This window comes from Mucilaginibacter aureus (assembly GCF_053514885.1).
Map to the genome: position 1 here is coordinate 3,687,380 of NZ_CP170601.1, position 57,671 is coordinate 3,745,050.

The following is a 57,671-nucleotide window of genomic DNA, read 5'->3' on the forward strand; positions in this document are numbered from 1 at the left end:
AGTTACTCATATCTATATCAGCATTGGTTGGATTGTATAACTCGATCCAATCGTACGAATAAGAGTTTCCGTTACCACCGTAAATTTCGCTGATAACTACGTGGTTGGCTGTTTGCGCATGCAAGGCCACCGGTAAAAAAAACAAAAGAGAATAAAATAGGTAGAGTAACGTTTTTTTCATGTTAGAGAGTTATGTGCTTGTCAATAAAAAAATGCTTACGAAAGTATAAGTTTAATGTCTATTGTGTTTAAATTTAATGTTAACAAACTATATTTTTTTTGTTAAAATTTAATACGACAAGCAATTTAATGCTTTTTTTTTATAATTCAACTCAATAATTTTAATTATTTTAGAAATGCAGCTTTTTATTAAACAAAACTGTAGCACGACCACAGTTTTGTTACAGAAGCAAGGATTAACCCAGGGTTAAAATGTAGTTATTTAAGGTGATGGTTTTATCGGCAGACTAAAGTACGATTGCTTCTGATCATAAAAAAATGACGATAATAATTGATGCCAAATGCCGACCTTTGCCGCAATGTCTAACATCATTAAAGAAGATACCATTGTTGCCCTGGCCACACCCAATGGCGTTGGCGCTATTGCTGTCATCCGTCTTTCAGGGCCTGATGCTATTGTTATCGCCAATAGTATTTTTAAAGGGAAGAATTTATCCGAACAAGCATCGCATACCATACATTTTGGAAATATTATTGATGGTGATGTAGTTTTAGATGAGGTATTGGCTTCAGTTTTTGTAGCACCAAAATCGTATACCCGCGAAAATGTAGTTGAACTTTCGTGCCACGCCTCTCCTTATATTATTACATCCATTATTAAATTGCTTATCAAACAAGGCGCACGTGCCGCAAAGCCCGGCGAGTTTACTTTAAGGGCATTTATTAATGGCCAGCTTGATTTGAGTCAGGCTGAGGCTGTTGCAGATCTGATCGCGGCTAACTCGAAAGCATCGCAGCAGGTAGCTATGCAGCAGTTACGCGGCGGATATAGCAGCGAATTAAAGCAATTACGTGAGCAACTGGTTAATTTTGCTTCACTGATAGAGCTTGAACTTGATTTTTCGGAAGAGGATGTTGAATTTGCTAATCGTACCCAATTAAAACAGTTGATCATCGAGATCAGTAAAATGATCGGTAAACTTATCCAATCGTTCGAATTAGGTAATGCAATAAAATTGGGCGTTAATACGGTGATCGCCGGAAGGCCAAATGCCGGGAAGTCGACCTTGCTCAATGCTTTATTAAATGAAGAGCGAGCCATAGTAAGTGATATTGCCGGAACCACCCGCGACACAATTGAAGAGGTACTGAATATTAATGGGATCAACTTTCGTTTAATTGATACCGCTGGGCTGCGTGAAGCTACCGATACTATTGAAGCGATAGGTGTTAAAAAAACATTGGAAAAAATAAGCCAGTCGGCTTTACTACTCTATGTTTTTGATGCCGAACAGCTTAGTGGCACTGATGTACAGCAGGACATTGAAAGCCTGATATTTGACGGCTTGCCTGTTTTGGTTGTTGCCAATAAAATCGATCTTTTGCAGGATGAACAATGGCAGCCTGGTTTTACTTTGCGCGGAAATGCAGAACTGGTTACAGTATCGGCACGCGAAAAACAACATATTGACCATTTAAAACAAAGTATCTATAATAAGACTGTGCGTGGACAACTTACAGGGGACGAGAGCCTGGTAACCAATATTCGCCACCTTGAAGCATTACAAAAAACACAAAGTGCTTTAGAAAGGGTACTTAACGGAATTGACAACCCTGTAACCTCTGATTTTTTAGCTTTAGATATTAAGCAGGCACTACATTATCTTGGCGAAATAACTGGTGTAGTAACTACGGATGATCTTCTTGATAATATCTTTTCGAAGTTTTGTATCGGAAAGTAGGACCGCAAAAATTACAAGGTATATCAATATAGATCACGGTTGATCAGTGATCTTTTGTAAAACATTTCTTAGGGCATGATGGGCGTTGGTGTTGGAAGCCTGTTCTGCTCGCATGTGAATGATACATCATTCTGACTATCCATACAATACTTTGGCTTATTATTGAAGCAGGCTTTGATCCTGGTCGCTAATGGAAACACCTGTCTCGGTTGTTGGACGGACCTTCTTACGTTTGGTGCAGGCTCGCGTAGCGGTTTGCTGATGGTAAATAGCCACTGTTTTTTAAAATATTACCCAACCTGTCATAAAAAGCAGGATCAGTTGGAGTAAAGGTCGCCAGGCCGTCTACATATTTGTTGTACATGCAAAAAAGCGATGCTATCAATACGGTGTCATGAATTTCAAGGTCTGTCGCTCCGCTTTGTCTGGCATTTTTAACTAATTCATTATCAACCATCCGTGCGTCGGCCTGTACCCGCCTCGCAATTTCGAGCAGGTGCTTCATTTTTTCACTTACGGGCGCGTTTTTCGGATCATTTTTCACTTTCTCCGCCGTTTCCTTTTCGCCCAAAAGGGCATCCGCGGCAGCGCTATGTGATGCCATGCAAAAATTGCATTTGTTGCCCTGCGATACTACAGTTGCGATAAGCTCACGCTCCCCTTCGGTCAGTGTCGACTCTCCGCGCAACAAAATTTGTGTGAGCTGCCTGATAGGCAAAGCGGTGTCCTGCCTGTAATTTAATAAGCCTGTAATGCCAGGCAAATTTTCATCTAATGGAATGTGTGACATTGTTGTTTGATCTAATATTTTATTTCCAAATAAACTTTTTTATCTAATTGATGGTAATAGTTCCTGTTTGCCTTATATCACGGGACGATGCGCCAACCATGACCTTATATTCACCCGGCTCAACCACCCATCGCCGTTTTTGTATGTTGTAATATGCCAGGTCTTTAACATTAAAATTCATTTCCACTTTATTTGCGTGCCCGGGTTCAACGTTTACCTTGCAAAATGCCTTGAGCTGTTTTTCGGCCATCATCACTTTCGCGTTTGGTTTATTGATATACAACTGAACGGTTTCTTTACCGGCGAAAGCCCCGGTATTTCTTAATTCAAATGAAACCTTGACCTTATCATTTTGACTGTATGTTTTTTTAGCGATCTTTAAGCTGTTGTAATCGAACCTGGTATAAGATAGCCCGTAACCGAAGCAGTATAATGGTTCTATTTTCTTAGTATCAAACCATCGGTAGCCCACCAATATGCCTTCTTTATAATTAGCTGTCAGATCGTCGCCCGGATAAGTTTTTAACGCAAATGCCGGGGAATCATCAAGTGAAGCTGGAAATGTAAATGGTAATTTGCCCGAGGGGTTAACATTTCCGGTAAGCACATCGGCCAAAGCATTGCCACCTTCAGAGCCATTGAACCACGACCACACGATAGTTTGGTTGTTCTTTTGAATTTTGGCCAGATCATAGGGAGCACCGCCAATTACCACGATGATGGTGTTGGCATTTGCTCTGGTAACGGAATCTACCAACTGCTGTTCGCCAAAAGGCAATTCAAGACTGCTACGGTCATTTCCTTCACTTTCATAGTCACGATTCGAACCGATGAATAGAATTGCTACCTCGGCACTTTTAGCCACTGCCACCGCCTCGCGGATAAGTGCCGTATCGGGCTTATCCGCTTGTGCGTTCTGTATGGATGTATTGGTAACTAAATAATTTGCGCGGTAACCGTGTGCATATTTTATATCAATATTGCTGCTCAATTTATTCCGCAATCCCTCAAGCGCCGTGATCTCATATTTGGCCTTAACACCGGCACCAAAACCTCCCTGTGCAAATTTGTGAGTGGCATTATCACCAATAACAGCTATACTCCTGATCTTACTGGTTTTTAACGGAAGCAAGTTTGCTTCATTTTTTAATAACACGATCGATTCTGCCGAGATGTTATATGCTGCTTTCCCATGCGCTGCGGTCCCTATTTTACCGGCTGGATGATCAGCACTCATAGACGTATGAAAAACTACCCACAATATCCGCTTAACCTTATCGTCGATCAAATGTTCGTCGATCTCTTTATTTTTTACGGCAGCCATTAAAGGCGCCGCAAAATACCATTGATCATAGGGGCCGCTACTTCCCATTTCAATATCCAGGCCGGCCTTTGCAGCATCAACTGTTGAGTGTACGCCACCCCAGTCAGAAATGACGGCGCCTTTAAACCCCCATTTCTTTTTCAAGGTTTGGTTCAACAGGTAGTCGTTCTCAGAACACCATTTACCGTTCACTTTATTATAGGCAGACATTATGGTATACGCGTTTCCCTGCTGAATGGAAGCTTTAAAAGCCGGAAAGTAAATTTCATTTAAGGCGCGTTCGTCAACTACTGCATTAACGTTATTGCGGTTAGCCTCTTGATTATTAACAGCAAAGTGTTTAACGCATGCAGCCACATGCTGACTTTGTATCCCTTTAACTGCCTGTATCGCCAACTGGGCGTTCAAGAAAGGATCTTCAGAATAGTATTCATATGTACGGCCGTTCAGTGGGATGCGGCAGATATTAAAGGCTGGCGCAAGCATAACTATTTTTTTTCGGGCATTTGCTTCTTCGCCTATTACCACTCCATATTGTTTAGCCATCGCGGGGTTCCAGGTTGCTGCGATCGCTGAGCCGTTCGGCATAAATGTTGCCGAATCAGTGGTCCAGTTGGCCGACTTCCAGTCAAACCGCAACACTTCTTCACGTACCCCGAGCGGCCCGTCATCGCAGGTGAGTTCAGGTATATTTAAGCGCTTAACACCTGCGGATGAAAACAACGCGTTGCCATGCAGCATCTCTATTTTTTCAGCCAATGTCATTTGTTTTAAGATCCGGTCGATCTTCTGTTCAATTATAGCTTCGTTTTTATTTTGTGCAAATAAATTTTTTGACGGACATAGTAAGGCGATACAAATAACCATGCAAACAATACGTTTTGTTCTTATCATTTTATAACTCTTTGTGGTAGGGTAGGTTGTTTTTAATTTCCGCTAAATATACCTGCCATTTACATCGGTTACGTGATCCAAATGTTGCTTATTGGGGTTAGCAATGTTGCCGATCTATCAAAAAAACACCTGACTTGATATTTTGATGCAGGGAGAATTATTTATCATCCAAATACTCATATGTTTGTTTAAACAATGATCGATAGTCGGTGGGCAGCTGGTTGAACTCTCGTTTAAATGATTTCGCGAAATATTTAGGGTTATTGAAACCTACCTCATAAGCTACTTCGGCGATATTGAGATGGGTGGTCTCCAAAAGCTGCGCAGCTTTTTTTAGCCTACATAGCTTGATAAATTCAACGGGTGTGCGTTCTGTCATCAACAATGTTTTTCTATAAAGGGTTACCCTGCTCATTGCCATTTCTGAACTTAATTCTTCTACAGAAAAATCAGGGTTATCAATATTTTTATCAATTAGCCTGATCATGTCAACAATGAACTTGTCCTCATGTTTAGTATCTGAACTGCCGACCGTTTCCAGATCGATCTGTTTTTGATAGGTTTTTTTTAAGGTAAGTTGTTGATCAAGCAGGTTTTTTATTTTTGATGATAAGATCTCGAAATTAAATGGCTTGGTCAAATAATCGCTGGCACCTGTTTCCAATCCCCGCAACTGTTCATTTTGCCCGGTTATGGCAGTCAACAAAATAACCGGAATGTGTTTGGTCCTGCTATCATTCTTTATTTTATGGCACAGGTCAATACCGTTCATTTCGGGCATGGTGATATCACTAACTATTAAAGAGGGGTGATCAGCTAATACCTTTTGCCAGCCGTCTACACCATTTACAGCCTCCACAACTCTGTAGTGCTCCTTTAAATTGTCTTTCAAATAAAATCTAAAATCTTCGGTGTCGTCTATCAATAAGATCAAAGGCTTTTTAAGATGATTTTGTTGTTCTTTTCCAGCCACTTTATTTTTTTTGGCAGCTCTGACGACACCTGCATTTGAGCCATTTGCATGGTGACCAATATAAATATTTTTACCAGTGTCCGGTAAAGCAAGATCGGGATCAACTGGTAACAGGACAATGAAAGTACTTCCTTTATCGGCCTCACTTTCAACACTTATAGTTCCATGGTGCAAACTGACAAACTCTTTGGTGATAGCCAGGCCAATACCGCTGCCCTGGTTTACCATAGAGCCAGGCATATCATTTTGGAAAAACCGATCGAAGATCTTATCCAATTTGGCGGCTGGTATACCGATCCCATTATCTGTAACTTCGATCTTGAGTATCTTGTTTATTTCGGAATTATCTTTGAATGATAACTTGACCTCTATTTCGCCACCCTCGTGGGTAAACTTAAAAGCATTTGATAGCAGGTTAAATAATATACGCTCGATCTTGTCCTGATCAAAACTGGTGGTTAACGACTCTATCTGGGTATTAAAGCGTAGGGCTATCTTTTTACTTTCGGCTATGTCAGAAAACGAATAAACGGCTTCTTCTATGGATCTCACAATATCTGCCTTTTTATCGCATAATTTAAGCTCATGAACTTCCATTTTCCTAAAATCAAGCAATTGGTTCACCAGGTTAAGCAAACGTCTTCCGTTCCGGCTGATCATCTGTAGGTGTTTCTTTGTTTCCTCGTTGTTATTTAGTGTTAATAGCTTGTCAACGGGGGCCAATATCAATGATAGGGGTGTGCGGAACTCATGACTGATATTGGTAAAAAATTTGATCTTCATCAGATCCAGCTCGTGCATCTGGTTCACTTCCTGGCGTTCCTGTTGTGCAGCAAAATCGGCCTTTAACTTCTTAATACCACGATGCCTTATCAAAAAGAGAATGCCAAATGCCATTAATACATAAAGCGCGTAAGCCCACGTAGTACGCCATATAGGAGGCAGAACCGTAATTTTAAGAGCGAGCGGTTGTTCTGTCCATCTCCCGTCGTCACCGGCAGCCCGAAGTTTAAATGTATAAGTACCGGGGTCAAGGTTGGTGTAGCTTGCTTTTCTGATCCCATGATCAGCAACGATCCAATTTTTGTCAAACCCATCAAGCAGATATGCATGCTTAATTTTATCGGTATTAAAAAAATTAACTGCCGCAAACTCCACAGAAAATGCGTTCTCATTATAACGGAGGGTTAGTTCATTGGTTTCAGTTATCGAATGATCAAGGATGATGTGCCCATCCACCTGTTGGCCAGCGCGTATACTTTTATTGAACAGCTGAAAATCAGTAAGCACTAATACAGGTTTTTCTGTCGTTGTTTTAATATTATCGGGGTTAAACAAATTAAACCCATTGCTACCACCGAAAATTAATTCGCCACTCCGGGTGGCCAGGGCTGCGTCCTCATTAAATTCTTTTCCTTGAAGTCCATCGGCTTGTTCATAATTTTTAAATGCGAAATTATAACCACCAGTACGGTTGCGGCTAATGATCAAATTTGAAAGTCCGTTGAGTGTACTCATCCATAAATTATGGTTTTTATCTTCAACGATGGTAAGAACTGCGTTATCGGGCAGCCCGTCAGCTTGCTGAAAATTTTTGAATTTGCCAACTTTGGGGTCAAACATGCTTAAGCCTTCATTAGTAGCCGCCCAGATCAGGTTACGACTGTCCATCATCAGGTTTGAAACATTATCATTGCACAGGCTCTCCTTGTCAGCTTCGTCGTGTTTGTAATAAATAAACTTCTCTGAACCGTTGAGCAAAACCGCCAATCCGCCGTAAGTTGCTACCCATAAATTGCCTTTATTATCTTCAGCAAGGCCCGATATGTATGGATTTGGCACCGAATTAGGACGCCCGGCCGGGTAATGGATAAAATTTTGGTGCACCCGGTCAAAGAGGTTCAAACCCCCAGACAGCGTGCCAATCCACAAGCGCTTCTTTGAGTCTTCCAATATTTCCCAAACACTATTGTCAGATAAGCTTTTAGGGTCAGATTGAATATGTCTATAGTGTTTAAATGTCCGGCCGTCAAAACAATCCAACCCACCAAAATAAGTGCCTATCCAGAGGTTTTGTTCATGATCAAGGTAAATACTTGCGATCACGTTATTACATAAGCTATTAGGGTCTGCACTGTTATGTAAATATGTGGTAAATGTTCCTGCCTTTCTATCAAAGTAGATCAACCCGCCGCCGTTGCTCCCGATCCAAATATTGCCCTTTTTATCTTCAACGAACCGGTTGACGTCGTCATAGCTCAAACTGTTTTTTATAAGCGATTCATGCCTGAAAAAAGGAAACTTTATGATGTCGGGGTGATAATAGCTAATCCCTTTCTTAAAAGTACCCAGCCAAATGATGTTAGCATTATCTTTAAATAGTGATACGATGCAATCCTGGCTCAGGCTCCGGTTGTCATCGGGCCTGTTAAAAATGGTTTGTTTTACCTGGAACGTTTTTTTGTCGAGCAGATTGATACCACCATGGTCGGTCGCTATCCATATTAGCCCTTTATGGTCCTGGATGACATTAAAAACAATATCCGAAGTTATTTTTATGCTGCCGGTAGCATTGCCAAGGTGTTTAAAAATTGCTTTATCGGAAACAAAAAACACGCCATTCGCTCGAAACGGCGCATAAGCCCAAACATCACCTTGCTGATCGACCGATAAATGATACTCAATGGTCTCGTTGGGGTAAGCTTTATTTATCGCATATACCCGACTAACTATTTTATGTGTATTACGGTCTATTTTTTCAAGTACACCATCATTATAAACCACCCAGATATTGCCATTTCCATCTCCGGCAAGGTCGGTGCCGATGCCTGCATGAACCGAGGAGGTGTCAACTGATGAATGTTTGAGATGTACTACTTTATTTGTTGAGGGGGGATATGAATATACCCCGTTGTTATTGTGTAAAAACCAGAAATTGCCGTAACTATCTTTTGTTAACGCGATGATAAGAGAATCGGGGATGTTGTAGGGGCGCAGCGCCGCTTTGATCTGATGGTCAAAGGCGTCTGTTAACGGGTCATAAATATTAAAACCCTTTCGCGTTTTTATCCACAACTTATTTTGGGGACCGGTTGTAATGCTAATGATATAATCGTCGTTGATCGACGTTTTATTATTGATATCATGTTTAAAAACTTTGAACTTATAGCCATCATACCGGTTAAGCCCGGATTTGGTACCAAACCACATAAAACCTTTGGTGTCCTTGTAAATGCAGGTAACCCGATTATTTGACAGGCCATTGTCTATATTCAGATGTGAGAACTGGTATTGATCGCTTTGGGCGGATGCAAAATTGCAATGTAGCAGACACAACAAAATAAGTACACCAAAAATATTGTTCATATACTTTTTCATTGTTAAATAACTTTAATTTAAACAGCGGTCAGAACTGTAATAAACTTAAAAAAAAGACAGTAGCGGTGTTAATAGGTAATTAACCTTGCGCTTATGCGATCTATAATGGTAAGTAAATTTACAATTATTAAACTTAAAGACAAGTAAGTAACTGTTATACGGGCAAAGTGATCTATAGGGTGTAAATATCTATAGCTTTAATTTTTTTATAATGTATTCGGATACTTTTTTACCTTGATCTGCGCCCATATTTACGCTGTTAACATAATGGATACCTCCATAAAAGCGACTGATAGAAGCTTCGTTAGCTGCTTGTACGAATGAGGTAAACGGTCGCTGCATTCCTATATAACGCAGGTCGCTGGTATCCCGAAATGAAAAGTTATCGCCAAACAGGTGTGTCAACATTACTGCGGCCGCTCGTGTAATGGTGCTGTGGCCGCTGGGATATTCCGGAAATGGAGGCGTTTGCAGTATGGGCAGCCATGTAGCATCGATGTTCTCGTTAATTACAGTAACCGGACGAATATAGCTTGATGTGTATTTTTCCTGCCAGCAACTGATGAACGCGTCAAACATAGCGACAGACGTGAGGGCATAGGCTTGCGCCGTTTTAACAGCACTGGCATGTGTTTTTTTGCAGGCAATAGCCGTTATCCCGATCCAATGGCCGCCAGGTGTTATTTTTTTATTGGCGAACATCATGTGTCCGGAGTGCTGCATAACAAAGGGGTTATCATCCCAGTACCTGGCAATGGTTCGCTGTTCGTCAGTAAGGTGTTTGCTCTGTTCATATAAACGCAGATTCTGCTGAAAATATTCACTTTTTTTGTCATTGCTGAACGGCGGTGGCGGGGGAGGGGTAAACTGCGCAGACGAATCGAGTACCAGGGTTTTCATTGTTCCCCAGCAGTACTCAACCCCATCTAAATAGTCCGGTGGTGTAGGACGCCACTTACCGGGTTCGTTGCTACCTATAAACTTAGGTTTAGCCCGCGTTTGCGGATAGTTGTCAACTGCTGCCCGTTTTAAAATTACTTTCCCCACGCTTTCGCCAAAGGCAATAGAACGCGCATAAGTAGAATCGTCGAGCTGGGCTTTGAATGTGTTATAAATATTGTCCTCATACGTCTTTAAGGAGTCGACGGAAAAAGTAACTTTCCGGCTCACCGTAAAAAACGCTTTAGTGGCTGCAAGGGTGAAATTATATTTCTTGCCTTTTTGGGGCATAGGGGGCTTATCGAAGCCTTTCAGATCAGTAATTATTGATCCGTATGTTGTATCCTGAAAACGGATCGCTTCGTAAGATGCCAGCGATGCATAAGCATAAATTCTGCTGGCCACCGGTGGGGTAAATACATCATAAATAATTAGCTGGGTAAGTTTATCCTCGTTTTCATTAATGATCTCGCTATCAGCTGGTATAGAAATTTGACGGCTTCCGCAAGACATTAAAAAACATGCGATCAGGAGCCAAAAGGATTTGTTAGAATGAAGCATTTTGATAGGTTTTATTAGGTTTAATAAATTTACGTTGGTCAATTACTTAATGGTCAGTGCATATCGCCCATCCCAGGCATTTTTATAAAATCAAGCCTCGTTAATGTATACGAAGTTAATTTACTGGATCCTTCTTTAATTTTTATGTTTTTATCTTTTGCTATACCCGTAAAGTATTGTCGCTTTCCGGAAACGGGCCAGGTAACTTCAAGGCTGTCTACCTGAACGGCTTTACCTATGCCTATATGTTGCGATAAAGGGTTAGATCCAAAACTGCCACCTGAGTTTACTACCCGGAAAACGCTGCGCCTTATACCGTTTTCGTTAAATGTTAATTTAAGCTTGGCACCGATGGCTTGCTTATTTGATATCGTCCCTTCCAGCAAAATGTTTATCCAATGGTTGTCATTATTTTGGCCTGGGTTCATAAACAAAGCATTTTGATAAGCATCGCCCGGGTAAGCTCCGCCCATGTTTATAAAAATGTCTTCATTTCCGTCATTATTCAGATCAGCGAAAGCTATTCCATGGCCCTTTTGCAGGCTGCCAACGCGGGCCGGTGTGGTAATATCTGAAAACTTTTTCCCTCCATCATTTTTGTAGAGTTTATTAGGGATGAGTGACGAGAACAAGGGGTTGCCGGTACCAAAATAAATATCCAAAAATCCATCGTTATCAATATCGCCAAAATTTGCGCCCATAGCAAAGGTTACCTGGTCGAGCTGTACTTCTTGCGAAACATCTTTAAAAGTGCCGTTGTGCAGGTTGCGGTACAAGATATTTTTGCCGAAATTACCCTGATACCTGTTTAACGCATTGGCTCCGGCAATACGGGCAATTGTAGTATTATTACCGTATCCGCATATCAAAATATCCTGAAAACCGTCATTGTCGTAATCCCAGAACCATGTGGTGAACGTTCCATAGTTTTTCACGTTTAATTTTGCATCTGTGGTCACATCTTTAAACTTAACTGGCCCGTCTTTTTGGGTGATGTTCCTTAGTAATACATTATTCCCATTCATTGTAGAAATGAAAATGTCGGTCCGGCCGTCATTGTCATAATCTCCGGAAGTTACACCTTTTACAAAAAGTTTAATATCGGCCCCGGCAGATATGGCCGATTCTGTAAAGGTCCCGTTTTTGTTATTTATAAATAATTCGCATGCATTAACATCATCGGGTGTGCTTTCATTGCCTATAAACACATCAAGCCAGCCATCGTTATTAAAATCGGCCCAGGCTGCGGTCTGGGTAGGGTGAAAAGATAGCAATCCGCTTTGTTTGGTCACATCTGTAAATGTGCCATCGCCGTTATTTTTCAACAATGAGTTCGGCTCCTTCCCAAATTTGCCTTTCCATGCACCGCGCAACACAAAAATATCTTTGAGCCCATCGTTATTATAGTCGGTTTGCATGATATTTAAACCACCTGTAAATTGGCTCAGTCCGGCGGCCTTGGCTATATCCGTAAATGTTCCGTCCTTGTTGTTTTTGAAATAATGCATGGACTCTTTCAAACTGCTGCTGCTGGTAATAATATCGTCGTATCCGTCATTGTTAAAGTCGTCCACAATACAGCCACCCGCCATTTTCCTAATGGCCAGGCCCAGATCCATCGCCACGTCTGCAAATGGCTTTATATTGCTATTTGATCCGGTATCGGCCATCTTTATCAGGTATTGAGGTGGTACTTGTTGTGGATAGCCGCCAATGGTCATGTAAGCAATGTTAAGCAACCACAGTGCTTCGTGATCATTGGAATTATTTTTTAACAACTGCTGATACAAGGCGATGGCCCTTTTGGATCCATTTTGGTCGACGTGTATACCCGTACCCTGTATGGGTAAAATGCAAGCTTCGGCCGAATGATGGTTAATGCAATTGGTTCGCTCACCCAGGCGCATGCAAGCCAGAGCCAATGCTTTTGTAACCGCTTCCCGCTTTAAATAGTCAGCTACAAAAGTCTTGTTCAGGCTATCCAAAATGTTAACCGCCTTTTGCTCGTTTCCCAATTGTAACAGGGTGTATGCTTTGTCAATGTAAACCTGCAACAGATCTGTGCCCCGCGTGGCATTGTTGATAATTGAATCCTGATGTTTTAATACGGCTGCCGCTGAGTAAATGTTTAAGGCATTAGTTTCAAACAGGTCCTGATCATGCAGCAGTTTTACCATTTCCTGGTTACTGTTTTCCGTGTTTTTACAGGCGGAAAATAACAAGGCGATCGTTAACAGTACAATGTACGCTTTAAAGTTCGTCATAACGAGGCTATTTGGGTTTCACCTCATAATTGGTTCCATCGTTGCGGAGGATGGTGAGGCTCGATACATTTTTACCCACCTCTACAAATCTGGCCGACTGCGACAGGAAAGATGAGCCGTAATAAAATTCCTGTTTAGTTGATGTGCCATTAGCATAATGAACAATTGCGCTTAAATCTAAATAGCCGGGTACAATAAAACGTGATCTGTTTTTTAACTCAAACAATTTTAAAGCATCTTTATTTTGACTGGCTGCCAGCAAATAATTGCCCTCTTTGTTGTGAAGCTTTACCAACGCTTTGCCGTTACCTGGGATATAAATACCGCTTTCGAGTATTGATACAGGTTTAAAATTCCCTTTGCCATCGCCTTTAAGCATCAATCCGTTCAACGCGTCATAGCGGCCTATTGACACATCGGTACCATAGTCGTTTCCGTTGAAGATCACGTCAAGATTACCGTCATGGTCGTAGTCATCCACAGCCATACCATTAAGTGCCGAAACCTGTGCTTCTTTAGGTAAAGGGATCATGGTAAATTTTCCATTTCCTTCGTTGCGTAAGTAACATGATCGCTGTTCATTAACTTTTAATCGTAATGCACTTTTAAATTGAGCGGGTGTTAGCAGATCCTGTAAAGTAGCCTTGGCGTAAGATCTGTAATTTGTAAACTTTTTGCGAAGGCTTATCAGTTGTTTAACAGCGTCGTCTCTCACAAAAGCTGGATATTCCTTTTTTGAACCATCCTGATCAGGCAGGTACAATGAAGGGAAGGCGTCTATTCTGCCCCTATTATCAAAATCGCTGGCTGTTATATAGGCAGGATACTTATTGCTTACCTGATATAGCGTATTTAGCCCCACGTTGCCAACAATATAGTCCATGCGGCCTGTGTGCCTGAAATCGCCTGCTACAATGCTGTTCCACCAGCCACAATTATCAGACAAACCCGTTGACGCCGTTTCGTCAGTATATTTACCTTTATTATTTTTAAGAAATTTTATAGGCATCCATTCGCCTGCAAGTATCAGATCTGGCCAGCCGTCATTGTTATAATCGGTAAACAATGCATCACATACCAACCCTATATTTTTTAGTGCAGGCGCAACTTCATTTGTAACGTCGGTAAATTTTAGATGGCCCTTATAACTATCGTTCCGTAAAATGGTGCTTGATACCGGCTTCGGATATGCCCAGGGCTCAACCCGGCCTGAAATGAACAGATCCAGTTTACCATCTTTATTAAAATCGATAGCTCTTACACACAATTTACTGGTAAAATTTGCAGGTAAAGCGCCAACCGCCAGTTTGAAATTACCTCTACCATCATTCAGGTACAATCTATCTTGATAAGCCGGGCTTCCTGCTTTATTTTCGTATCCTCCACTTGATATGTACAGATCGGGCTTACCGTCTCCATCGGCATCAAACAATAGGATACCTTCGTCTTTTGTGTTTTCGTTTCCCAGTGAAGGGGTGGTTAACAGGTTTCGCTGTGAAAATTTACCATTGGCCTGCTGCAATAATATCTGCGCGGGATATTTTGAACATCCGCCGACAACAATATCGTCTAAGCCATTACCATCCACATCACCAACCGCCATCGCAGGCGAGTATTCGGAAAGCTTATGGGGCAATAATTTTTGAATGTTGAAATCAACAAAATCATCTTCCTGGTGCTTGTAATGAATGTTCGCTGTGTTTGTTATCTCTTTAAAAAGCCCGTTAGTATTTTTAAGAGGTTGGTTCCATGTGTAGGCATCGTGTGCATCCGAAATATTTACCGACAATCGCTGATCGGCCTTTACATCCACCAATATTTGTTTTTTGTTATTGTTCCAGCGGATAACCACAGAATCGATTTTTGTTATTTTTCCAAGGCCAAAATGGGCCATGTTTTGGATAGATGATAAATAGCCCCGATACGGGCTGTTCTCATAAACCTGGTGTTCCCCATTGTCATAATAAATGTCTGCCCAGACTCCTATTCCGTTTTTGTTGTTAGCATCTCCCACAAATTTGATCTGCAGGTAATGTGATGTGTTTTTATCTAAGGTTCGGGCCATGTTTTTGTAGATCAGGGCTTCGTCATTGATGTTGTTGATTATCAGATCTAAAGCACCATCGTTATTTAGGTCTGCATACGCGGCTCCGTTCGAAAAGGTCGGCCGTTCTAATCCCCAGTTTTGGGTATCATCACTGAAAGTAAGATCGCCGTTGTTTTTAAACCCGTAGTTATGAAGCTTTACCGTAGGCAACTGTTCCATTATTTTTTTCTTGGATGCAGTTGAGTAAGGGTTATCACGAAAAGTAATGAAATCATGGTCGGTCACATCTTTCGGATAGCCGTTAGTTACGATCAGATCCCGATAACTGTCATTATCAAGATCAGCTATCATCGGGGTCCAGCTCCAATCGGTTTGTGATACACCGCTTAAAAAGCCGATCTCGCTGAACGCGGGGTGTTTGATTGAATCATTTTGTCCCACACGTGGCCCTTGGTTCAACTGCAACGTATTGCGTACGTACTGGTACTGATACCCATAATGGTCGATCAGTTGAAACGACTGATAGCTGTTTGGCATCGACATCATTTTTTTGCGGTAGTTGTCCTCCGGCGACATGTCAAGTTCAAACACATCGGCAAGCCCATCATTGTTCATATCCTCAATATCCTGCCCCATTGCATTAAAAGAGGTGTGTTTAAAATACTCCTTCGATCTATCAGTAAAGGTACCGTCGTGGTTGTTGATGTATAATATATTGGCAGAAAGGAAATCATTGGTGACATAGATATCTTTCCAGCCGTCGCGGTTAATATCGACAATACTCGCCGCATGGCCATATCCTTCGATCAATATCCCGGCCTGCTTTGATACATCATGAAAAACGGGGTGCTTCAGGCGGGCATCCCAAACATTTTGATACAGATGGCCTGTGCTGGGACTGCTGCCATCTTTAATGATCGGTCTGAAATTATTTGCATAAAAGGCCCGGTCGGGTTCATTGACTGTCAGGTACATATCCAATCGCCCGTCATTGTCATAATCGAAAAAGCTGGCCATGGTAGAATGGGCATGTATATCCAATCCGTACTCGTGGGCCTCCTCTTTAAAATGCGGGATGCCGTCTTTATCGATGCCCGTATTGATATATAAAAGATTACGTCTGCTTAGTGAGTCTTTCAATAATGAGTTGCAAACATATAGGTCTAACAAGCCATCATTGTTGATGTCAATTACCGCAACTCCGCGCCCCCAACGCCCCATGCCATTTACGCCTGCTTTTTCGGTGATGTCTTCAAATTCAAAGTCGCCTCTATTCAAATAGAGTTTGTTCGATGTCATATTACCGGTAAAGTACAGATCTGGGAGACCATCATTGTTAAGATCTCCAACACCCACGCCACCGCCATTGTATATGTAGGCGTTATCCAGCGGATTGATAGAATCGTTTTCAGTAATTAAATTATTAAAATGAATGCCTGAATGAAACGGGGAAACTTGTTCGAACAAAGTATGTTTAGGGTGGCTGCATGAGCCTAAGGCCGATACAATTGCTGCCGATAAAAGAAGGTAAAATTGTTTCATACGGTTGAATAAGTGCATTGATCAAATAAACTGATATTTGCAAAGGGGCAGGTAAAAAATAGCCGAAGCTACTTTTTACCTGCCCGTAAATTATCTTTAAATATAACTTAGAATGTTATGATCCGGCTGTTATAATTTGGGATTATTGTCAATTTCAGATTGTGGTATAGGTAAAAATTCAAGCGCTGGAGTATAATATGAAAGCGGTTCGGTGGCGAAATAGCCTTTGCGCCTCCAGCGCAAAATGTCTATATTACGTACTTCTTCGCCAGCCATTTCGGCTGTTTTTTCATGGATGATCGCCTTAACAACATCTGCTTTGGTAGTTACAGGGAACTGAGTGGTAGGATATGGCGGCATCGCTACGCTTGGCCTTGCCCTTACCTGATTTAGATAACCTACGGCGTTGGCTGTATTGCCCAGTTCATTTTCACATTCGGCCAGCATTAACAGCACTTCCGCGTAACGCAGTATCCGCTGGTTATTGCTTCCCGGATGAAAACTGGCTGTAGGCCTGTCTTCTTTATAGATCAATTGAAATTTACGCCACCCTGTTTTTATTTTAACGCCATGCACGGTAGAAGAGTTACCATTTTGATCTGCATCAACCAAAGTTGTGGTATTATTGTCGAACGAGTCGCCTGTTTGATAAACTGAGAACGAATATCTTGGGTCCGTTTTGACCGCTCCGGTCAAAGTACTTTCATACTCGTTTAATACCCTGTCAGAAGGTATAAGGTTGCGCCAGCCTATCGGATTATACTCCTGGTTCCGTACCGTGGTTTGATCAGCGGCAGCTCCATCACCGGTGCCACTGCCCCAGTTAAAGTTATTGTCACCTTTGTCTGCATAGATCATTTCGAAAATGGATTCATTGTTAAATTCAGTTTCTTCTTCAAAATTGTCAAGATAACGCGAGGTGAGCGCATATCCATCGCTACCGGTAGTGGGTATTTTTAGCAAAGCAGCTTTAGCGCCGGCATAATCACCTGTTTGCATTAATACGCGGGCCAGCATAGCATTTGCCGCAGCGGCGGTTGCACGCCCCAGATCTATACCAGATTTGCCCGGTAATGCTGCAGCGGCCGCGGTAAGATCACTTACGGCCTGTGCAAAAACAGCTGACGCCGGCGATTTGGGATGATAGTCTGTTGGCGATGTAACCTGGGCAGTATAGATAGGCACACTTCCCCATTGGCTTGCCAGTTCGTAATACGCCCAGCCCCTTAAAAAAAGAGCTTCACCAACACACCTTTTCACGAGGGGGTTATTATCGGTAACATTTGCTGCATTATCGGTAACCGTACAAGCCCTGTGAATAACAACATATAATGAGTTCCACACTGAATTCATTACAGGGTTGGCCGGGTCAACTACACCGATGAGTATTTGGTTTCGCGGCGCTTCTAACTGGCTGCCGCCCGTGGCAACGTCATCACTACGCAGATCGTGTACAAAAAACCATTCGCGTCCCACCAGGTTGTAGCCGTGCCATGCAGAATATATGGCGTTGGTTGCCTCTACTAATTGAGACGATGTATTAAAATAACTTGTACTTGCTACAGAGTTAGGATTGGATTTGTCCAGATCACTCTTGTTACAGGATATGGTTATTATAATTGTAAGGAAAAGTGTTAGTAAACTAACATAAATTATCTTCTTTTTCATATTACTATATTTAATATCATATTATTAAAAACCCGCCTGTATACCAAACTGGAATGTTCTAGCAGTTGGATATTGGCCAAAGTCGACGCCGTTTGTTAGCGTACCGTTTTTTGTGCCAATTTCAGGGTCTAAACCTTTGTATCCGCTTATTGTTGCGAGGTTTTGCGCCGATGTATATAACCGTAATCTTTTAACACCAAATTTTTGGATACCGCTTGCCGTTGACGGCAATGTGTAACCAATAACCAGGCTTTTTAGCCTCAAATACGAACCGTTCTCGACCCAGCGTGAAGATAAGCGGCCGTTACGGTTAGGATCTGAATTTATGGCGCGCGGCATATCAGTGTTGGTGTTAGATGGTGTCCACGCGTTTAATACCTGTGTGCTGGCATTAAATAACCTTGGCATACCTTCCAATATGATACGTTCAGCATCCAAAACTTTATTTCCTTGTACTCCCTGAAAGAAGATGGAGGCATCAAACCCTTTATATGATGCGTTAGCGTTTAATGAATAAGTGAAATCGGGGAGGAAGCTGCCCAGATTTGTACGGTCATAGTTATCAATAACGCCATCCGGAACACCTTTAGGGCCGCTGATGTCTTTAAACTTTATGTCGCCAGGAGCAGCACCTGCCTGTTTAGCGCTGCTGGCTACCTGAGCCGCATTTTGAAAGATCCCATCGGTTACCCAACCGTAAAAATACTGTATTGATTGACCTGCAACTGTGTTGGTAAAAGCATCACCTCCGCCAAAGTCGGGATCGTTGCCTGATGGAATTGAAGCACTTTCGGTATTTAAGGACACAACCGTGTTGCGAACAAAACTTATTAAGCCGGTCAGTTCATATTTGAAATTTCCTGTTGATTTATGATAACCTAATTGAAACTCTAAACCGGTATTGCGCATGGCGCCGATATTTACCAATGATCCGGTTCCCAAAAAGCCAAAGCTTGTAGGAGTAGGCACATTCAAAATAAGATTATCGGTTTGTCGTCTATAATACTCGGCAACCAGGGTAAATTTATTATCCAGTACCCCCAGATCCAGCCCTACGTTAAATTGCTTGGTTTTTTCCCAACCTAAATTAGGGTTGGTCAAACCATTTGTAAATGAGCTGTTAGCGTTACCTGAGGCGCTCGCGTTTCCGATAGGATAATAAGCCTGGTTGATCTGCACCTGCGATAAATAAGGATAATTGCCTACTGAACTCGGGTTAATACCTGTGAGGCCATAGCCAGCCCTAAGCTTCAACTCTGATATAGTGTTGTTGTTTTCCAGAAAGGACTCTTTATTAATGTTCCAACCAACAGACACGGCAGGGAAACTGGCATACTTATTACCCGGCGCCCATACAGATAAGCCGTCACGTCGTATAGATGCGTTGAGGAGATATTTTCCTTTATAATCATAAGTAATACGGCCAAGTAACGATTGTAATAAATTATCTTCATTGGTGTTATTGGCGGATATGTTACCGGCGCCATTTAACGTAGTGACCAAATTGGTGTTTTGTGTACCCGACTCTGTTTGGTTAATGTAGTGTAAGGATTGTTGTTCATAAACCGCTAAAGCAGTTAAGTGATGACCGCCAAAGTACTTATCGAAGGTTAATTGTTGAGTTCCGATCCTGTTAAAATAAGTTTGCCGCTGGTAGGCAACAGCCGCGGAAGACGCACTAAGTGTACCACCATCATTATAAATTGGCGTGTAATTACTTGTGTAATTACTTATGTAATTTGCACCGAAGGTAGAGCGGAATCTTAAATAAGAGGTTATAGAGGCTTCCAGGTAGGCATTGCCAAAAATGTTGGTCGAATTTATTTGATTATTGCCTATCAGGGCCGCTTCAACCGGGTTAGTTGGGTCTGAACCATCAAAACTGCTGATCGGACCTTGAAAGCCTCCTGCCTTTGTAGGGTCGGAGATGGGTATATACGGTAACATACGTACCACATTTGTGATCAAAGTACGATTTCCCTGGGTAGCATCATAATGCTGGGTCGACGCCGCTATATAGACATTTTCACCAAACGTTAAAAACTTGCTGATGATATGGTCTGAATTAATACGATAATTTAAACGTTCAAAGCTTTGAGCCTGCGCTATTCCGTTCTGCTTAAAATATCCGATAGATGAATAGAACCTCGAAACATCATTGCCACCGCTAACGGATAAATTATTTGAGGTTATTAAGGCGTTCGTTTTAAAATATTCATGTTGCCAGTCGGTATTTGTTTGCGCATAGGTTAGAGGAGAGCCCGGGTAATTTGGCGCATTAAAATTAGCTGGTAAGAAGCGCGGAGGCAAACTTGGCCCATCAAGGGCTGTGGCATATTGAACATATTGGTTGGTATTAAGCAAGCTATAATAGTTAACGGGATTTTGAACGCCTGCGGATATATCCAAATTGACAGCTATTTTACCGTTTCTTGATCCTTTTTTTGTGGTAATTAAAATTACACCGTTAGTTGCCCTCGACCCGTAAATAGCAGCAGCGCTCGCATCCTTTAATACCTGTATGTTCTCCACATCTTTTGAGTCGAAGGCGTTTAAACCTCCGGCAAGCGGAAAGCCGTCAACAACATATAAGGGATCAGTTCCAAAGCTGATCGAACTAATACCCCTTATTGCTACCACCGGGGTTGTGCCGGGGCCACCATTATTGGTAACAGTTAAACCAGCAACCCTGCCCTGTAAAGCATTGTCAATACTGGATACCGACACTGCATTTAACGTTGTGGAGCTTACAGATGATATTGCACCCGTAACATTAGCGCGCCGTTGCGAACCATAGCCCACAACGATCACTTCGCTTAAAATGGTTTTCGCTTCTTTAAGATGAACAGTTATGTCTGTTCGGCCTTGCAAAGGCACCTCAACAGTTTCATAACCTAAATACCTGAATATCAGAATAGCATTCGGGTCGGCTACGGTTAATTTGAATTTTCCACTCAGATTGGTGGTTTGAGCTATTTTAGTTCCTTTTACTAAAACTGTTACGCCAGGTAATGGCGAACCTGCTTCGTCCGATATAGTACCCGTTACTGTTACGTCCAGATTTTTGATGATCATTGCCAACTTATGGTTCCCAGCCATATTTGTGACAGCCTCGTGATGCAGGCCATGAGCAAATACAGGGCCAAACACGCATAATAGCGGGATCACTGGCAGTCTGTAGATCTTGATTTTTTTAAGTAGATAGTACATCATAAGGATGGTTTTAATTTTAGGTGATTTATTATTGATTTTTAGGTTAGATTTAACTTAGGGAATAAAGGTTTACACCGCCATATTTGCTACGCTATCCATTAGATCATTTGACACACGTCAAAAAAAATCAGGCGCTTTAATTAATGCAACGGATTGCAGAACTATTAGTAAATCTGGTTAAAATTGGTTTATAAAATATGCCTGTTTATTTTTCTCAGGTAATATCTACGACAGCTAAGGTAGCGGGATAACCAACAACTTAAGTATCACCAATGTTACAATTTGGTAGCATAGATGTTGCTGATATGTATCAAATATTACCTATTGCGCTAAAATATAGCTGTAGGTCATATTTGTTTCATAGCTGATTTGATGAATAATTAGTTATTTGCATCGTATAGGTAGCCACAGATCATTATATTGTAAGTTATAAATTAGCTGATAATAAATAAATAACCGATTGCATATTACTAAAGGAAGTTAGCGATCGAAGGCTTTTTATCTCTTGGAGCCACTTTCCGGTTTTTGGTGTAAACATTTATTGAAGCTTTTTAGCAAAATGTAGCATGTTTTGATCAAACATTCACACAATTTAGTGAACTGGGTTTTGGTCATCCCCTGATACTATAGAAAGACCGCCTGTTTTATACCTAAATTATCAAGAAATGAATTTAAAATGTTTAACTATTGTAGTGTCAATTGCTTTGGCCGGTAGTGTATGTCGAGCTCAAATAACTCCGACAACTGTAAACGAGGATTTTCAGCCGTCGAGCCTTAATCAGCCCGGTCAAACCTATCCACAGGTAAATTCACAAGGCTTTGTACGGTTCCGTGTAAAGGCACCTAAAGCCGATAGCGTACGGGTTAGCCTTGGGCTGGGCGGCAGAGGCGGCACCCGATTGACCAAAGGTACCGACGGCTATTTTACGGGCACTACCGAAGGCCCTATGGACGAAGGCTTTCACTACTACCACCTCACTGTTGACGGCGGCGTATTTAATGATCCGGGTGCGTTGAATTACTACGGGTCCACCCGTTGGGAAAGCGGAATTGAAATACCTGCTCATGATCAGGACTTTTATGCACTTAAGGATGTTCCGCATGGTCATGTACAACAGATCCTTTTTCCTTCAAGGAGCACTAATACATCACGAAGAGCTTTTGTTTACACGCCTCCGGGTTACGAAAAAGACCGTTCGAAGAAGTATCCGGTATTGTACCTGCAACATGGCTGGGGTGAAGATGAAACTGCCTGGAGCAACCAGGGACGCGCCAACCTGATCATGGATAACCTGCTGGCAGAAGGCAAAATAAAACCCTTTATTATTGTAATGACCTACGGCATGACCAATGATATCAAAATGGGTCCTGGCGGTCTGAGAAATTTCAAGGTCGACGCGTTTCAAACGGTTTTGACCGCTGAATTGATCCCTTATATTGACGCTAACTTCCGCACGCTTGCCGACAGAGGACACAGGGCAATGGGGGGACTCTCTATGGGCGGTATGGAAACACACGCTATTACATTAGCTAAGACCGACCAATTTGCCTACTATGCCCTGCTGAGCGGTGGTATTTATACGCCTGCAGAACTTGCAGGCAAACCCAAGCCAAAACTCATATTCATAAGCTGTGGAAGCAAAGAGCGGCCAGATGGCGTAATTAATGCTGCGGCCGAACTAAAAAACAACGGATATAATGCTGTTTCGTATGTTTCTCAAAATACAGCGCACGAGTTTTTGACCTGGCGCCGCAGTTTGAATGAACTCGCGCCCTTACTATTTAAAGAATAAAACGTGTATCTTCATTCTCATATGCGGTAAGGCATCAGTGTTTTTTATAACAATTATAATAGCGCGTAATGAGTAAAGTGATATTTAACGCCTTGGTTTGCAGTTTGTGCGTTTTTTTAAGTTTACCAGGTTACGCGCAGCAGGAACTTAATTTCACTTCGCTTACTACCAAGAACGGCCTTTCGTCTAATGGTGTGAATGCTATACTTAAAGATAGCTATGGATGGGTTTGGTTTGCTACCACCGACGGGTTGGATCGTTTTGACGGGACGAATTTTACTGTTTACCGCCATGTTGATGGCGACGAAACCAGTTTGCCCGTAAATGAGATACTCTGTCTATATGAAGATAAGACCGGGAGGCTTTGGATAGGTACCGGTGGCGGTGCACTGGTTTATTACGATCGCACGCACGATACTTTCAGCCAATACCGAACAGGGGCGGTAGAAAAAAAACTACAGACCGAAACCATACTGGCAATTGATGGCGATCACCAGGGCAGGCTTTGGGTATCAGGCTTTAGTGGGGTACGTGTCATCGACCTGAAGACAAATAAAACCACCGATCCCATTACCACTGATTACAGATCACCGCCAGTGGCCCTTGGCTTTTTTGAAGACAGCAAACACCGGATGTGGGCCGGGACCAACCTTGGCTTATTTTGCCTCAATCTCGACAACAGATCATTAAAGAGATATGTCCACAACGAACAGGATAAGAAAAGCATAGGGCCCGGCCTGATAAAAGGCATTGCCGAAGACAATTCGGGCCGGTTATGGTTTGGTACGCATAGCGGCCTTAGTGCGTTGCAGGCCGACGAAAGCGGTTTCTCCAATTTCGCCAACAGCCCTGTACTTGCGATCGCGCCCGACAATGGCTATCTATGGCTCGGTACAGATAGCGGCCTGGTTATCTTTAACCCCCGCAATTTAAAAACTGAACGTTATCTCCCGGATCCGAGGAGTAGATACAGTCTTTCAGCAAAAGCCGTAACCAGTATCTGTATTGATAAAAGCAATATTTACTGGATTGGAACGAATAAAGGCGGGGTGAACAAATTTGACCGTAATCTCGCTTTGTTAAATGTTAAGTTAACTAACCTTTTCGATCAACATGGCCTGGCCGGACCGAACATCAATGCTTTCGCCGAGCAGGCAAAGGGTGGTGGCATTTTTATCGGCAACGATAATGGCCTGCAGTTCTTTGACAGGAAGACGGGCCTTTTCAGAACTATTCGCATTGACGCGCGGGAAAAGATCGCAGAAGACCGTATCTCGGTACTTTGCCTGAAATACGACAAGGAGGGAAGACTTTGGATAGGTACGCTGCAGCATGGGCTTTATATACTTGACCCATCTTCCGGCAAATGCACGAATATCGTGGAGGGAAACGGAGAGCATCACATTTCCCAAAATGATGTCTACTGTGTTGAGGAAGATCAAAAAGGCCGGATGTGGATCGGTACAAATGGCGGAGGAGTAGATATTTACGACCCTAAAACCGGAAAATTTGATAACTACCTCCGGTTTTTCAAAGCTACCATGCAAAATAAAGTGATGAATAACTTTGTCCGCACCCTAACCCCGATCAACAGCGACGAAATGTGGGTTGGTACCTGGGGTGGGGGAATTGCTGCTTTTAATATCAATACGGGTAGCATGGTTGTCTATAATAAGGCGGCTAATGCGCTTCCCAGTAACCTGGTGTTGTCGGTTTTGCAAGATGAGACCGGCAAAATATGGGTGGCAACCTATGGCGGTGGTATAGATGAGTTTGACGCGAGGTCCGCGAGGTTCAAGCCCTATCTGGAAAATGAGGGGCTTATTAACGAGATCGTTTACAAAATATTACAGGATAAAAATAACTTGCTTTGGATGAGTACAAGCCGGGGCATTATCAGCCTTGACCTGCGTACACGGAGGTCAAAAAAATATAGCAAACAAAATGGGGTACAGGATAGCCCCTTTATAAGGGGAGCCGGCTTTGAAACAGCGGACGGCATGTTGTTTTTTGGTGGGCAGGACGGGTTCAATTATTTCGACCCTAAAGACCTTCCTGAAAACAACCAAACTCCTAAAGTGGTGCTAACAAGTTTAAAGATCGATAATAACCCCGTTTCAGCAGGCGACAATTCACCCATTCAGCAACAGATCAGCATCGCAAAAAAAATAGACCTGACCTATCACCAAAACTTTTCCATCAGTTATACTGCTTTAAATTATACCGATGCACATCAGGACCAGTATTCGTACATGCTTAAAGGTTTTGACACGAAGTGGAACTATGTTGGCCATGCATCTACTGCCTATTTTACTAACCTTGACCCGGGTACTTACACTTTTTTGGTCAGGGCAAGCCATAGTAAAGGCTTGTGGAACACCGAGCCAACATCGGTGCTGATCACCGTGTCGCCGCCGTGGTGGCGCACCATTTACGCATACCTGATCTACGTATCGATCGGCGTGGGGCTGCTTTTCTATATTCGCCATAGAGGCATCCGTAATATTAAAACAAAACTTGCGATCGAGGAGGAGAAGCGTGAAACAAAACGGCTGCGTGAACTGGATGTGATGAAAATTAATTTCCTTACCAATCTTAGCCATGAGTTTCGTACGCCCATCTCGTTAATTATGGCGCCCATCGAAAAACTGATGACAAGCCCAACTGAAGAAAACATAGTAAAAGAGGTACCGGTCATCCAACGCAATGCCCGCCGTTTGCTCGATCTCGTTAACCAGTTACTTGATCTAAGGAAGATGGAAGAGCAGGAACTGAGGCTCAACCTTTCCAGTGGAGATATGGTGGCATTTATAAGAGATGCTGCGAATTCCTTTGAAGACATTTCAGAGCAAAAAAAAATAAGTTTTTCATTCCAAACCGAAGTTGAAAGCTTGCATGCGCGTTTTGATCCGGATAAACTTGAACGCATAATTTTTAACTTACTCGCTAATGCATTCAAGTTTACAGGTGCGGGTGGTACGGTGAGTGTTAATTTATCTCTTTACTCAGAAACAAACAGTCTCCAAATTACTATTGCCGATTCCGGTGTAGGTATTCCCCTAAATGACCAGTCAAGAATTTTTAAAAAGTTTTTCCAGCATGATGCTCCGGAAGAGATCTTAAACCAGGGAAGCGGTATCGGGTTGTCGATCGTTAAAGAATTTACCGAACTACATGGCGGCAACGTTACGGTAATAAGTGAACCGGGCAAGGGAAGTTCTTTTATTGTTGTTCTGCCCATCATTGATGCCGTTGAACATAGCATAGCGGCAAACCCGGATGGTCATAAAAACGGCATACCGATAATGAAAGTCTCCGATAGTGAAAAGCGCAGCATCTTATTGGTAGAAGATAATGATGATTTCAGGAATTACTTAAAAGAAAACCTGGAGAAACATTATCGGGTTACAGAAGCGGTAAATGGGAAAGAAGGCTGGCAAAAAGTGTTATCGGGCCACCCCGACCTGGTGATAAGTGATGTGAGTATGCCGGTGATGGATGGCATGGCACTATGCCGGAAAATTAAAACTGATAAACGGACAAGTTTTATCCCAGTGATCTTATTGACGGCACTTGGCAGGGAAGAAGATCATGTAAAGGGTTTACAGACCGAAGCGAATGATTACCTCACCAAGCCCTTCAGTTTTGAAGTATTGAACACCCGTATCAGTAACCTGATCAACCTTAACCAACGGCTAAGAGACACCTTCTCTAAACATATACAATTGATCGCCCCCGAAATGGAGGTCCGATCGGCCGATGAGAAACTGCTCAGTGATCTATCTTCATTGATCGAAGAAAGGCTGAACGATCCGGGATTCACTATCGAAGAACTTAGCAGACACCTGGGCATGAGCCGTAGTTCGCTTTACAATAAACTGTTTGAACTTACCGGCCAGCCGCCAGTTGATTATGTACGGACCATAAAACTGCAAAAGGCGGCATCATTGCTCGAACAAACCCATTATACCATTCGTGAGATCTCTTTCATGACCGGATTTGCTACCCCGGGCTATTTTTCAAAACTATTTAAAGAGAAGTACGATCTGTCTCCCTCGGAGTTTTTACGCCTTAAAAGAAATAAGATGAAAGGCATGCGATCTGCCCACAAACGAACAACGGACTAATTCTGGAGGGCAATACACATTTGTTATAGCTTTTTAACAAAAACTGGTAGAACTTCACTAAGCATTAACAGAACTTAGGCCTGCGGTTGTTATCTCACCTGATCACATTCCGGTAACCAATTGGCTATTCGTTTTACATTGTTAACCAAACTCATACATGGCCCTGCGTCCATTATGAAGTGCCTTGCGGTAGTCATTTTGCTTGATTTTTTGTTTAAATGAGATATTATAAATGAATAAGAAAATAATGAAACACTTTAAAATGCACTTGTTGTTAATGGTGGCGATCTTGCTAACCAGACCTTTGCTGGCGCAAAATCCGCTGATCATCACCCAATTTACCGCCGATCCTTCAGTGCGGGTTTTCGATGGTAAAATATACCTTTATCCTTCGCATGATATCGTAGCCACACCGGGGCATGGTCGGGCCGGCTGGTTTTGCATGCAGGACTATCATGTTTATTCATCATCGAACCTTACCGATTGGACAGACCATGGCGTAATTGTAAGTCAAAATAAGGTGCCGTGGGTCGACTCTACGGCTTATAGTATGTGGGCGCCTGATTGTATAGCGCGCGGTGGAAAATATTACTTCTATTTTCCGGCTACAGTAAAACCCGTAGATGGCCGTGGTTTTGCCGTGGGTGTGGCCATCGCTGATAAGCCATACGGGCCTTTTGTACCGCAGCCGCGACCGATCACCGGCATACACGGCATAGATCCCAACGTGCAGATCGATAAGGACGGACAGGCCTATATTTACTGGGCGCAGGGAGAGCTATATGGTGCTAAGCTGAGTGCTAACATGCTTGAGTTGGCTTCTGAACCTGTAAAACTCGAAGGCTTCCCTGACAAAGGCCTTAAAGAAGGACCTTATTTATTCGAGCGTAAGGGCATTTATTATATGACGTATCCACACGTGGCCAATAAAATTGAGCGACTCGAATATGCAACGTCAAATAATCCCTTAGGGCCATTCAAATATGGAGGTGTGATCATGGATGAATCTGCCTCGGGCTGCTGGACAAACCATCAATCTGTTATTGAGTTCAAAAACCAATGGTATCTATTTTATCATAACGACGACCTATCTCCCAAATTTGATAAGAACCGATCGGTAAGAGCCGACAGTTTGTTTTTTAATGATGATGGCACCATCCGCAAAGTGACCCCTACATTGCGCGGTATTGGGATAACCAACGCTACAAAAAAAATACAGATCGACCGCTATAGCGCGAAGAGCCAGGATGGTACGGAAATAGAATTTCTCGACACACTTAACAAGTTCAAAGGCTGGAAGACCGTCTTCGACAAACCTAACGCGTGGGTACGATACAATACGGTTGATCTTGGAAAGAAAAAGACAAGGAATATACAGATCTATGCACGGTCTGAGACCGGAGGGGTATTGTGGGTAAGAACTACGGATGCCCCCGGTAAGATCATTGCTAAAGTGACCATACCAAAGGGAGGCGATTGGAGCGTTGTTGAACGATCGATCTCAGCGACCCCTGCTGGCATTAAAGATCTTGTAGTTGAATTAAATGGGGACGGCCACGTGGAAGTTGATTGGATAAGTTTCAAATAAACCCATGCCTTGTATTCATTGAAGTTTTATTTAAATAGATCGATATATATGAAAAAAGTATTGTTGACCCTGGCCCTTGCCCTTCCTTTTTCTCTCTTTGCCCAAAACGCGAAGATAAAGATCGATGTTGACCGGGTTATTGGAAAAATTGATCCTATGATCTACGGTGTATTCATGGAACCCATCCAGTTCAGCGGAAAAAGAATGGGACTGCCAGACTCTGTTCGGTTTAATACCCTTTACGGCCCTGTGTACGATCCTTCTTCTCCACTAGCCGACGAGAACGGCTTCAAAAAAGATTATATCGATGCGATGCGCGAACTTAAAATAACCAATATGCGTTGGCCCGGGGGGAACTACCTGATGGGATATAACTGGCAGGATGGCATCGGCCCGAAAAATAAAAGACCCGCTTGTATCAATCTTGCATGGGGCGGAGTTGATAATAACCACGTAGGCACCGATGAATGGTTCGCGTTGAACAAAGCCATCGGCAGTGAAAATATTGTGGGTGTGAACCTCGGCCTTGGAGATATTCAGCAGGCCGCTTACTGGCTCGAGTACTGCAACTATCCTAAAGGTACTTATTTCTCGGACCTGCGGGCGAAAAACGGGCACAAGGATCCATACGGTGTAAAGATATGGGACCTGGGCAACGAACTTGACGGCGCACCCTGGGAGTTGGGCCATAAAACAGCGGAAGAATATGTTAATATCGGCAGAGAAGCAGCCAAAGCAATGGCTTCTGTCGACAGCACGATAAAATTCGTTGCGTCGGGATCATCGTACTACGAACCAACCGGGCAGTGGGTGGAGTGGAACCGTAAGGTACTTTCGGGCCTTGGGGATAAGATCAGTTACCTATCTATCCACCGCTACTGGGAGAGGTCACCCGACTATTATACCTATATGGGGCAAAGCGCGATGGACTTTGAAGAAAAGATCAAAGTATCTGCCGATGAGATCGAGGCGGTGAGAACAATGAAAGGATTTAAAAACCCCATCTACCTTGCGGTCGACGAGTGGGGGATCATGTCAAGAGATGTGATGTCTGTTTTACCGATCGCGCAATGTTTCAATTCTTTTTTACGCCATGCTGATGTAGTAAAGATGACGAACTTTACACTGCTAACGTCGCTTTTGGGCAGCGATAAGGTAAAAGGAACGTTCAAAACACCTTTGTTCTATATTTTCAAAGCCTATTCCAATAATTGCCTTGGTGTTTCTGTCGATACCTACGTTGATTGTGGGACCTTCAACACTCCAAATGCCCGGAACATTCCATACCTCGATGTTACCACCTCTTATTCAAAAGACAAAAATATGATCTTTATCAATGTGGTGAACAGGAGCAAAGACCAGGCGATCACTGCCGACATTTCCAATATTTCGGGAGGCTTTGAAGGCACGGCCGGAGTCAGCCTGATCGCAGGCCAGGAGTTGCAGGAAACGTTCGTTTTTGATAAAAAGGACCAGTACGTACCGGTAAAAAAAGAAATTCAAATAAAAGGTCATCAAATAGCTTACACCTTTCCGCCGCATTCATTCACTCAAATTCAATTAACACCTGGCAAAAGGTGAGAAAATCTTGTTCAGAAAAAAGGCTTACTCTAAATATGATAAAATATCTAACTAAATGAAAATGATGAAGTTAAATAAGTGCCTGCTGCTTTGCATCGGCGTGATATACCAGTTTTCCGCTTCCGCGCAAAAGCTTCCTTACCAAGATCCTCATTTACCATCGGAAGTAAGAGCGAAGGACCTGGTTTCCAGGCTCACCCTTAAAGAGAAAGTAGGTTTGATGAAGGACGTTTCAGATGCGATCCCGCGCCTGGGTATCAAAAAGTTCAACTGGTGGAGCGAAGCGTTACACGGGTACGCTAACCAGGGGCCGGTCACCGTTTTTCCTGAGCCGGTAGGCATGGCGGCCTCATTTGACGATCAATTGGTGTATCATGTTTTCGACGCGGTTTCCGACGAGGCACGCGCCAAAAACAACGATTATAGAAAACATGGCGAAAGCACGCGTTTCCACGATCTTTCTGTCTGGACGCCGAACGTCAATATCTTCCGTGACCCCCGCTGGGGCCGTGGACAGGAAACATATGGTGAAGACCCTTACCTTACTTCACGTATGGGCATCCAGGTAGTGCGTGGCCTGCAGGGGCCTGCTGATGCCAAATACCGTAAGTTGCTGGCTTGCGCCAAACACTTTGCTGTGCATTCCGGGCCAGAGTCAACCCGTCACCAACTGAATATAACAGATGTTGAACCGCGAGATCTTTGGGACACTTACCTGCCGGCATTTAAAGCCCTGGTGACCGAAGCGGATGTTCGTGAAGTGATGTGTGCATATCAACGTTTGGATGATGAGCCTTGCTGTGGAAGTAATCGTTTGTTGGGCCAGATATTACGCGAAGACTGGGGCTTTAAATACCTGGTCGTATCAGATTGCGGTGCGATAACTGATTTTTATCGTAGTCATAAGTCATCTTCAGATGCCACTCACGCCTCTGCTAAGGCCGTTTTGGCAGGTACCGATGTAGAGTGCGTTGGGTACGCATTTGACAAGATACCTGATGCAGTGGCACATGGCCTGATCAAAGAGAAGAGCATCAACACCAGCGTGATCCGCCTGATGACCCAACGTTTTGAATTGGGCGAATTCGATGACGACGCACTCGTTCCCTGGACCAAAATCCCATTATCAGTAGTTAACTCACCTGCGCACCAGCAATTGGCGCTTGAGATGGCCAGGGAATCAATGACGCTGTTGCAAAACAATAACAATGTATTACCACTAAGCAAAAGCATACAAAAGATCGCGGTGGTCGGCCCGAACGCGGCTAACACGCAGATGCTTTGGGGGAATTACAACGGTACACCTTTACATACCATCAATATCCTTGACGGGATAAGGGCAAAAATAGGCGCCGACCGGGTCGTTTATGATAATGCCTGTGATCTGGTTGAAGATAAGGTTACCGAGAATGCTTTTGCCGAATGTTCAATTGATGGAAAAACAGGCATCCGCGCTACTTATTGGAACAATCGTGATCTTGAAGGCCCGGCGGTGATCACTGAACAATTGACCAACCCAATTGCGCTTACTACCTTCGGCGCCCATCAGTTTGCTCCGGGCGTGAACCTGGATGCTTTTTCGGCCAAATATGAAACTACTTTTAAACCTGGGTTCTCCGGCGAGATCGTTTTCAAAATGGAAGCTACCGGCTCTGCAGAGTTGTTCATAGATGGTAAACTGATATCGCGCACCGGTAGCTGGAGGGCGAATCCCAACAAAGTACCTTTTACTGTTGAGGCAGGTAAAGCGTATAAAATAGAAATGCGCTACCGGCAATTGAACAATTGGGCCGCGAGCCTTTTATTTAACTTTGGAAAAGAGGTCCCGGTAACGTACGACGCTTTATTGGCGAAAGTGAAAGACGTTGATATCGTGATATTCGCGGGCGGGATCTCGCCAAGATTGGAAGGAGAAGAAATGCCGGTAGAACTTCCGGGTTTTAAAGGCGGCGACCGTACCGACATTGAACTGCCATCGGTGCAGCGAAATTTTATAGCGGCGCTAAAAAAAGCAGGCAAAAAAGTGGTTTTCGTAAATTGCTCAGGCTCTGCCGTGGCCCTGGTGCCCGAAACCGAAAATTGTGAGGCCATCTTGCAGGCATGGTACAGTGGTGAATCTGGCGGGCAGGCGATCGCGGATGTTTTATTCGGTGATCTCAACCCGGCAGGGCATCTTCCGGTCACCTTTTATAAAAACGTGCAGCAGTTACCTGACTTTAACGATTATAAGATGAATGGACGCACTTATCGTTACATGAACAGTGCCCCGCTCTTTCCTTTCGGATTCGGTCTGAGCTACACCACATTTAATATCAGCGATGCCAAACTGAGTAAAGCCGTTATTACCCGTAATGAAAGTGTGCAGATGACCGTACCTATAGCGAATACCGGAAACCGAGACGGAGTAGAGGTTTTACAGGTATATGTGAGAAAACTGAATGATACCAGCGGACTTAATAAAACGTTACGCGCTTTTAAACGGTTGGCCATAGCTACAGGAAAAACAGAATTAGCCTCGATGGCGATCCCGGTCAAAAGTTTTGAATTTTATGACCCGTCTACCGGTAAGGTTCAGGTTGCGCCAGGTGAGTACGAGCTTTTATACGGTTCGAGTTCAGCTGATAAGGACCTCCGGTCGATAAAGATCACTATCAAATAGTTTCGTGAATTTAAGTTTCGATAACCCATTATATACCATTAACTTATCATAAAAAAAGGATGAAAAAAACACAACAATTAAGACGGCTGCTTTTAGCGCTCAGTGTTCTCTTTCTATTTAGTTTCCCGGTCAATGCCCAGGAGATCGTTAAGCATGCATCAATAGGGTACGACATCTTTCAAGCGAATATCCAACATGGAAAAATAGATACGATCACGTATGATTCAAAAACTGTCGGCACTACCCGCAGGGCATTGATCTATACACCGCCCGGCTATTCAACTCATAAAAAATATCCTGTGCTTTATCTTTTACATGGGATCGGCGGTGATGAAAAAGAATGGTATAACGGTGGCAAGCCGCAGATCATATTGGATAACCTATACGCCCAGGGTAAAGTTGAGCCAATGATCATCGTATTACCCAATGGCAGAGCGATGAAGGACGACCGAGCTACCGGAAACATTATGGCTCCTGATAAAATTCAGGCCTTTGCGGATTTTGAAAAGGACCTGTTGAATGATCTGATCCCATTTATAGAGCGTACCTATCCTGTTCTGAGCGACCGGGAGCATCGCGCTATTGCCGGGCTTTCGATGGGCGGCGGGCAATCCTTAAATTTCGGCTTGGGTAACCTGGATAAGTTTGCCTGGGTGGGAAGCTTTTCGGCTGCGCCTAACACAAAAGCACCACAGGAATTGGTGCCCGACGCCGAACTGGCGTCGAAACGGTTAAAGCTTCTGTGGATATCGTGCGGTGCGAGTGACGGCCTGATCGCTTTCAGTAAGCGCACTCATGAATATCTTGCAGAAAAAAATGTGCCGCATATTTATTATATCGAACCCGGCGTGCATGATTTTAAGGTGTGGAAAAATGGTCTGTATATGTTCTCACAACTGATCTTTAAGCCTGTAGATATTTCTACGTTCCCGAAATATGTTTACAGCGAATAAGTTATGAAAACAAGATCATCTATGATCGTCGCGCTGCTTTTGCTGAGCTTGAACGCCTTTTCGCAAGACAAGAATTTTTACCTGTTCATTTGCTTTGGCCAGTCAAATATGGAAGGGAATGCAAAGATCGAGGCACAGGATACGATCAAAGTAGACAGCAGGTTCCGGATGTTACAAGCTGTTGATTGTTCGGATAGAGGCAGAGTAAAAGATAACTGGTACACTGCTGTTCCACCATTGGCACGGTGTAAAACCGGCCTGACTCCTGCAGATCAATTCGGCCGGACACTGGTGGCTAACCTGCCCAAAAAAATAAAGATCGGGATCATCAATGTTTCGGTTGCCGGTGCCAGGATAGAGGTATTCGAAAAGGACAGCTACCAGTCTTATTTAGCGACCGCACCGTTATGGATGAAAAGCATCGCGGCAGAATATGGTGGCAGTCCGTATGATCGGCTGGTCAAGCTGGCAAAGTTAGCGCAGAGATCCGGTGTAATTAAAGGTATCTTACTGCATCAGGGGGAGTCAAATCCCAATGACACGCTTTGGACAAAAAAAGTAAAAGGCATTTATGATAACCTGATGAAAGATCTCAGCTTAAAACCCAAAAAAGTGCCTTTGCTCGCAGGCGAATTAGTGAATGCCGACCAACAAGGTGCTTGCGCCAATATGAACAAGATAATTGCAACGTTGCCGCAAGTGCTTCCCAACTCTTATGTGATCTCTTCAGCCGGATGTACCTGCGCACGAGATCACCTTCACTTTACAGCTGAGGGGTATCGCGTATTAGGAGAGCGGTACGCCCAGACCATGCTTTCCATATTGGGTTATAAGGTTAGCGACATGCAATAATTTCATAGATCAATAACTAATGATATGAAGACATTTCACCTTGATGAAAAAACAGATCGGGGCATTTTGCTGTCGGCAATTGCACTTGCTATTTTATCTTTTACACACTGCGCATCCAAACATCATCTGACCGCTGGACCGGATACCCTCAACAAAGGGTTGAAAGATCATTATAAAAACTATTTCCCAATAGGTGTAGCTGTAAGTATGGCCGCTTTGCACGGTCCTGATTCTGCATTGATCGTTAAGGAATTTAACAGCATAACGCCCGAAAATGATATGAAGATGGGACCCATACACCCGTCAGAGAAAGTATTTAACTGGAAAAACGCCGACGCCATTGTAGACTTTGCAATAGCGCACCATATGCGTATACGCGGGCATAATCTGTGTTGGCACAACCAGGAAGCGAGTTGGATGTTTACCGGGCCAGACGGAAAGGTAGTTGCCAAAGAACTGCTTTTGCAACGGCTGAGAGACCATATTTTTGCGGTGGTGGGCAGATATAAGGGTAGGGTGTACGCATGGGATGTGGTCAATGAGGCTGTTGACGATACTAATGATAGTACACAGGTATATCGTAAAAGTAACTGGTATACCATATTTAACAGCCCTGAATTTATCGAAGCTGCTTTCAGATATGCCCATGAGGCCGACCCTGCTGCAAAGTTATACTACAACGATTACAATAGCGAGCGACCGGTAAAAAGAGAAAAGATCTATAAATTATTAAAAAAACTGATCGATGATCATGTGCCGATCGATGGGGTGGGAATGCAGGCTCATTGGAAATTGAATGAGCCTTCGCCAGAAGAGCTACGTAAAGCATTGGACGAAGTAACTTCATTAGGTTTAAAGGTACAAATTACCGAAATGGATATCACCATACGGTTACCGCAACCGCGGCCCGCACCGGGTGCTGCACCTGTAACGGTGTCAGGTTCGCCAATGCCAGATCCTGGTTATACGCCCGAGCTGGAAGCCAAACAAGTGGCGCAATATAAAATGGCTTTTGATATTTTCAGGCAATACAAACGGTCGATAACCGGTGTTACTTTCTGGAACGTTTCGGACAGGTACAGCTGGTTGGATGCCAGGGGCGGAGGGTTGAGCGGGGGCGCTGCCGCAGGCATTAATACGCTAAGGGTGATCCGCAAAGCATATCCTTTATTGTTTGATGAGAACCGGCAACGAAAAAAAGCTTATTGGTCGGTGGTTGATTTTTAACTGTTAATATAGTACATCAAATTGCTCCAATATTAATTGTCCGGCTTTAATTAAATTTTTAGGTTTGGTTATAGCCTCAATAACCGGCCCGAACTTTATGAAAATCATCTTTTTATCATTTACACTATGCTTGTGCTCAATTTTATGGTGCCAGGCTCAACATCACCCGCAAACAGACAAGGAAATTGCCGCTAAGATCGATCACCTTATCGGACAAATGACACTGGAAGAAAAAGTGGGGATGATTCATGGCAATTCCTTATTTACCTCCGCAGGGGTCAAACGATTAGGAATTCCAGACCTTGTGATGTCCGATGGCCCGCATGGCGTGCGTTTGGAACATGGTTTCAACAACTATGTAAGGCCGAAAGACCTGCAGGATGCCGGAACTTATTTGCCTACCGGCGTATGCCTGGCGGCTACATGGAACCCGGCTTTGGGTTACCAGTTCGGTGCCGTATTGGGAAGTGAGGCGAGTTACCGCGGTAAGGATGTAATTCTTGGCCCGGGTATCAATATTATTCGTACAGCCTTAAATGGCCGGAATTTCGAATATCAAAGCGAAGATCCATTCCTGATATCTCAAATGGCTGTTGGGTATATTAAAGGCGTACAAGATCAGGGTGTATCCGCCTGTGTTAAACATTTTATAGCAAATAACCAGGAACTACTAAGAACAAGCATCGATGTACAAATGAGCGATCGGGCTTTGAATGAGATCTATCTGCCCGGGTTTAAAGCAGCTGTCACTATCGGCAAAGTAAATACCCTGATGGGATCTTATAATAAGTTCAGGGGACAATGGGCCACGCACAACAATTATTTGATCGGTCAAATACTAAAAAAAGACTGGGGATTTAAAGGAATGGTGATAAGCGATTGGGGCGCTGTGCATAGTACCGATCAGGCATTATGGAATGGAACTGATCTGGAAATGGGAACCGATATCGGCATGCGGCCCAAGGTGGACTATGGTAAATTTTACATGGGCGACACGGTTGTTCATTTGATAAGAACAGGGAAGATCCCGGAATACCTCATTAATGAAAAGGTACGCCGTATCTTATATGTGATGTTTAAAACAAACATGATCGATGGGAAGAGAAAACCAGGTGAATATAATACAAAGGCCCACCAACAAACCGCGTTAAAGATCGCCGAAGAAGGCATCGTATTACTTAAAAATGAACATAAAACGCTTCCCTTGACGCCTGCTACCAGGTCGATCGCCGTTATTGGCTATAACGCCGCAAGGGAGCAGGCTTTGGGCGGCGGCAGTTCGCAAGTCAAAGCGTTTTATGAGGTGACGCCGTTGGAAGGCTTAAAAAATGTTGCGGGTAAAAATGTAAACATAACTTACACGCAGGGTTATAAAATTGAACGTGGCGCGGGTAGTGACGCAACAATGATCGAAGAGGCTGCACAAGCTGCTTCTAAAGCCGACGTGGCAATTGTAGTGGGGGGCTGGACGCATGGATATAACTATGCCGTGTGGAAAGATAACGCCTATGACGCGGAAGATACCGATAAGCCGGACATGCTGATGCCGTTCGGACAAGATGAACTGATCCGGGCCGTATTAAAGGCAAATCCTAAAACTGTGGTGGTTTTAATGGGAGGCGGACCTATCGACATGACCCAATGGATCGATAATACGCCGGCTGTGATCCAGGCCTGGTATCCGGGTATGGAGGGTGGCAATGCGTTAGCAAAAATAATTTTCGGGCAGATAGATCCCTCAGGCAAGCTACCCATGTCATTTCCAAAAAGACTGGAGGACGAACCGGCCCATAAATTAGGGGAATACCCCGGCAATGGTGTAACTGCCAATTACACCGACGATATTTATGTGGGTTACCGTTATTATGATACATTTAACGTGGCCCCTCAGTTTGCTTTCGGGCACGGACTTTCTTACACCACCTTTAAATATAGCGACCTCAGGATATCTACAAACAATGGTAAAACTATCGTTAGCTTTAAAATAAAAAATACCGGGACGATGGCCGGTGCCGAAACGGCTCAACTGTATATCAAACAGGAAAAATTAAATTTACCACGACCTGAGAAAGAATTAAAAGGATTTGAAAAGTTATTTTTAAAGGCCGGCGAAGAAAAAATGGCAACCTTAACCTTAAGCAAAGATGCATTTCAATACTTTAATGACCTGAAAAGCCAATGGGTATCCGACGCAGGTTTCTTTGACGTGATCATCGGAAGTTCTTCAAAAGATATTCGCTTAACCGGACGGATCTATCACCAATAATAAACGATGTGAATTCGCAATAAGGTCATCATCTGTTTGACGATAATGATCTATGTTGGGCAGTCTGCCAAATTAAATATTTTGATCCTGGGATGGGGTTATTACAAAAATGCCGGCCGGAAACGGCCGGCATTTTTACCAATTTATATATCACTAACAATAAACTACTTATCCCAAAAAACATGGGTATCCATGTTATCTGCACCGCCAATATCTGCGACAGCAGCCTGGTAGTTGGCCAGGTTTGCTGAAAGCTCAAGGGTAGGGTACACATATCTTCGAACAAAACCACCGGTTATGTTTTGACCCGCAATAGTATTGGGTGATAAAGCCGGAAAACCACTTCTCCTGAAGTTAGCCCATGCTTCGGCGCCATTTCCCCATGAGGCGATCCAATATTGGGTATTGATGAGCTTCAGGGCGTTCGCCGGGCTGTAAGCATTCACCGGGTTGTTGATAAAAGAGTTTTCCGTAGCTAAAGGGATCGTGGCCGATGCGTTATAGGTGGTCCATTGGTCCATTGCCGCGCGGATACCGTTCGCGTAATAAATATCCGGTGTATTTCCTCCTGTTATCCATCCCTTAAAGGCTGCCTCAGCCAATAGCAATTGTGTTTGTGCGTAGGTGACAAAAAACTGAGGCGCGGTCAGGCTACCCAAATAAGTATAATTTACTTGCGAGTAGTTGTAACCTGAGCCATTTGCGCCCCTGTAACCGGGCGCGGTAGCTAAGGTGGCACTGCTATAGCCAATGGGCAAGCCAAATTGGTTTGCCGACACCGTGTCTGGTACACCGCTTGTTGCCGCAGCGGGGTTGGGGTATTTCGCCGAAATGTACTTCAGTCGCGGGTCGCCCGAACTTTTTAACTGGTTTACAAAAGGCTCTGCCAAATAATAAGTATTGGTGAGTGTAGAAAGATTTTGACTAACAGGATTAACGTAAGTGATATTATATTTCAAATAGCAGTTGTCGGCATTCGAGGTCATCACTCCACCGGCAAATGCGGCTTGCACAATGCTCTGCGCTTTGATGGCATCGTATTTTGAATACCGCATGCCTATACGTAATAACAACGAATACCCTAATTTCTTCCATTGGGCTATATTGCCGCCATAAAATACATCTGCGGTAACAATGTCTTTTGCAGGATCAAGCGCGGCAGTAGCAGTAGTTAATTCATTGACAAGATCTGTGTAAATGGCTATTTGGTTGTCATACTTAGGCGTAAGGATGTTGCCCAGATACGCCTGGCCCGCTTCACTATAAGGAACATCACCGTAAGTATCAACAAGTATCATGAACTGGTACGCTTTTAAGATCCTGGCTTCATTATACAAATTTGTTCTTGCATTGTTCCCCTTCAGTTGGCTCAAAATCTGAACCAATAATTGAACAGGCCCGGCAGAAATAGTGGCGCCTGTGTTGGTACCCGTAAACTCGGCGTTCCACCTTTGCGCTGTGTAGGTTTGGTTGGCCTGGTTGAAATTAAACGCTGAGGTAATACCGGTAAATGGGTTGATAAATTGCTGCACAACGGTTGGCTCGGTTTCCATAATAGCCGAATAGGTACTAAATTCTGCAGTGGTAAACAAAAACGCAGCGTCAAGTTGCGTTGGGTTATTTGGGTTGACATTCAAGGTATCAAACCCTTTATTGCAGCTGCTTACCAATGTAATACAGAGCGCTGAAAGTAAAATGCTGGTTATATTTTTCATATTTTATTTAGCATTAGAATTTTATGTTCAAGTTAAATCCATAGGTGCGGATGGTTGGCAGTGACGCCTGCTCATATCCGGTCAGGTTGTCGCCGCTTGAGGATATCGCCTCAGGATCAATATTGGGTGTATATTTTTTAATGATCAGCACATTGTGGCATACGGCCGAAAGCACTAAGCTTTTCACATATTTTTTATTAATAAACCTTGAAAGGTCGTAGCCTAATGACAGATTTCGCAACTTGATGAAACTCGAACTATAAACAAAAGGGTCGAGAATATTGGTTGAACGATAATTGGCATAAAAATCTTCAGCATTTACTGCGGTAGTATTGGGCTGTCCATTGCTGGTATTGATACCCGGATAAATTACCCCACCCTCCCGGCCGGCCAATGATTCTTTTGATAATCCTTCCCTTAATAAGTTTAGATTAGTACTTGATAATACTTTACCCCCGGCTTTGTAATCGATATGCGCAGTAAGCGTAAACCCTTTATAGATCACTGTGTTTAGCCAGCCGCCGGTTGACGTAGGCAAACCGCTGCCAAAATTAACAGGTACTGTGCTCGCGATAGGTTTTCCACCTGTTAAAAGTATATTGCCTGAAGCGTCGCGTTTATAAGTTGCCCCTTGAATTTGATTTAGTGGTAAACCTACCACGTCGGCTATCGTGCCGAAAAACTCAGGGGTACCTACAACGAGTTGTGATTGGTTGTTAGCTAAAGATAAAACCTCTGATGAATTGAACGCGCTGTTAAATGCTGTTCTCCAAGTTATTGTTTTGTTTCGAAAAGGTACTAACTCCAGGTTAAATTCCAGCCCCTTATTGTCTAATCCGCCTAAGTTAACCAAGGTGCTGATATATCCGGTGGAAGTAGAAAGACTGATCGGAACAGCTTGATTGGTGGTTTTTTTGTCGTAAGCAGCAACATCCAGATTGACGCGGTTATCAAACATGTGCATTTCCAATCCAATTTCTTTTTCATTTACACCAAAAGGTTTGATCCGCGGATTAGGTGCAGTATTGGTCTGAGCGGTAGGTGCAAAAACAGTTCCGATGGTTCCTAAAGGGAGTCCGTTAAACGCGTTTGGAGATAGTGCAAAAGTTAGCGCGTTATATGGCGCTACTGTGCCTGCGCTGCCGGTTTCGGCTATTGCAATTCTAACCTTTCCAAAATTTAGCCAGGTTGCATGAGGTAGCAATTCTGAAAAAACGAAACTACCACTGATGGAAGGATAAAAGTAATGATCAATATCAGGAGCCAGTACAGAATACCAATCTGTACGGCCTGTAAGGTTTAAATAAAACATGCTTTTATAAGAAAACTCGGCAGTACCATACAAAGAATTGACAGTTTGTTTGGATAAATTATAACTGGAAGTTGCGGTCACGCCGTTTCCAATAGTGTATAGGCCCCTGATATAAAAGTTAGTTACGCTTTCGCTAAAAGTTGATGTGATTGAAGGGAAATTATTACCACCTACAGTGGCGTTGAAAGCAAAATTTCTCCAGCTATGGCCACCGCCCAGCAAGAAATCAAAATTGTTTTGGCGGTTGTTTACCGTGTTGATGGTATAAGCCCCATTAAACAGACCTGTCGGTGCCGAGCCTACGGATAAGGTTCCTGTTGGCGTATTGAACTCAAAAGTAGTTTGTAAAAGATCCATGTTCGCACGGCCCTGCAGATACAGCCAGTCAAAGAACTGGTAGCGTACCACTGCAGTTCCTAATAAATGATCTTTGGTTTGCCTTTGAAATTGGTTGGCTAAGATCCAATAAGGGTTGGTAACGGTAGAAAAACGGGAGGTAGGTGTTTCATTACCGTTGGCGTCTATTGCGCCTGCTTTAAGCACGTCAAAATCTATCGAGTTGGCAAGCCTGTAGATCGATGTTGGGATCGATAATGCCTGCACCCCGATAACCGGTGGGTTATTATTAAACTCATGGCTGTAATTCAAGTAAACCTGTGCCGATAGTTTATCGGTAAGTTTATAGTTGATGCCCACGTTAAATATCTTTTTATGAAAGTTGTTGTTAGGTACGATACCATCGGCATCCTGGTTAGAAAATGAGACGCGGAAATTACCTTTATCATTTCCGCCAGAAATGGCAACGGTATTGCTCCAGGATGGTGCAACTCTGAAAAAAGCACTAACACGGTTTCTAAAAGGGGCGTACGGACGTTGAACTCCATCGAATTGATATGTGGGAGCATTGTCAAATGGTACACCAAAACTCCAGGCGCCCGAACTTTGAGCAGTACCCTGGGATGACGGCCTGATATTGTTTTCGCCTTGCCCGTAATCGTATTGAAAGTCAGTATAGTCAAGTGCCTGGCTTTCGGTAAAGTTTGAATTAAATTCAATACCAATGCCGGTATTCTTAGCACCGGTTTTAGTAGTTATAATTATTGCGCCGTTAACCGCACGTGAGCCATATAAGGCTGCCGCCGTAGATCCTTTTAAAACGGTCATCGATTCAATATCATCCTGGTTAATGCCCTGTAAATTATCTCCCTGATCAATTTGCTGGGTATAACTATTGGTGCTGCTCGCACCCTGCGACATTGGTAGACCATCAATAACGATAAGCGGCGAATTATCTGCCGTAAAAGAAGACTGCCCACGTAAACGGATCTTTGTACTACCACCCGGGCCAGCTGCAGGAGGCGAAACATCCAGACCGGCCACCTGTCCTTCGAGCGAATTGGCGAGATTGGTTGTGCGGTTGGTTTGCATGGCCTGCACATCAGCTTTCTGAGCGGAGTAGCCAAGGCTTTTGGCCTCTCTTTTAATACCGAGTGCGGTAACAATTATCTCGCTTAACGCACTGGAAGCCGGGGTCATTGCAGCATTTACCGTAGTTTTATCACCAACAGGTATCTCAAGAGTAGTATAACCAATAAAAGTAAATACCAGTACGGCTCCGGTGTTGGCAACATTCAATTTATAGTCGCCCGCGGCATTGGTGACCGTTCTGGTTTGGGTGCCTTTTTCAGTAACGGTTACGCCAGGTAGCCCGCTTCCCTTTTCATCTGTTACCTTACCGGTAACTGCTTTTAAAAGAAATGTTGCTGTACGAACAGGCGCAGCTTTGATAGTCCCCACATATTGTAAGAGCATAACTGCGGTTAAAACAGTACACGTAAGTAAGAATGGTAGTGACTTTTTTTCCATAATTTAGTTAGGTTAAATAGATTAAAATTTGAAACAAAGATCTCCCTTGCAGCTTGGTAAAGCCACTTTCGTCGATCCATGAAAATTAAGGAGAGGATACGGCGCCACCCGGGCCCGGTCCTGTTAGATATTAAGTAGATCTATCTCATAATGATCGCAATTTAGTTGTGTGTATTCAATTGGTTCGACCAAATTTTGCTGTCAATGGGATCATAAAACTATTTACGATCACGTACGCCTAAACGCACGGTCATCAGACTAACTGTCTTATTGACACAAATTCGGTAACTTATAACTAGCGTATTCTTAGATATATGATCGGTTTGCAACTTTCATGTTACGAAGCAAATAAAGGTAACTTCTATGAAAAGTAATTTCAGTATTAAAGCAAAAAATTGTAACATATTAACATGGTGTAATTAGGGTATGACCACGCACACCTCCCTATAGTCAAAAGGCGCTTTTTCTATAGAGTTGGTCGTGTTTCGGAGGTTTTTTTGACCAACGGTCATTACAAGGCTGTAGCCGTAATTGAGAGCTTTCAGGTCAATTGCCTTTATCATTTAACCGGGAATATGAAACAGTAAGAACATTTAGTTCATTATCAACGCAATTTTTTGTAATATATTAACATAGTTATATTTTATAGTTTATGATCTTTGTCTTGTAAGAAATTGTGTATCAGTATTTTGGATTAAATAAAAGATGAAATTATCCTCTGTGTTGATCACGTAGAGGAGAGACGAAGCGGAAATAAAGGATAACTTAAGCAACGATAAATTTCAAGATGTCGGGCATAATGTATATATTGAGCTGTAATTAACCAATTATAACACATGAAGGCGACGTTGAAAAAGGCTACTCCAAACCCGGAGCAGTCCTTTAATATTCATAAAGATATCGGCCATGCGATGTTAAGTGCATGGCACTATCACCCGGAGTGCGAACTATTGGTACTTAAACGAACTTATGGCACCTGCCTTATCGGCGATCATGTGGGTCCCTTTAAAAACGGTGATGTATTTCTATTTGGGTCAAACCTGCCCCATACATTCAGGGGCGAAAAAAAATATTTGGAGCGCGATGATGAAAAAATAGGTGAAACGATCGTGATCTTGTTCCAAAATAACATTTGGGGAGATGCCTTTTTAAATCTTCCGGAGATAAGTCCCATTGTAAAGTTACTTAATATAGGTAAGCTTGGTTTGCGATTAAAAGGCGCAACCAGGAGAAAGGTGGCTAAAATAGCCGAAGAAATGCTTCTTGCTTCTCCGGCCAGGAAGTTGATCAACCTGCTATCGGCACTTGAACTGATAGCGAGCTCGAAAGAATATGAGTTGATATCATCCAGCGGTTTTAATCCCGAAGTAAATCAGGTTGATCAAAGCCGGATCAATACGATATTTGAATATACCTTTAATAATTATCATCGAAAAGTTGTTTTAGAAGATGTAGCAGCAATTATTAATATGGGCAAACATTCGTTTTGCAGGTACTTTAAATCAAAAACGAAGAAGACCTACATCCAGTTCTTAATGGAAGTTAGGATCGGGCATGCATGCCGGTTATTGGTGGAAGAAGAGTTTAATATGGCCGAGATCGGATATGCTTGCGGTTATAATAATATTTCTCATTTCTATCACCAGTTTAAGGCGCTCACCAAAAAAAATCCGCTGGATTACCGGCACAATTACCTCAGAACAGAGGCTATGAAAGTAGCTGAGTAAGAAAAGAAGATCGATACTGCTTGCTATTGATCTACGTAAAAACTATTTTTTGACATTTACTCCTGGTTTAAAATAATTATTATCGGTTATCCAGTCGGTGAGTCGCTGCGGCCAGGCCTTTAGCGATCGATAAGGCGTATGATAACCCATGTTGAATGCATGACCGCCTTTTGCATAAATATGCGCCTCTACAGATACACCAGCCTCGCGGTAAGCATTTAACAATGCTATAATAGGCGGGGAGCAGCAAACATCCTCATTTGCTGCAACCAAAAAAATAGGGGGTGCGTTGGATGCAACTTTATTTGGCACGCCCAATGGCCCCGGATAAACTAATATCACAAAATTTGGCATGGCGCTCATTTTTTCAATAGGATCCTCCGAACTTTCATCGCCTTTTCCCTGAATATATACAGCCATATCAACAACTTCGCCTCCGGCAGAAAAACCCATCATTCCCACCCTGTTTGGGTCAATATTCCACTGGGCAGCATTGCTGCGCACCAGCCGCATTGCCCTGATCGCATCTTGTCTGGCGTGTACGTTAATGTTATATGGCGATAAGGTATCGCGCGCTAACCTGTATTTCAATACGATAGCCGCAATGCCCAATTGATTGAAATATTGAGCCGGTTCGCGGCCTTCTGAGTTGATCACCAACATGCGATGGCCGCCGCCAGGGCAAATTAATACAGCCATACCTGTATTTTTTTCTTTTGGGGGTAAGTAGACAGTTATAGACGGGTTGTGTACATTACTAACATACTTATCGCCTTTTTCGGGTTCAGCGCGGCGGGACTCAAATCCTGGTGCTCCGTTTTTCCATAAAGGTATGATCGTTGAGTCATGTTGCGCAACTGCCAAACAAGGGCATGCACATACAAGGACGGCGATCATTTTTAAGATCGATTTAGCTTTCATTTTCAGGGCCTCAAAACATAGATCAATGGCTTTGGGTCAAACGTAGAATTTAAGCAGTGGCCGTTATTTTATTATTGGCGCAAATTTTTGTAATATATTAACAATATACCGCAAATGCCGCCTGATAAGGGTTAATTAGTGGCCGCTAACCTGGGCCGGGTTCTGAAATAGATCAATAAACCCTATATTCACAGGACTAAGTTTAACCTACTATCATGAGAATTTATAACACTACAGGGGGTATTATTGTTAGCCACAACGACCAGTATTTTTTATCTGACGAGCCAGACTGGAATGTTTTTGTAAACAGAAGCAACCTTTTTAAAGCTGTTAGCAGTGAACTTAAACAACTTAAGGCTAACGATCAACTACAAGAACTGGTCACCTCGGCGTTATTGGCGCCTATCGCCGGTCAGGAGGTATGGGCAGCGGGGGTTACTTATTTTCGGAGCCGGGAAGCCAGAGTAGAGGAATCAAAAGATGCAAAAGGGGGTGATTTTTACACCAGGGTATATGATGCAGAACGGCCCGAACTTTTTTTTAAATCGCCCGCTTATCGTACCGTTGGGCCGGGTGATGAGGTTCGCATCCGTAAAGATTCACAATGGAATGTACCCGAGCCCGAATTGACCCTGTTCATTTGCTCGGGAGGAACCATTGAAGGGTATACGATCGGTAACGATATGTCTTCAAGAGACATTGAAGGCGAAAACCCGCTTTACCTTCCTCAGGCAAAATCATACAATGGGGCTGCCGCCCTGGGGCCATGCCTGCTGGTACTGGAAAAACCGATCGATCCAGATACAAGCATTAATATGGAGATAGTCAGGGACTCGGTTGCGGTATTCAGTGATCGCATCTCCATAAACCAGATGAAGCGTAAACATACCGAATTGGTTAGCTACCTGTTTAGGGAACTGGATTTTCCTCACGGTACCTTTTTAATGACGGGCACTGGCATAGTTCCTCATGATGGTTTTACCCTGCATGCCGGTGATATCGTAAAGATCACGATCGCAGAGATCGGCACATTAATTAATAGAGTTGCATGATGGTGGTTGTAGAACAAATTATAGGTTTTGAAACGTCTGCTGAGGGAAGGGATACAATGATCTCCATCGATCCCGCTAACGGCGATAAAGTAGCAGAGTTTTTTATAGCTACAGCAGAAGAAGTTGATAAGGCAGTTGAGAAAGCAGCGGCTGCCTTTCAGCAATACAGAAAAAGATCTGGCGCTGAGAAAGCAGGCTTTTTAGAAGCGATAGCCAATGAGATCATGGCGATAGGAGATGAACTGATCACTGTTTGCTGTGCTGAATCTGGATTACCCCAGGGCCGTATTGTAGGTGAAAGGGGGCGTACCACAGGGCAGCTCAAATTATTTGCTGATCTGTTAAAAGAAGGCTCGTGGCTCGACGCGCGGATCGAGACAGCCAACCCGGAACGTGTACCGCTTCCAAAGCCTGATATCCGTTATATGCAAATAGCCCTTGGGCCCGTGGTAGTTTTTGGCGCAAGCAACTTTCCACTGGCGTTTTCGGTAGCTGGCGGAGATACGGCGTCGGCATTGGCGGCGGGTTGCAGCGTTGTTGTAAAAGCACATCCCGCTCATCCGGCAACCAGCTGGCTGATCGGTAAAGCGATCCAAAAAGCAGCCAGATCAACTGGCATGCCTGACGGTGTTTTCTCCCTTTTATTTGGCGATGGGCCTGTTTTAGGCGCTCAGTTAGTTAAGCACCCTGAGATCAAAGCAGTTGGTTTTACAGGATCATTCGGTGCTGGTAAAGCTATTTATGATATGGCTGTGCGCAGAGAGGTTCCAATACCTGTTTATGCAGAGATGGGAAGTACTAACCCGGTGTTTATCCTTCCGCAAGCTTTAAAAAACCTGGGTGATCCTATTGCCAAGGGATTTTCAGGGTCGGTAACGCTTGGTGTGGGGCAGTTCTGTACCAATCCCGGAATGCTTATCTATGAAAATTCTGAAACTTTTACGACGAAGCTGGAAGAAGAATTCAAACAAACTATTGGCGGCGTTATGCTGACCCCTCAGATCCATCAATCATACAATGCCGGGATCGAGCGAAATGCCGGCATTGAAGGCGTACTTACGATAGCAAAAGGAAATGCCCCAACGGGTTTGAATACAGCACTCCCTATACTATTTAAAATAAAAAGCGATACCTTAAAAGCTCATCCTGATCTGTCTGAAGAGGTGTTTGGCCCAACCAGCCTTGTTGTAGAGGCTACCTCCAAAGGGGATATGCTGGAAATAGCCCGAAACCTTACAGGCCATTTAACAGCGACCGTACATGGTACCGATAACGATCTGGCTGAATATAAAGACCTGTTGGATATTTTAGAGCAAAAGGTAGGCAGGCTACTGATCAACGGCTTTCCTACAGGGGTTGAAGTATGCAGTGCGATGGTTCATGGCGGACCGTTCCCGGCCACAACCGACCCCAGAAGCACATCGGTAGGCACGGCGGCAATTAATAGGTTTACAAGGCCGGTATGTTACCAAAATATGCCACAGAATTTACTGCCTGATGAACTAAGGAATGACAACCCTTTAGGTATTTGGCGATTGGTTGACGGCCGCTTAAGTAAAGAAGAAATAAAATTATAAACTAACAAGAGAGATATATGGGATCGTATAGAAGTTCAGACTGGTTTGGGAAAAAAGATAAGATGGGACTTATTTACCGGAGCTGGATGAAAAATCAGGGGATGCCGGAGGATATGTTCGATGGCAGGCCGGTGATCGGGATCTGTAATACATGGTCGGAACTAACACCCTGCAACGCGCATCTGCGCGATATTGCCGAAAGTGTACGGCGTGGTGTACTGGAAGCTGGCGGTTTCCCGCTTGAGTTCCCCATTATGTCATTAGGCGAAACGCTGCTGAAACCTACGGCAATGCTGTTTCGCAACCTGGCCAGCATGGATGCCGAAGAATCCATCAGGGGCAACCCTATTGACGGCGTGGTCTTACTCACCGGGTGCGATAAAACTACGCCCTCTACTCTAATGGGGGCAGCCAGTGTCGATCTGCCGACTATTGTGGTGCAGGGCGGGCCTATGCTGAACGGCAAATACCACGGTCATGATATCGGCTCAGGTACCAGTGTATGGAAGCTAACTGAAGAGTTGAAAAAAGGCAATATCGGCTATGAAGAGTACGCGGAAGTGGAAAGCTGCATGTCACGCAGCGCGGGGCACTGTATGACCATGGGGACGGCTTCCACCATGGCCTGCATGGTAGAAGCGCTGGGGATGAGTTTAAGCGGCGGCGCGGCTATACCTGCCGTGGATGCCAGGAGGAAAAGACTTGCCCAGCTATCCGGCAGAAGGATCGTAGAAATGGTTAAAGAAGATCTGCGGATCTCTAAAATATTAACCCGGGATGCATTTGAAAATGCGATTAAGATCAATGCTGCTGTTGGCGGCTCGTCCAACTTTGTTATTCACCTGACCGCTATTGCAGGCAGGATCGGGGTGGAATTGAATTTAGAAGATTATGATAAGATCGGCAGTAAGATGCCGTTGCTGGTAAACCTGATGCCTTCTGGCAAATTCCTGATGGAAGACTTTTATTATGCCGGTGGTGTGCCTGCAGTTATTAACCAAATGCGATCTCAGCTAAAGATGGATACACTCACGGTAAGTGGCAGATCACATCGGGAAAATATTGAAGGCTCCGGCGTAAATTATAACAAGGAGGTTATTTATGAATATGATTCCCCTTTAACACCAGAAGCAGGTATCGTGATATTGAAAGGTAACCTGGCATTAAATGGTGCAGTGATCAAGCCATCGGCGGCAACGCCCGAGTTAATGCAGCATCGCGGACGCGCCGTGGTTTTTGAGGATATTGAGGATTACCATGCCCGGATAGACGACCCGGCACTGGATATCGATGGAACTTGTGTTATGGTCTTAAAAAGCGTAGGTCCTGTGGGTTATCCTGGTATGCCCGAGGTGGGGAATATGACGCTACCGAAAAAGCTGCTGGACAAAGGGGTGATGGATATGGTCAGGATATCAGACGGCAGAATGAGCGGCACTGCTTATGGGACAGTTATCCTGCATGTATCTCCCGAGTCGGCCATTGGCGGAAATTTGGGGCTTGTTGAGAATGGGGATATCATCGAACTGGATGTTGCGGGCAAGCGCATTCACCTGGAGGTTAGCGATGAAGAACTGGCTGAAAGAAGAAGTAAATGGACACCGCCAAAGCCGGTTATGGAACGTGGCTATGTCAATATGTATATCAAGCATGTACAACAGGCCGATAAGGGTGCAGATCTGGATTTCCTTGTCGGCGGATCAGGATCAACAGTAACGCGCGATTCGCATTAAAGCAAACTATGGCGATACTTATCCTAATTGCGTGCATTGTTACATTGGTATTGTTAATAGCATGGGCCAGGGTGAACACTTTTCTGGCATTTTTGCTTGTGTCCGTTATGGCGGCCTTGCTGTTGGGCATGCCGCTGAGCCGCATCCCGCCGACGGTCAATAAGGGCCTGGGCGATACGCTGGGTTCGTTAGTGATCATTATTGTGTTGGGGGGCATGTTGGGTAAACTGGTGGCCTATAGCGGTGCGGCGCAAAAGATAGCCACCGTATTAAAAAATACGTTTGGATATAAATACGTAACCTGGGCCATGTCTTTAACCGGCTTTATTGTAGGCATCCCCTTGTTTTATAATGTAGGCTTTGTCCTGCTGATACCCATTATCTTTTCAGTAGCTTATAATTATAAGTTGCCATTGGTCTATGTCGGGTTACCGATGCTGGCATCGCTTTCGGTAATGCACGGGTTTTTGCCTCCGCATCCCTCGCCCATGGCGCTGGTGTCCCAATTCCATGCTGACCTGGCTAAAACCTTCGTCTACGGTATTATTATCGCTATCCCCGCTATAGTTATTGCAGGCCCCATTTTTGCGAAGACGTTAAAAAATATGAGATCAAGCCCGACAATCATTTTGCAGGCTGATCAGCTAACCGAAGAGGAATTGCCCGGGATAGGAAACAGTATCATTTCTGCTTTGCTGCCGGTGCTGATCATTGGTGGCGCCACTTTGATAGTTAGGATATTCAACGATAATACGGTCATAAAAAACATTGCCGGCTTTATTAGTGAACCTGCCATAGCCATGATCCTCACTATCGTTATCGCAACCTATACCTTGGGTATGAGGATGGGTAAAACAATAACTGCGGTTATGGGTATCTATTCCGAAGCGGTTAAGGATATCGCGATGATCCTGTTGATCATCGGAAGCGCCGGTATCCTGAAACAGATATTTGTAGAAACGGGAGTAAGCACTCAACTGGCGTCCATTTTGCAACAACTTAGCCTGCCCCCTTTGCTTTTAGCGTGGCTTATTACCGCTATACTACGACTTAGCCTGGGCTCAGCTACCGTAGCGGGCCTAACGGCCGCAGGCATCGTTTATCCACTAATGGGACCTAACGGACCGGATCCAAACCTTATGGTGCTGGCCGTAGGCGCGGGTAGCCTGTTCTGTTCGCATGTTAATGATACTTCTTTCTGGCTGTTCAAAGAGTACTTTGGCTTATCAATGAAGCAAACTTTTTTATCCTGGTCGCTGATGGAAACGCTCGTTTCTGTTATCGGCCTGATCGGCGTGCTGATTTTGAGCTGGGTAAATTAACGTGCTGGTTAAATTCATCAGTAGGAAAGACCCGCCATGGAAACTTTCACCAGTACAAACGCTAAAATTCAACCAGGTAACTCGTGAATTTGGTGAATATGTTGGCTTGAACGATATGTTTAAGCTAAAATATCCCCAAAAATTTGTGTTTTTTATGCTTTTTTTTAGATGCTGACGGCGTTTTAGTTTGCGACAGTTTGTTGCCGGCGGTGGGCATCAGTACGCTGTCTTTTACGGTTTTGTTAGCTGCTACAGTTTTTGAACTGGTTTTGATCAAGCTGTTGTTTGCGGGGAACGCGATGGATGGCGGGATATAGTTTTGTTTGGCTGTAATTACCACAGGTGCCTTTTTATTGAACATGGCAATGAAACCAAACAGCAGTGCGGCAAATAATAATAGTGTTAGTGCGGCAAAAACCGGCTTGTTTAGCTTTATCAATTTTTTATCATCCGCCTCAGTTTGCTGATATTTTGAAAGTTGTGCCTTAAGTTGCTCGTTCTCTTCCTGTAAAATTAAAATACCGGCAACATCCTCTTTAGAAGCGTTTGCATCAACGCTTTTGGTTATTAGCTCTTCCTGTAAAGCAAGGCCATCAGGGTATCGCTGCTGCGGATCTTTCTCCAGGCATTTTGATATGATGTTTAATAACCATTGCGGCACCCTCATTTCCAGATCTTTTTTTTCGGCCGTCCATGTTTCGGGTAGGTTTTGTAGGCGCAGTTTGAGCAGGTCAGGAACAGGAGTTTCCATATGTGCCAGCATCACTGTATGGCGCGATGTTTCGCCATTATCATCCAGCGGAAACGGCACACGACCAGCCAGCAGCTCGTACAATATCACACCATAACTATACACATCGGTTTGAAACAGCACGGTACCCGTATTTTGCTCAGGCGCCATAAACTCTACCGCACCCGCATGCCGCAAACTGGTGCGCCGCTGCTCGTCAGACATAACGGCCAAACCAAAATCAAGCAGCACATAATTGCCCGAATGGATATTGTACTTTACATTATTGCTTTTAATATCGCCATGTTTGATGCCCAGGTTATGGCAATGAGCAAGCGCGTTTGCCAATTGATCGGCCAGCTTAATGGTTTCTTTAATGGTAAATACAGGGTCGTTGGGCGCTTTAAGCAGTTCTCCCAGATCGGGCCCCTCAATAAATTCCATCTCGATAAACGGGAACGAGCCACTCTCTGTCAATCCCGAATTAAGAATTGTAACTACATTAGGATTAGCGACCTCGTTCACTTTTTTCAGCTTGTCAACTTCGTTCTGAAAATTGATGAAATTCTTATCATTGTCATCTTCGGTGTAAATGGGTGTAGGCAATATTTTTACGGCACTTAAAACCGGCCCCATGCGCCGGCCCTTATACACAGATCCCTGCCCACCTGTGCGCATGGCACCCATGTTTTCCAGCCCGTTTGTTATGGTAAAAACCTTGCTCATTTTGCTTCGGGTGTATAGCTAAATTCAATTACCGCCGACTCGCCTAAAATAACCTGGTCGCCCTCATCAAGTTTATGCCCTATTTGCGTGGAGTTAAGCTTGTTGAGCGTTTCATCCTTTGCCGATCGTATCTTGACCTTGTTAGTTGGTGGCACGCCGCCTTCATCTGCGTAAAACATAAACGAGTTATGATCATTGCTCCACTCGATGTGTGCATGCTGCCGGCTGATGTACTTGTTACTTTCGTTGCTGCTATCACCTGGAAAAGCGATGTGGTTGAGTCTGAAAAAGCCGTCGCTCACCTGTACCTTTTTTTCGCGCCCAATGTTAACCTTCCCATCTGCCGATGTCAGGGTATATTCCTTCTTCTCAGCCTCGCCATTCAATACTCTGATGTACGCTGTTGCCGATTTTTGTATGGTATTATCTTTAGTGCGGATAAACAGTGCGGCGTCAAGTCCCTCTATTCCTATGGCTTCGGGCGGGATATCGGTACAAAACTCTGTTTCCATCGCCCAGGTTTTGGGCAGGTCCAAAGCGTAGTCATCCGCTATTTTTTGTACTTCGTTTTTAAACTTGTTTTCATCATCGGCATATACCGCCGCTTCATAAACGTGCTTGCTACTGCTATCTGCCGAAATAAACAGATGGATCCCTTTTATATTGCGACCTTCGCCGCCTTCAGCTTTCTGAAGTTCTTTTTTTATAAAGCGCAGCAAAGTATCCCTTACCGATTTTACATCGCCGGTACTTTTATCATCGCTTTTTTTAAATATATCAAACATGGTTCTTTCAATAGTTATTTAATTGGTTGTATTCGTATCAACAACGGTTGCCGGTTGTGCCGGTTCAGGCTTTGCCTGTACAGGTACTGCGGGTTGTGCCGGTGCGATGCTTTTGATATATCCCTTTTTCAGCAAAAGTGGTATGATGTGTTTCCCTGCCAAATGCACCGCGTCCGACGATCCTTTTGTCGATTCTATACGTATACAAACAACCATATTGCCATTTCCGTTTGCCTTCGGTGCAAAAAATACATACCAGCCATCATTAATGTCCTGTTTTTTCCATATCCTTTCGGGCGTGCCGGTTTTACCTGCTACAGCCATGCCTAAAATGGGTATCTTGGGCTGGCTTTGCTCTATCATGTAGCTTTTGATCAATTCGGCATATGCGGGATCGGTTAGCTTTTGCGATATCCGTGGGGCTACAACAGTATCGTTAATTTTTAATGCGAACCTGCCGGCCATCAGCACACCGTTATTGGCCACGCCTGATGCCAGCCGCGCTACTGCCGCAGGTGTGGCTATCAACTCACCCTGACCCCATGCCATACCCGAAATACCCTTGGCCCGCGTTTTATGGATATTATTCGGATCGTACCTTGGCCGGGTATCAAACTCCGTTTTGCGCCACAACTGCCGCCATTTTTCTTCCTGCTCACTATTTACATTTGATGGCCGGTTGTAGTAATACCCACCTACGCCACGCAAAAACATCCCGGTTTTAATGTACAGATTAACCATATCTTCCTGCAAATGCTCCTGGTTAGCCAGTTTGATAAAATAAACGTTGTTTGATTTTGCGATGGCGCGCTCCATGGTAATTACCCCGGTCTCATCGGGTTCAATGCCTTTGGTGCGGATACGTTCCCAGCTGTATACCATAAACTTTTTGTTTGCCGCTTCGGCGCCCAGCTTATTAAACGCCGCCATAGCTGTTAATACCTTAGCCGTAGAACCCGGCTGTGTGGCGTAGGTAAAGCCCAGGTCGGTAGTGGTTACCCATTGCGATAGCTGGTTTTGATCGGGAATACTCATCGTTAGCTGGTCCCAGTTATGTACCGGCGGCAAGGGGTATACGGCAGATGCATACACGTCACCCGTTGAGGCTTCCATCACTACCACCGAAACCCTGTTATCATACAAAGAGGTATCTGTAGCTATTGATCGCTGAATGCTGCTTTGCAGGTCGGCATCCACACTCAATTGCACATCACGATTCTTATTTTTAAAAGCGGCTACTGCATTGCTGTTTATACCGGCCACCAGTAAAGGCGCTATGGCACTGTAATCCTTTTTACTTACCGTCATCTCCTGCATGCCGCGCGGCAAAAAACGGTTCTCCTGGTAATTTGATGCCTTTACCGTGTAGTTTGATATGGGCATTTTAAAGCCTCTTAGTTCGGCGGCGTGCTCGTATTCGGCAAAATAGCCGTTGGGACTGCCGTTAAAAACGCCGGTATTGGCATCTCCCGTCCAAAAGAAAAGCTGGGCATCATAAGGGTAATAACGGGTTAGGCGCTTATGCATAACTGAGTCGAGGTTATAGTTCCCTGCGCCGCCGGCCGCCAAAAGTCTGGCCTGTTTTTTTATCAGTTGGGGATTGCTGGTTGCCAAAATGCGACCTTCACGGTCAAAAATAGTACCTGCCTGTAGCTTATTCATCAGGATGGCAATACGGGGATTATAGCTAAACATGCGTGCGCCGCTTTTATCGGCAACCAGGGCGGGTTTAACTATCCACTTTTCGTTATCAAACAGGTATCGCGATACATTAACCGTTAACAACGTCAGGCCGATACAGGCCGCAACCAGGGCCGGTACAAGGTTTCTGTCCTGCTGTTTGGTGATGTATGCCATTTGCAGGGGTGTGCCCTTTACTATTGATGCTGATAATAAAAAACCGGCAGCAAAAAAGTTAGCCACTAACGATGAGCCGCCGTAGCTTTCAAAAGGCAAAGCAACTCCCGATAAGGGTAATGCCCCGGTTGAACCACCTGCAATAAGCAAAAACTGAACAAACGTACAGGTCCCGATGCCCGCGCATAAATAAAACAAAAATGGTGTACCGGTTTGCCGCCCGATGAGGATGGCGCGGTGCAGGTACAATAAAAAGAGTAAGAATATGCTGACGATGCCTGCCCAGCCAAATGCCTCACCAATTGATGGCAATATCATATCGGTATGTGCCTCGGGTATGGTTTTGGAGAAGCTTTCGCCGATGCCCTGGCCGGATACCCCGCCGCCCGACATGGCCCATAGGCCGTTAGCTACCTGGTCGCCGCCATAAACTTCATTGTTCCAGGGATCCTGCCAAATGGCTTTACGATCGACCAAACGGTGTACCGGGCCGGGGAAAAGCTTGTCCAGTTTAGGTACCTTATCCAGCGTTAAAAAGCCAGCTATAATAACCAGGGCCATTATGGCCGATTCGCTTAACCGCGCGCCTTTAAATAGCCTTGCTGCCAGTAACATCATAACAGATAGCAGCGCCGACAGCCATACGTTATTAAATATCCATGTTACCAGTACATAAAAAACAATAGAAAGCGCCATGAACATGAAGTCGCCGCGCGAAAACGAGAACAGGATAATAAAGGTAAAGCAAATTACCATGGCCGGGCCAAGATCGCCAAGCAATAAAAACAATATCAGCGCCGCCCCGATGGCTATAAGCGCGAACGAAAAGAACGACCAGCGCTTTTGCCAGGTGGCATATTCGCTTAAAAACTTTTCGTTAGCCGCGAAAAAGCCTGCAAGGAAGAGGATAGCGAGGTATTTAACAATTTCGCTTGGTTGAAAAATGAACAGGTTGACCTTTACGCCACTACCCTCAGGACCGGTGCCAAAACGGATGGTTAAAACCAGCAGCACAATTGCCGCCACTATCCATGGCCAGCCGTTTGCGGCGCGGGAGTTGTTTTTAAATATCAACATCCGGTACATGCCCGAGTCGGCGGTAAAGCGACGCAGGTTGCAAAACAGCAGGATTATGATAGCCGCGAAACCTAAAGCAAGGTAAACCAACGAATCCTTTGCCAGGAAACGGTCGCGCAGGGGATCTTGCAGGCTAAGCAGAGTAATGAATGATATTCCTGTAAGCAGCATTACCAGTGGCAAAATCAATTGATCTGCCGGGGTAAAGCGTCGTGATAGCAACAAGTGTATCAACCAAAAGCCAAAAATAAAACTGCCCGCAATTATCCAAAACCATAAATTAAACTCGGCCGGTGTACGGATGATAAACGATTTTTCTTTTTTCAGGATACTGAAATCGCGGGTGGATAATAGTTTTAATGTATGCGGTGCCTGATAAAAATTGAAAGTTGCATTTTTATCCAAACTCTCAACACCTTGTGTTTTGCCAAACTGGTAATTGGGCTGCAGCGGCAAAACCTGGAAGGCTTTACCCGGCGGCAAATTTTTAAAACTATAGTTGCCATTGGCATCCGTACGCGCAAAAGCCGTTAAGGATTGGAGGTGCGCCTGTTTGCCGGAGTCTAAAACAAAAACCTTTTGAAATGAGGGAGCGTTTTGTGTGCGTACCTGTGTTTGGGAAACTTCTTCGTCGCTTAGGGTGCTATCCTGCGGCAGTACCAGTTGTAATCTTACCAATACCCCCGCAACAGGTATTTTTTTGTTGAAAA

Annotated in this window: 30 protein-coding genes (2 of these 30 running past the window's edge); 15 read left to right on the forward strand and 15 right to left on the reverse strand. The window is 44.0% G+C overall.

Annotation, left to right across the window (positions count from 1 at the left end):
• Positions 1-181: the 5' portion of a lamin tail domain-containing protein gene (locus tag ACFGVR_RS15860; RefSeq protein ID WP_448698292.1), read on the reverse strand. Its footprint begins 2,999 nt before the window's first position; the window shows 181 of its 3,180 coding nt (coding positions 1-181); it begins with the start codon at positions 179-181; its stop codon lies off the left edge, out of view.
• A 358-nt stretch (positions 182-539) separates the two neighbouring features.
• Here ACFGVR_RS15860 and mnmE point away from each other — a divergent pair, with 358 nt between their 5' ends.
• Positions 540-1,922, forward strand: a complete 1,383-nt coding sequence (gene mnmE / locus ACFGVR_RS15865; RefSeq protein ID WP_448698293.1) for a tRNA uridine-5-carboxymethylaminomethyl(34) synthesis GTPase MnmE — start codon at positions 540-542, stop codon at positions 1,920-1,922.
• Positions 1,923-2,148: 226 nt separating this feature from the next.
• Here mnmE and ACFGVR_RS15870 read toward each other — a convergent pair whose 3' ends face one another.
• The 8 genes from ACFGVR_RS15870 to ACFGVR_RS15905 all read right to left on the reverse strand — a co-directional run bounded on the left by ACFGVR_RS15870 (position 2,149) and on the right by ACFGVR_RS15905 (position 21,515).
• Positions 2,149-2,712 carry a carboxymuconolactone decarboxylase family protein gene (locus ACFGVR_RS15870; protein ID WP_448698294.1) on the reverse strand — a complete coding sequence of 188 codons (564 nt, stop codon included), beginning with the start codon at positions 2,710-2,712 and terminating at the stop codon, positions 2,149-2,151.
• Positions 2,713-2,755: 43 nt separating this feature from the next.
• The gene (locus tag ACFGVR_RS15875; protein WP_448698295.1) at positions 2,756-4,930 is read right to left on the reverse strand and encodes a glycoside hydrolase family 3 C-terminal domain-containing protein; all 2,175 of its coding nucleotides are present in this window, start codon (positions 4,928-4,930) and stop codon (positions 2,756-2,758) included.
• Between the two features lie 157 nt (positions 4,931-5,087).
• On the reverse strand, positions 5,088-9,281 hold the full coding sequence (locus ACFGVR_RS15880) for a hybrid sensor histidine kinase/response regulator transcription factor (RefSeq protein WP_448698296.1): 4,194 nt from the start codon (positions 9,279-9,281) through the stop codon (positions 5,088-5,090).
• A 189-nt stretch (positions 9,282-9,470) separates the two neighbouring features.
• Positions 9,471-10,733, reverse strand: coding sequence for a vanadium-dependent haloperoxidase (locus tag ACFGVR_RS15885; RefSeq protein WP_448698297.1), 1,263 nt, complete (start codon positions 10,731-10,733; stop codon positions 9,471-9,473).
• Positions 10,734-10,834: 101 nt separating this feature from the next.
• The gene (locus ACFGVR_RS15890; RefSeq protein ID WP_448698298.1) at positions 10,835-13,045 is read right to left on the reverse strand and encodes an FG-GAP-like repeat-containing protein; all 2,211 of its coding nucleotides are present in this window, start codon (positions 13,043-13,045) and stop codon (positions 10,835-10,837) included.
• A gap of 7 nt (positions 13,046-13,052) precedes the next feature.
• Positions 13,053-16,634 (reverse strand): VCBS repeat-containing protein, encoded by a 3,582-nt coding sequence (locus tag ACFGVR_RS15895; RefSeq protein ID WP_448698299.1) that lies wholly within the window; start codon positions 16,632-16,634, stop codon positions 13,053-13,055.
• Positions 16,635-16,763: 129 nt separating this feature from the next.
• On the reverse strand, positions 16,764-18,302 hold the full coding sequence (locus ACFGVR_RS15900) for a RagB/SusD family nutrient uptake outer membrane protein (RefSeq protein WP_448698300.1): 1,539 nt from the start codon (positions 18,300-18,302) through the stop codon (positions 16,764-16,766).
• Positions 18,303-18,326: 24 nt separating this feature from the next.
• Positions 18,327-21,515, reverse strand: coding sequence for a SusC/RagA family TonB-linked outer membrane protein (locus tag ACFGVR_RS15905; protein ID WP_448698301.1), 3,189 nt, complete (start codon positions 21,513-21,515; stop codon positions 18,327-18,329).
• Between the two features lie 665 nt (positions 21,516-22,180).
• Between ACFGVR_RS15905 and ACFGVR_RS15910 the strand changes: the two genes are divergently transcribed.
• The 9 genes from ACFGVR_RS15910 to ACFGVR_RS15950 all read left to right on the forward strand — a co-directional run bounded on the left by ACFGVR_RS15910 (position 22,181) and on the right by ACFGVR_RS15950 (position 38,561).
• Complete coding sequence (locus tag ACFGVR_RS15910) at positions 22,181-23,308, forward strand: alpha/beta hydrolase-fold protein (RefSeq protein ID WP_448698302.1); 1,128 nt, start codon at positions 22,181-22,183, stop codon at positions 23,306-23,308.
• Between the two features lie 68 nt (positions 23,309-23,376).
• Positions 23,377-27,435, forward strand: a complete 4,059-nt coding sequence (locus ACFGVR_RS15915; protein ID WP_448698303.1) for a hybrid sensor histidine kinase/response regulator transcription factor — start codon at positions 23,377-23,379, stop codon at positions 27,433-27,435.
• A gap of 232 nt (positions 27,436-27,667) precedes the next feature.
• On the forward strand, positions 27,668-29,023 hold the full coding sequence (locus tag ACFGVR_RS15920; protein ID WP_448698304.1) for a family 43 glycosylhydrolase: 1,356 nt from the start codon (positions 27,668-27,670) through the stop codon (positions 29,021-29,023).
• 48 nt (positions 29,024-29,071) lie between these two features.
• Positions 29,072-30,604 (forward strand): alpha-L-arabinofuranosidase C-terminal domain-containing protein, encoded by a 1,533-nt coding sequence (locus tag ACFGVR_RS15925; RefSeq protein ID WP_448698305.1) that lies wholly within the window; start codon positions 29,072-29,074, stop codon positions 30,602-30,604.
• A gap of 61 nt (positions 30,605-30,665) precedes the next feature.
• Positions 30,666-33,263, forward strand: a complete 2,598-nt coding sequence (gene xyl3A, locus ACFGVR_RS15930) for a xylan 1,4-beta-xylosidase (protein ID WP_448698306.1) — start codon at positions 30,666-30,668, stop codon at positions 33,261-33,263.
• 59 nt (positions 33,264-33,322) lie between these two features.
• Positions 33,323-34,216: an alpha/beta hydrolase gene (locus ACFGVR_RS15935; protein ID WP_448698307.1), complete on the forward strand. Its 894-nt coding sequence runs from the start codon at positions 33,323-33,325 to the stop codon at positions 34,214-34,216.
• Between the two features lie 3 nt (positions 34,217-34,219).
• Positions 34,220-35,068, forward strand: a complete 849-nt coding sequence (locus tag ACFGVR_RS15940) for a sialate O-acetylesterase (RefSeq protein WP_448698308.1) — start codon at positions 34,220-34,222, stop codon at positions 35,066-35,068.
• A gap of 24 nt (positions 35,069-35,092) precedes the next feature.
• The gene (locus ACFGVR_RS15945) at positions 35,093-36,295 is read left to right on the forward strand and encodes an endo-1,4-beta-xylanase (protein WP_448698309.1); all 1,203 of its coding nucleotides are present in this window, start codon (positions 35,093-35,095) and stop codon (positions 36,293-36,295) included.
• A 97-nt stretch (positions 36,296-36,392) separates the two neighbouring features.
• Positions 36,393-38,561 (forward strand): glycoside hydrolase family 3 C-terminal domain-containing protein, encoded by a 2,169-nt coding sequence (locus ACFGVR_RS15950; RefSeq protein ID WP_448698310.1) that lies wholly within the window; start codon positions 36,393-36,395, stop codon positions 38,559-38,561.
• Positions 38,562-38,725: 164 nt separating this feature from the next.
• Here the strand turns inward: ACFGVR_RS15950 and ACFGVR_RS15955 are convergent, their stop codons facing one another.
• The gene (locus ACFGVR_RS15955) at positions 38,726-40,276 is read right to left on the reverse strand and encodes a SusD/RagB family nutrient-binding outer membrane lipoprotein (protein ID WP_448698311.1); all 1,551 of its coding nucleotides are present in this window, start codon (positions 40,274-40,276) and stop codon (positions 38,726-38,728) included.
• Positions 40,277-40,289: 13 nt separating this feature from the next.
• Positions 40,290-43,400 carry a SusC/RagA family TonB-linked outer membrane protein gene (locus tag ACFGVR_RS15960; protein WP_448698312.1) on the reverse strand — a complete coding sequence of 1,037 codons (3,111 nt, stop codon included), beginning with the start codon at positions 43,398-43,400 and terminating at the stop codon, positions 40,290-40,292.
• An 890-nt stretch (positions 43,401-44,290) separates the two neighbouring features.
• Here ACFGVR_RS15960 and ACFGVR_RS15965 point away from each other — a divergent pair.
• Positions 44,291-45,181: an AraC family transcriptional regulator gene (locus ACFGVR_RS15965; RefSeq protein WP_448698313.1), complete on the forward strand. Its 891-nt coding sequence runs from the start codon at positions 44,291-44,293 to the stop codon at positions 45,179-45,181.
• Positions 45,182-45,223: 42 nt separating this feature from the next.
• On the opposite strand, the gene ACFGVR_RS15970 is transcribed toward ACFGVR_RS15965, so the two are convergent.
• Positions 45,224-46,102 carry an alpha/beta hydrolase gene (locus ACFGVR_RS15970; protein WP_448698314.1) on the reverse strand — a complete coding sequence of 293 codons (879 nt, stop codon included), beginning with the start codon at positions 46,100-46,102 and terminating at the stop codon, positions 45,224-45,226.
• A 215-nt stretch (positions 46,103-46,317) separates the two neighbouring features.
• On the opposite strand from ACFGVR_RS15970, the gene ACFGVR_RS15975 reads away from it, so the two are divergent.
• From ACFGVR_RS15975 to ACFGVR_RS15990, 4 genes are read left to right on the forward strand one after another with little or no spacing between them, the layout of a single operon-like run.
• The gene (locus tag ACFGVR_RS15975; protein WP_448698315.1) at positions 46,318-47,154 is read left to right on the forward strand and encodes a fumarylacetoacetate hydrolase family protein; all 837 of its coding nucleotides are present in this window, start codon (positions 46,318-46,320) and stop codon (positions 47,152-47,154) included.
• Complete coding sequence (locus ACFGVR_RS15980; RefSeq protein WP_448698316.1) at positions 47,151-48,731, forward strand: aldehyde dehydrogenase (NADP(+)); 1,581 nt, start codon at positions 47,151-47,153, stop codon at positions 48,729-48,731. The genes ACFGVR_RS15975 and ACFGVR_RS15980 overlap by 4 nt, the downstream gene beginning before the upstream one ends.
• Positions 48,732-48,748: 17 nt before the next feature.
• Positions 48,749-50,464 (forward strand): IlvD/Edd family dehydratase, encoded by a 1,716-nt coding sequence (locus ACFGVR_RS15985; RefSeq protein WP_448698317.1) that lies wholly within the window; start codon positions 48,749-48,751, stop codon positions 50,462-50,464.
• A gap of 8 nt (positions 50,465-50,472) precedes the next feature.
• Complete coding sequence (locus ACFGVR_RS15990) at positions 50,473-51,786, forward strand: gluconate:H+ symporter (protein ID WP_448698318.1); 1,314 nt, start codon at positions 50,473-50,475, stop codon at positions 51,784-51,786.
• A gap of 124 nt (positions 51,787-51,910) precedes the next feature.
• On the opposite strand, the gene ACFGVR_RS15995 is transcribed toward ACFGVR_RS15990, so the two are convergent.
• The 3 genes in view from ACFGVR_RS15995 to ACFGVR_RS16005 are tightly spaced (at most 18 nt apart) and all read right to left on the reverse strand, a layout consistent with a single transcriptional unit that may run on beyond the window.
• Complete coding sequence (locus ACFGVR_RS15995) at positions 51,911-53,242, reverse strand: serine/threonine protein kinase (protein WP_448698319.1); 1,332 nt, start codon at positions 53,240-53,242, stop codon at positions 51,911-51,913.
• Positions 53,239-54,027, reverse strand: a complete 789-nt coding sequence (locus ACFGVR_RS16000) for an FHA domain-containing protein (protein ID WP_448698320.1) — start codon at positions 54,025-54,027, stop codon at positions 53,239-53,241. The genes ACFGVR_RS15995 and ACFGVR_RS16000 overlap by 4 nt, the downstream gene beginning before the upstream one ends.
• A gap of 18 nt (positions 54,028-54,045) precedes the next feature.
• On the reverse strand, positions 54,046-57,671 hold the 3' portion of the coding sequence (locus ACFGVR_RS16005) for an FtsW/RodA/SpoVE family cell cycle protein (protein ID WP_448698321.1). It continues 511 nt past the right edge of the window; 3,626 of the gene's 4,137 nt are visible here — the last part of the coding sequence; the start codon falls outside the window, past its right edge — the gene reads right to left on this strand; the stop codon is at positions 54,046-54,048.

Bases quoted from the DNA above. Each gene is read 5' to 3' on its own strand.
- mnmE (WP_448698293.1), top strand. From the start codon at position 540: ATGTCTAACATCATTAAAGAAGATACCATTGTTGCCCTGGCCACACCC.
- ACFGVR_RS15870 (WP_448698294.1), bottom strand. From the start codon at position 2,712: ATGTCACACATTCCATTAGATGAAAATTTGCCTGGCATTACAGGCTTA.
- ACFGVR_RS15875 (WP_448698295.1), bottom strand. From the start codon at position 4,930: ATGATAAGAACAAAACGTATTGTTTGCATGGTTATTTGTATCGCCTTA.
- ACFGVR_RS15880 (WP_448698296.1), bottom strand. From the start codon at position 9,281: ATGAAAAAGTATATGAACAATATTTTTGGTGTACTTATTTTGTTGTGT.
- ACFGVR_RS15885 (WP_448698297.1), bottom strand. From the start codon at position 10,733: ATGTCTTGCGGAAGCCGTCAAATTTCTATACCAGCTGATAGCGAGATC.
- ACFGVR_RS15890 (WP_448698298.1), bottom strand. From the start codon at position 13,045: ATGACGAACTTTAAAGCGTACATTGTACTGTTAACGATCGCCTTGTTA.
- ACFGVR_RS15895 (WP_448698299.1), bottom strand. From the start codon at position 16,634: ATGAAACAATTTTACCTTCTTTTATCGGCAGCAATTGTATCGGCCTTA.
- ACFGVR_RS15900 (WP_448698300.1), bottom strand. From the start codon at position 18,302: ATGAAAAAGAAGATAATTTATGTTAGTTTACTAACACTTTTCCTTACA.
- ACFGVR_RS15905 (WP_448698301.1), bottom strand. From the start codon at position 21,515: ATGATGTACTATCTACTTAAAAAAATCAAGATCTACAGACTGCCAGTG.
- ACFGVR_RS15910 (WP_448698302.1), top strand. From the start codon at position 22,181: ATGAATTTAAAATGTTTAACTATTGTAGTGTCAATTGCTTTGGCCGGT.
- ACFGVR_RS15915 (WP_448698303.1), top strand. From the start codon at position 23,377: ATGAGTAAAGTGATATTTAACGCCTTGGTTTGCAGTTTGTGCGTTTTT.
- ACFGVR_RS15920 (WP_448698304.1), top strand. From the start codon at position 27,668: ATGAATAAGAAAATAATGAAACACTTTAAAATGCACTTGTTGTTAATG.
- ACFGVR_RS15925 (WP_448698305.1), top strand. From the start codon at position 29,072: ATGAAAAAAGTATTGTTGACCCTGGCCCTTGCCCTTCCTTTTTCTCTC.
- xyl3A (WP_448698306.1), top strand. From the start codon at position 30,666: ATGATGAAGTTAAATAAGTGCCTGCTGCTTTGCATCGGCGTGATATAC.
- ACFGVR_RS15935 (WP_448698307.1), top strand. From the start codon at position 33,323: ATGAAAAAAACACAACAATTAAGACGGCTGCTTTTAGCGCTCAGTGTT.
- ACFGVR_RS15940 (WP_448698308.1), top strand. From the start codon at position 34,220: ATGAAAACAAGATCATCTATGATCGTCGCGCTGCTTTTGCTGAGCTTG.
- ACFGVR_RS15945 (WP_448698309.1), top strand. From the start codon at position 35,093: ATGAAGACATTTCACCTTGATGAAAAAACAGATCGGGGCATTTTGCTG.
- ACFGVR_RS15950 (WP_448698310.1), top strand. From the start codon at position 36,393: ATGAAAATCATCTTTTTATCATTTACACTATGCTTGTGCTCAATTTTA.
- ACFGVR_RS15955 (WP_448698311.1), bottom strand. From the start codon at position 40,276: ATGAAAAATATAACCAGCATTTTACTTTCAGCGCTCTGTATTACATTG.
- ACFGVR_RS15960 (WP_448698312.1), bottom strand. From the start codon at position 43,400: ATGCTCTTACAATATGTGGGGACTATCAAAGCTGCGCCTGTTCGTACA.
- ACFGVR_RS15965 (WP_448698313.1), top strand. From the start codon at position 44,291: ATGAAGGCGACGTTGAAAAAGGCTACTCCAAACCCGGAGCAGTCCTTT.
- ACFGVR_RS15970 (WP_448698314.1), bottom strand. From the start codon at position 46,102: ATGAAAGCTAAATCGATCTTAAAAATGATCGCCGTCCTTGTATGTGCA.
- ACFGVR_RS15975 (WP_448698315.1), top strand. From the start codon at position 46,318: ATGAGAATTTATAACACTACAGGGGGTATTATTGTTAGCCACAACGAC.
- ACFGVR_RS15980 (WP_448698316.1), top strand. From the start codon at position 47,151: ATGATGGTGGTTGTAGAACAAATTATAGGTTTTGAAACGTCTGCTGAG.
- ACFGVR_RS15985 (WP_448698317.1), top strand. From the start codon at position 48,749: ATGGGATCGTATAGAAGTTCAGACTGGTTTGGGAAAAAAGATAAGATG.
- ACFGVR_RS15990 (WP_448698318.1), top strand. From the start codon at position 50,473: ATGGCGATACTTATCCTAATTGCGTGCATTGTTACATTGGTATTGTTA.
- ACFGVR_RS15995 (WP_448698319.1), bottom strand. From the start codon at position 53,242: ATGAGCAAGGTTTTTACCATAACAAACGGGCTGGAAAACATGGGTGCC.
- ACFGVR_RS16000 (WP_448698320.1), bottom strand. From the start codon at position 54,027: ATGTTTGATATATTTAAAAAAAGCGATGATAAAAGTACCGGCGATGTA.